General features: G+C 72.5%; 48 protein-coding genes, 1 tRNA gene and 1 pseudogene (1 of these 50 cut by a window edge). 29 read left to right on the top strand and 21 right to left on the bottom strand.

Annotation, left to right across the window (positions count from 1 at the left end):
* Positions 1–209, top strand: a pseudogene (locus ACLBYB_RS11315) (methyl-accepting chemotaxis protein); the annotation flags it as partial.
* 96 nt (positions 210–305) lie between these two features.
* Here ACLBYB_RS11315 and ACLBYB_RS11320 read toward each other — a convergent pair.
* Positions 306–578: a hypothetical protein gene (locus ACLBYB_RS11320; RefSeq protein WP_042672101.1), complete on the bottom strand. Its 273-nt coding sequence runs from the start codon at positions 576–578 to the stop codon at positions 306–308.
* Between the two features lie 85 nt (positions 579–663).
* On the bottom strand, positions 664–1,599 hold the full coding sequence (locus ACLBYB_RS11325; RefSeq protein ID WP_447698810.1) for an SGNH/GDSL hydrolase family protein: 936 nt from the start codon (positions 1,597–1,599) through the stop codon (positions 664–666).
* Positions 1,600–2,046: 447 nt separating this feature from the next.
* On the opposite strand from ACLBYB_RS11325, the gene ACLBYB_RS11330 reads away from it, so the two are divergent.
* The 4 genes from ACLBYB_RS11330 (at position 2,047) to ACLBYB_RS11345 (ending at position 8,995) form a co-directional block, all read left to right on the top strand.
* Complete coding sequence (locus ACLBYB_RS11330; protein ID WP_447698811.1) at positions 2,047–3,153, top strand: lipase family protein; 1,107 nt, start codon at positions 2,047–2,049, stop codon at positions 3,151–3,153.
* A 140-nt stretch (positions 3,154–3,293) separates the two neighbouring features.
* Positions 3,294–4,733 carry a hypothetical protein gene (locus ACLBYB_RS11335; protein ID WP_447698812.1) on the top strand — a complete coding sequence of 480 codons (1,440 nt, stop codon included), beginning with the start codon at positions 3,294–3,296 and terminating at the stop codon, positions 4,731–4,733.
* A 274-nt stretch (positions 4,734–5,007) separates the two neighbouring features.
* Positions 5,008–6,225, top strand: coding sequence for a flagellin N-terminal helical domain-containing protein (locus ACLBYB_RS11340; RefSeq protein ID WP_447698813.1), 1,218 nt, complete (start codon positions 5,008–5,010; stop codon positions 6,223–6,225).
* Positions 6,226–6,553: 328 nt separating this feature from the next.
* Positions 6,554–8,995, top strand: a complete 2,442-nt coding sequence (locus ACLBYB_RS11345; protein ID WP_447698814.1) for a PAS domain S-box protein — start codon at positions 6,554–6,556, stop codon at positions 8,993–8,995.
* Positions 8,996–9,334: 339 nt separating this feature from the next.
* Here ACLBYB_RS11345 and ACLBYB_RS11350 read toward each other — a convergent pair whose 3' ends face one another.
* The 4 genes from ACLBYB_RS11350 to ACLBYB_RS11365 form a co-directional block, all read right to left on the bottom strand.
* Positions 9,335–9,781: a lysozyme inhibitor LprI family protein gene (locus tag ACLBYB_RS11350; protein WP_447698815.1), complete on the bottom strand. Its 447-nt coding sequence runs from the start codon at positions 9,779–9,781 to the stop codon at positions 9,335–9,337.
* Positions 9,782–9,882: 101 nt separating this feature from the next.
* The gene (locus tag ACLBYB_RS11355; RefSeq protein WP_020094546.1) at positions 9,883–10,203 is read right to left on the bottom strand and encodes a YbjQ family protein; all 321 of its coding nucleotides are present in this window, start codon (positions 10,201–10,203) and stop codon (positions 9,883–9,885) included.
* A gap of 42 nt (positions 10,204–10,245) precedes the next feature.
* Positions 10,246–10,650, bottom strand: a complete 405-nt coding sequence (locus ACLBYB_RS11360; RefSeq protein ID WP_447698816.1) for a lysozyme inhibitor LprI family protein — start codon at positions 10,648–10,650, stop codon at positions 10,246–10,248.
* 50 nt (positions 10,651–10,700) lie between these two features.
* On the bottom strand, positions 10,701–11,753 hold the full coding sequence (locus ACLBYB_RS11365; protein ID WP_447698817.1) for a hypothetical protein: 1,053 nt from the start codon (positions 11,751–11,753) through the stop codon (positions 10,701–10,703).
* A 767-nt stretch (positions 11,754–12,520) separates the two neighbouring features.
* Between ACLBYB_RS11365 and ACLBYB_RS11370 the strand changes: the two genes are divergently transcribed.
* From ACLBYB_RS11370 to ACLBYB_RS11430, 13 genes are all read left to right on the top strand, one after another.
* Complete coding sequence (locus ACLBYB_RS11370) at positions 12,521–12,778, top strand: hypothetical protein (RefSeq protein ID WP_132366510.1); 258 nt, start codon at positions 12,521–12,523, stop codon at positions 12,776–12,778.
* A 278-nt stretch (positions 12,779–13,056) separates the two neighbouring features.
* Positions 13,057–15,150 (top strand): caspase family protein, encoded by a 2,094-nt coding sequence (locus ACLBYB_RS11375; RefSeq protein ID WP_447698818.1) that lies wholly within the window; start codon positions 13,057–13,059, stop codon positions 15,148–15,150.
* The gene (locus ACLBYB_RS11380) at positions 15,147–16,481 is read left to right on the top strand and encodes a hypothetical protein (protein ID WP_447698819.1); all 1,335 of its coding nucleotides are present in this window, start codon (positions 15,147–15,149) and stop codon (positions 16,479–16,481) included. Before ACLBYB_RS11375 ends, ACLBYB_RS11380 begins: the two co-directional genes overlap by 4 nt.
* A gap of 161 nt (positions 16,482–16,642) precedes the next feature.
* Positions 16,643–18,034: a hypothetical protein gene (locus ACLBYB_RS11385; protein WP_447698820.1), complete on the top strand. Its 1,392-nt coding sequence runs from the start codon at positions 16,643–16,645 to the stop codon at positions 18,032–18,034.
* Positions 18,031–18,543 (top strand): hypothetical protein, encoded by a 513-nt coding sequence (locus tag ACLBYB_RS11390; RefSeq protein ID WP_447698821.1) that lies wholly within the window; start codon positions 18,031–18,033, stop codon positions 18,541–18,543. Before ACLBYB_RS11385 ends, ACLBYB_RS11390 begins: the two co-directional genes overlap by 4 nt.
* A 58-nt stretch (positions 18,544–18,601) precedes the next feature.
* Entirely contained in the window at positions 18,602–19,732 is a 1,131-nt protein-coding gene (locus tag ACLBYB_RS11395; protein WP_447698822.1) for a hypothetical protein, read from the top strand.
* Between the two features lie 80 nt (positions 19,733–19,812).
* The gene (locus ACLBYB_RS11400; protein WP_447698823.1) at positions 19,813–20,799 is read left to right on the top strand and encodes a trypsin-like serine peptidase; all 987 of its coding nucleotides are present in this window, start codon (positions 19,813–19,815) and stop codon (positions 20,797–20,799) included.
* Between the two features lie 107 nt (positions 20,800–20,906).
* Positions 20,907–21,722 carry an OmpA family protein gene (locus tag ACLBYB_RS11405; protein WP_447698824.1) on the top strand — a complete coding sequence of 272 codons (816 nt, stop codon included), beginning with the start codon at positions 20,907–20,909 and terminating at the stop codon, positions 21,720–21,722.
* Between the two features lie 44 nt (positions 21,723–21,766).
* The gene (locus tag ACLBYB_RS11410) at positions 21,767–22,753 is read left to right on the top strand and encodes a hypothetical protein (protein ID WP_447698825.1); all 987 of its coding nucleotides are present in this window, start codon (positions 21,767–21,769) and stop codon (positions 22,751–22,753) included.
* 52 nt (positions 22,754–22,805) lie between these two features.
* Complete coding sequence (locus tag ACLBYB_RS11415; protein ID WP_447698826.1) at positions 22,806–23,813, top strand: hypothetical protein; 1,008 nt, start codon at positions 22,806–22,808, stop codon at positions 23,811–23,813.
* Positions 23,814–23,846: 33 nt separating this feature from the next.
* A complete protein-coding gene (locus ACLBYB_RS11420; protein WP_447698827.1) occupies positions 23,847–24,572 on the top strand; it encodes a hypothetical protein in 726 nt (241 codons plus the stop codon).
* A 50-nt stretch (positions 24,573–24,622) separates the two neighbouring features.
* On the top strand, positions 24,623–24,940 hold the full coding sequence (locus ACLBYB_RS11425) for a hypothetical protein (RefSeq protein WP_042670658.1): 318 nt from the start codon (positions 24,623–24,625) through the stop codon (positions 24,938–24,940).
* A complete protein-coding gene (locus ACLBYB_RS11430; protein WP_447698828.1) occupies positions 24,937–26,352 on the top strand; it encodes a hypothetical protein in 1,416 nt (471 codons plus the stop codon). The genes ACLBYB_RS11425 and ACLBYB_RS11430 overlap by 4 nt, the downstream gene beginning before the upstream one ends.
* Here ACLBYB_RS11430 and ACLBYB_RS11435 read toward each other — a convergent pair.
* Complete coding sequence (locus ACLBYB_RS11435; protein WP_447698829.1) at positions 26,336–26,584, bottom strand: hypothetical protein; 249 nt, start codon at positions 26,582–26,584, stop codon at positions 26,336–26,338. The genes ACLBYB_RS11430 and ACLBYB_RS11435 overlap by 17 nt on opposite strands.
* A gap of 304 nt (positions 26,585–26,888) precedes the next feature.
* Between ACLBYB_RS11435 and ACLBYB_RS11440 the strand changes: the two genes are divergently transcribed.
* The 5 genes from ACLBYB_RS11440 (at position 26,889) to ACLBYB_RS11460 (ending at position 31,910) form a co-directional block, all read left to right on the top strand.
* Positions 26,889–27,305 (top strand): hypothetical protein, encoded by a 417-nt coding sequence (locus tag ACLBYB_RS11440; RefSeq protein ID WP_447698830.1) that lies wholly within the window; start codon positions 26,889–26,891, stop codon positions 27,303–27,305.
* A 340-nt stretch (positions 27,306–27,645) separates the two neighbouring features.
* Positions 27,646–27,870: a ribosome modulation factor gene (locus tag ACLBYB_RS11445; RefSeq protein ID WP_447698831.1), complete on the top strand. Its 225-nt coding sequence runs from the start codon at positions 27,646–27,648 to the stop codon at positions 27,868–27,870.
* Positions 27,871–28,034: 164 nt separating this feature from the next.
* Positions 28,035–30,113: an ATP-binding protein gene (locus tag ACLBYB_RS11450; RefSeq protein ID WP_447698832.1), complete on the top strand. Its 2,079-nt coding sequence runs from the start codon at positions 28,035–28,037 to the stop codon at positions 30,111–30,113.
* 10 nt (positions 30,114–30,123) lie between these two features.
* Positions 30,124–30,792: a response regulator transcription factor gene (locus ACLBYB_RS11455; protein ID WP_447698833.1), complete on the top strand. Its 669-nt coding sequence runs from the start codon at positions 30,124–30,126 to the stop codon at positions 30,790–30,792.
* A 125-nt stretch (positions 30,793–30,917) separates the two neighbouring features.
* A complete protein-coding gene (locus tag ACLBYB_RS11460; protein ID WP_447698834.1) occupies positions 30,918–31,910 on the top strand; it encodes a DUF808 domain-containing protein in 993 nt (330 codons plus the stop codon).
* Here ACLBYB_RS11460 and ACLBYB_RS11465 read toward each other — a convergent pair.
* Both ACLBYB_RS11465 and ACLBYB_RS11470 read right to left on the bottom strand, forming a co-directional pair.
* Positions 31,884–35,123 carry an efflux RND transporter permease subunit gene (locus tag ACLBYB_RS11465; protein ID WP_447698835.1) on the bottom strand — a complete coding sequence of 1,080 codons (3,240 nt, stop codon included), beginning with the start codon at positions 35,121–35,123 and terminating at the stop codon, positions 31,884–31,886. The genes ACLBYB_RS11460 and ACLBYB_RS11465 overlap by 27 nt on opposite strands.
* 108 nt (positions 35,124–35,231) lie before the next feature.
* Positions 35,232–36,491: an efflux RND transporter periplasmic adaptor subunit gene (locus tag ACLBYB_RS11470; protein WP_447698836.1), complete on the bottom strand. Its 1,260-nt coding sequence runs from the start codon at positions 36,489–36,491 to the stop codon at positions 35,232–35,234.
* Positions 36,492–36,579: 88 nt separating this feature from the next.
* Between ACLBYB_RS11470 and ACLBYB_RS11475 the strand changes: the two genes are divergently transcribed.
* The gene (locus tag ACLBYB_RS11475; protein ID WP_020094569.1) at positions 36,580–37,179 is read left to right on the top strand and encodes a TetR/AcrR family transcriptional regulator; all 600 of its coding nucleotides are present in this window, start codon (positions 36,580–36,582) and stop codon (positions 37,177–37,179) included.
* Positions 37,180–37,321: 142 nt separating this feature from the next.
* Here ACLBYB_RS11475 and ACLBYB_RS11480 read toward each other — a convergent pair.
* The 3 genes from ACLBYB_RS11480 to ACLBYB_RS11490 all read right to left on the bottom strand — a co-directional run bounded on the left by ACLBYB_RS11480 (position 37,322) and on the right by ACLBYB_RS11490 (position 38,677).
* Positions 37,322–37,396: transfer RNA gene (locus ACLBYB_RS11480), tRNA-Gly, on the bottom strand.
* A 107-nt stretch (positions 37,397–37,503) separates the two neighbouring features.
* Positions 37,504–37,968: an NUDIX domain-containing protein gene (locus tag ACLBYB_RS11485; protein WP_447698837.1), complete on the bottom strand. Its 465-nt coding sequence runs from the start codon at positions 37,966–37,968 to the stop codon at positions 37,504–37,506.
* A 13-nt stretch (positions 37,969–37,981) separates the two neighbouring features.
* Positions 37,982–38,677, bottom strand: coding sequence for a fumarylacetoacetate hydrolase family protein (locus ACLBYB_RS11490; RefSeq protein ID WP_447698838.1), 696 nt, complete (start codon positions 38,675–38,677; stop codon positions 37,982–37,984).
* A 137-nt stretch (positions 38,678–38,814) separates the two neighbouring features.
* On the opposite strand from ACLBYB_RS11490, the gene ACLBYB_RS11495 reads away from it, so the two are divergent.
* From ACLBYB_RS11495 to ACLBYB_RS11505, 3 genes are all read left to right on the top strand, one after another.
* Entirely contained in the window at positions 38,815–40,260 is a 1,446-nt protein-coding gene (locus ACLBYB_RS11495; protein WP_447698839.1) for an FAD-binding oxidoreductase, read from the top strand.
* Positions 40,261–40,518: 258 nt separating this feature from the next.
* Positions 40,519–40,812, top strand: a complete 294-nt coding sequence (locus ACLBYB_RS11500) for a DUF2218 domain-containing protein (RefSeq protein ID WP_012320003.1) — start codon at positions 40,519–40,521, stop codon at positions 40,810–40,812.
* A 149-nt stretch (positions 40,813–40,961) separates the two neighbouring features.
* Positions 40,962–42,554: an ABC transporter substrate-binding protein gene (locus ACLBYB_RS11505; RefSeq protein WP_447698840.1), complete on the top strand. Its 1,593-nt coding sequence runs from the start codon at positions 40,962–40,964 to the stop codon at positions 42,552–42,554.
* A gap of 16 nt (positions 42,555–42,570) precedes the next feature.
* On the opposite strand, the gene putA is transcribed toward ACLBYB_RS11505, so the two are convergent.
* Positions 42,571–46,257: a trifunctional transcriptional regulator/proline dehydrogenase/L-glutamate gamma-semialdehyde dehydrogenase gene (gene putA / locus ACLBYB_RS11510; RefSeq protein ID WP_447698841.1), complete on the bottom strand. Its 3,687-nt coding sequence runs from the start codon at positions 46,255–46,257 to the stop codon at positions 42,571–42,573.
* Between the two features lie 102 nt (positions 46,258–46,359).
* Positions 46,360–47,172, bottom strand: coding sequence for a hypothetical protein (locus tag ACLBYB_RS11515; RefSeq protein ID WP_447698842.1), 813 nt, complete (start codon positions 47,170–47,172; stop codon positions 46,360–46,362).
* Between the two features lie 141 nt (positions 47,173–47,313).
* On the opposite strand from ACLBYB_RS11515, the gene ACLBYB_RS11520 reads away from it, so the two are divergent.
* Positions 47,314–48,360 (top strand): saccharopine dehydrogenase family protein, encoded by a 1,047-nt coding sequence (locus tag ACLBYB_RS11520; protein WP_447698843.1) that lies wholly within the window; start codon positions 47,314–47,316, stop codon positions 48,358–48,360.
* A gap of 143 nt (positions 48,361–48,503) precedes the next feature.
* Here ACLBYB_RS11520 and ACLBYB_RS11525 read toward each other — a convergent pair whose 3' ends face one another.
* From ACLBYB_RS11525 to ACLBYB_RS11545, 5 genes are all read right to left on the bottom strand, one after another.
* Complete coding sequence (locus tag ACLBYB_RS11525; RefSeq protein WP_447698844.1) at positions 48,504–50,027, bottom strand: UxaA family hydrolase; 1,524 nt, start codon at positions 50,025–50,027, stop codon at positions 48,504–48,506.
* 46 nt (positions 50,028–50,073) lie between these two features.
* Entirely contained in the window at positions 50,074–51,384 is a 1,311-nt protein-coding gene (locus tag ACLBYB_RS11530; RefSeq protein ID WP_447698845.1) for an MFS transporter, read from the bottom strand.
* A 107-nt stretch (positions 51,385–51,491) separates the two neighbouring features.
* Positions 51,492–52,562 carry a malate/lactate/ureidoglycolate dehydrogenase gene (locus tag ACLBYB_RS11535; RefSeq protein WP_447698846.1) on the bottom strand — a complete coding sequence of 357 codons (1,071 nt, stop codon included), beginning with the start codon at positions 52,560–52,562 and terminating at the stop codon, positions 51,492–51,494.
* Between the two features lie 120 nt (positions 52,563–52,682).
* Complete coding sequence (locus tag ACLBYB_RS11540; protein ID WP_447698847.1) at positions 52,683–54,182, bottom strand: M81 family metallopeptidase; 1,500 nt, start codon at positions 54,180–54,182, stop codon at positions 52,683–52,685.
* 32 nt (positions 54,183–54,214) lie between these two features.
* Positions 54,215–54,931 carry a DUF1194 domain-containing protein gene (locus ACLBYB_RS11545; protein ID WP_447698848.1) on the bottom strand — a complete coding sequence of 239 codons (717 nt, stop codon included), beginning with the start codon at positions 54,929–54,931 and terminating at the stop codon, positions 54,215–54,217.
* A 276-nt stretch (positions 54,932–55,207) separates the two neighbouring features.
* On the opposite strand from ACLBYB_RS11545, the gene ACLBYB_RS11550 reads away from it, so the two are divergent.
* Entirely contained in the window at positions 55,208–55,375 is a 168-nt protein-coding gene (locus ACLBYB_RS11550) for a hypothetical protein (protein ID WP_244526958.1), read from the top strand.
* A gap of 18 nt (positions 55,376–55,393) precedes the next feature.
* On the opposite strand, the gene ACLBYB_RS11555 is transcribed toward ACLBYB_RS11550, so the two are convergent.
* Complete coding sequence (locus ACLBYB_RS11555; RefSeq protein ID WP_091680723.1) at positions 55,394–56,161, bottom strand: DUF1223 domain-containing protein; 768 nt, start codon at positions 56,159–56,161, stop codon at positions 55,394–55,396.
* Positions 56,162–56,168: 7 nt separating this feature from the next.
* Positions 56,169–56,926 carry the 3' portion of a lipid A biosynthesis lauroyl acyltransferase gene (locus ACLBYB_RS11560; RefSeq protein ID WP_447698849.1) on the bottom strand. Its footprint extends 259 nt past the window's final position, so the window shows 758 of its 1,017 coding nt (coding positions 260–1,017); the start codon falls outside the window, past its right edge; the stop codon is at positions 56,169–56,171.

Below are 56,926 nucleotides of genomic sequence, written 5' to 3' on the forward strand. Positions count from 1 at the left end.
TGGAGGAGAACGTGCAGACGTTCCAGCAGATCGTGGCCTCGACCAACCAGCAGCAGCTGGGCATCGAGCAGGTGATGGGGGCATTGCAGAACATCCGCCAGGCCAGCCAGCAGACCGCGGCCGGCACCCGGCAGGTCGAGGCCGCCTCCGCCAACCTCACCGAGCTCGCCCAGGCCCTCATGGCCCTGGCCGAACGATACCGGAACTGATCCGCCGCTCCGACCGTCCTCCTACGGCTACGGCCCGATCGTTCGGACCGCACTCTCCTTGTCCGGCTGGTCCGGATCGGCGGAGGCCGGAGACACTCAGCCGCGATGCGCCGGCCGGTGCGGCGCCTGTCGCCGGGACGCGGTCGCGGCGCGCGCGCGGGCTGCCCGGACGCGCACGATGTCGGCCATCCCGACCGGTCGCGGCGGTGCCTCGCCGGTGAACGGCATCCGGCTGTGAACGTCGCCGTAATAGTCCGACCCGCCCATCCCGAAGCCGCCGGCGACGACGGGTCCGTCGAGGAGCGGCTCTCCGGCCGACGCTCCGGTGGCGATGAGGACGAGGAGTGGGACGGCGAGGAGGAGGCGCATGATCACATGCGTACACCGTCCTGCGTCAGCTTCGCGGCGGCGGCGGTCACGATGGCGTGCGCGCTGCCGGCCCGCGGCGCTGCCCTCAGGTGTCCGGGTCGACGCCGCGATAGCGCGTGGGATGCGTGCGCGCCTTCTGCCAGCCGGTCCGTCCCTGAGCGAAGCCGACCTCCAGGAAGTGGACGAGCGGGTTGACGCCGGCCACGCGAACATCCGGGTTCGCGTCGAGATACCCGTCGGTGCTGAAATGCCCGCTCGGGTCACGGCCCTCGCGCCAGCCGAGATCGAGGTAGTGTCGCGCCGGACCGTGGGGATACTGGCACGTGTCGGCGTACCAGCTCCTGTAATAGGCCTCATCGAAGCCCGGGAGCGGGCGCTCCAGATAATGATCGAGACCGTACCGGTCGCGGATCTGGCCGGCGACGCGCGCGGCGACGGCCGCGTAATCCCGCAGATGCGTCCCTTCGACGAAGGCCTCGTCCTCGGCGAGACCGAAGCGCGCTCCGCGCAGCGCCGCGAACGGGTCGAAGAACGAGACCCCCCGGCGTGCGCAGACGGCGCGGAGGAGATCGGAATAGACCTCGACCGCGGCGGGATCGCGCTCGGTAACCCTCGAGGCCGGCGTGGGCGGCAGCGCCGAGACCAGCGTGTCGAGGGCGAAGGCCTGGAAGCGGTCGACGATGCGATCCGCGTGGTCGGAGAAATCGACCGTCGCCGATCGCCCGAGCGCCGACGGCGAGCGGATGTCGTTGGTCCCGACGAACAGGACCGCCAGGAAGGCCGGCAGGGGCGCACGCAGCAGATCGAGGGCCCGGCGGTAGGAGCGGGCCGTCGCACCCGCGAGCCCGGCATTCAGCACGGGACGGGAAACGACCGGCCGCGGCATGTGAGCCGCGTGCGAGTCGCCGGCGAGCACCACGCAGCCGCTCGGCGCAGCGTCGAAGACGGCCTGGATATGGCCGATCCTGTGACGGCGGAGGGCGCCGCTGCGGAGCGCCCTCACGGCCTCTGACAAACCCATACGAATCTTGAACACCGCCCCCGCGTCCCGCACCGTAGGAGGCTCAGTTTTCCCAAGTCCAGTCCCTCCCGAGCGCGAAACGGATTTTCGGCGCCGCCGGTGTTGCCGGGCGACAGTGCCGGGAATGCCGCCCGGATCATGAATGCTGGCCGGTGGCGGAACCAGATTCGCCGGTGCGCTGTTGTGGAGCCCTCCGCGATGGTGCAATGGAGCCGCCCCTGCGGGCGCCGTCGACCGCCACGAATCCCTCTCGTGCTCTCGTCCTCGATCGATCACATGGTCCGCGGCTACTTATCGTTCACGCCCTTCAAGTTGAGAGACCTTCATCCGGCACCAGTGGCGCGGCGACATGTCTTTTTCATTCACGGATTCGACGCCCGCAGCGGCATCCGCTTCCCCGCCTTCTTCAAGCGGGAGCTTCACCGTCACGCGACCCGGTTCGGGGCGATGCCGCGCGCGGTCTCGGAGATCCGGACCGATCCGGATGGTCTGACCCGGAGCTGGACCGTCGACGCGCCCGCCGACGGCGACGGTGCGGCGGTCCGCTGCGAGACCCTGATCTGGAGCGATATCGTCCATGCGGATCTCGCGCGTCCCGTGTCGCGCAAGCTGGCTCTGCTGGCGCGGAGCGTCGCGGCGGGGCTCGCACAGGGGTTGGTCTTCAAGACGTCCCGGTTCGGATGGCCCTACACGGTGCTGACGGCCTTCCCGTTCTTCGTCGCCTTCGTGGCCCCGGCGCTCCTGATCGCGGTCGGCACCGCGATCTACGCTACGTTGAGCCCGTCGGCGCCGACGGAAACGGTCGGCGTGGCGCTGCTTCTCGCGGCCGCGGCGCTCGCGCTCCTGTACGGCGCCAAGAAGGCGCTCGGGCGCCTGTTCTTCTGGCACATCCTGAGCATCCGGATCTTCTTCTGGCAGCACGCGACCGGTCGGCGGCCGGATTACGCGGACCGGGTCGCGGCCTTCCGGGACCGTGTCCTGGCCGAACTGGCCCACTGGCGCGCGAACCCCGCGGACGCGCCCGACGAGGTCATGATCGTCGGCCATTCCCTCGGCGCAGCCATGGCGGTCGAGGTCGCCGCGCAGGTCCTCGCGCGCCTCGGGACCGACGATCGAGGGCATCCGCGCCTGTCGCTCGTCACGCTCGGCTCGGGGCTGCCCTTCGTGGCGCTCCAGCACGAGGCCCGCGCGCTGCGCGACGACATCGCCACCCTCGTCTTCAGCGACCGCATCGTCTGGTGCGACTACCAGGCCCCCCAGGATTGGCTCAACTGCTACGGCTTCAATCCGATCTTCGATCTCGGATTCGGACGACCCGCCTTCCTGGCCTGCAACCCGCTCATCCGTTCCGCCGGGGTCAAGGACAGGATACCCGAGGACGACTACAAGCGCCTGCGCCTCAAGCCTTTCCACATGCACTTCCAGTTCCTGAAAGCCAATTTCAGGCCGGGGGAGTACGATTTCTTCGAGATGATCCTCGGGCGGCAATCGCTGCTCGACCGCGCCCTGCGGCCGGTCTGCCGCCGCGCGGTCCCGCCCGCGCAGGGCGCGTGATCGCGTCCGCGGGAGACGCGTCGGGACACGATCGGAGCCGCCGGTCCGAGCCGCCGGATATCAGACGGCCACATTCCGGTCGTCAGCACGCCGCCGGAATGTCTCGGCATCACGGAGTCAGGAGCGGACCGGTGGGAGCGATGGGATTGAGGACGCTGCCGGCTCTCGTTGCGCGGAAGGGCGCTCGCGTCGGGATGCTCCTGGCGGTGCTCGCCGTCCCGGTCGCGGGCGAGGCCGGCTGGAAGGGGCCGGAGGCGCAACCGCTGTTCGTCAACGAGGCCAATCCGGCCGGCTACAACTACGCGCCGAGCGTCATCACCGAGAACGGGACCACCGACATCTGGTGGTGCGGTCAGGGCAAGACGGACGTCATCTTCCATCGTTCCTACACGCCGCAGACCGGCTTCTCGCCGGCGCGGATCGTGTTCCAGCCGACGCCCAACTCCTGGAACCGGCAGTACGTCTGTGATCCCAGCGTGATCCGGGGCCGCTTCGTCAACCCGGCGGACGGGCAGACCTACGCCTACGCGATGTACTATTCGGGCGCCGACAACCTGCCCGGGAACAACAACCAGACCGGCCTCGCCTTCTCGAACGATAAGGTGACGTGGGTCGACTACCCGGAACCGGTCATCAAGCCGATCAACCCGGTCGTCGCGCAGGGCAATTACGGCACCGGCCAGCCGGCGACCTTCTCGGACGGTCGGTCCGGCCTGTTCGTCTTCACCACGGATCTCACCGGGCCGCAGGGGGTGCCGGGCTTCGGGGACCTCTACGTCCGGCACACGGCCGACGGTGTGCATTTCGGGGCGCCTGCGCGAGTCCCCAACGCCACGACCGACGGCTCGACCATCAACCCGAACTCGGATTTCGCCTACGATCCCAAGACCGGCGAGGTCTACGTCATCACCGGGTTGCCGGGCCGCGTGTGCCAGCAGGTGGCCTGCAAGGATCCGGGGCGCAATCCCGACCGGGAAACCTACCAGATGGGGCTGTTCAGGATGCCCCTGAAGGCGGTGCTGAGCGGGGCGCCGGCGGCGTGGACACCCCTGGGCTACCTGAACTCCGACGTCACGGGCTTCTACCTGAACCACAGTCCCGGCTTCCAGCGCGACGGGGCGGGGTTCCTGACGCCGTTCCTGCCGGACATCACGGTCTTCTTCTCAGGGGGTGACCCCTATCCCGGCACGTGGCGGATCGCCGAGGCGCGGCGGCCGAAGGGCGCCGACCGCCTTCCCCTGCGGCGCGCCTTCGGGCCCGGCGGCCACTGGGTGACGACCGGCTATATCGGGCCGGGCTACACGATCGAGCGCAGCCTCGGTACCGTGTTGACGCTCCCGGCGCCCGGGACCGCGATGCTGATGAGCTGCGCGGCAGGACAGGACCACTTCCTCAGCCGCGACCCGCGATGCGAGGGCCAGACACCGCTCGGGCAGACCGGCTACGTCTACGAGGCGCAGAGGCCGGGGAGCCACCTGATCTACCGTTGCATCGCCGGAGGCCGCGATCATTTCGTGTCGACCGTCCCGGACTGTGAGGGTCACGTGTCCGAAGGGATGCTCGGCTACGCGCTGGACTGAGAATTCGTCGCGCCGCGAGGCGGCAGCCGGATCGCCTGATCCGCCCGCGCCGGACGGGATGGACTCCCGCCGCTTCAAGTCTCCAATGACCTCCTGGTCGGGACGCCCCTGATCGATGCCGTCCGGGACTGGCTTGCGCGCGCGGGCCGTAAACTTTCCGGTAACGCTACCGGCGCGGCGAAAATACTCGCGCGCTTAATCCGGACTTAACCCTAACCGGTATTCTTAGTCATCCCCGAGAATCGGGTTGCTCCGGTTGGAAAGATAGCGATCCATGTCCTCCATCACCCTGTCGGCCGCGACGCGCCAGAACCTGCTCTCGCTGCAGGACACCGCCCAGCTGATGGCGACCACCCAGAACCGGCTCGCGACCGGCAAGACCGTCAACTCCGCCCTCGACAACCCGACCAACTTCTTCACCTCCCAGGCCCTCGACGGACGCTCCTCGAGCCTGAACTCGCTCCTCGACGGCATCTCCAACGGCATCCAGTCGATCCAGGCCGCCAACCAGGGCATCACCTCGATCCAGAAGCTCGTGGACCAGGCCAAGTCGATCGCCAACCAGGCGCTCTCGACCCAGCTCTCCACCACCGGCACCGCCGCCAACGCCTACAGCGCCAGCACCGCCTCCCAGACGGTGCTCCTGACCATCAACGGCAGCTCGGTCTCGGCCACGGTCGCCGCCTCCTCGAGCGTCAACGCGACGGTCGCCGCCCTCAACGCCGCGGTCAGCTCGGCCTCGACCTCGTCGAGCGGCGCCTTCGGCGCCGGCGCGATCTTCTCGGTCGACAGCACCGGCACCAAGATCGTCCTGAACGCCCAGGCGGACGTGGAATTCCAGAACTCCGGCAGCCAGACGGCGCTCGGCTTCACCGCCTCGGCCACCACCGCCTCGACCTACGGCACCGCCGCCAGCACCGTCGTGTCCAGCGACCTGTCGATCTCGGGCGTGACGCAGCGCGCCTCGCTGGCCAATCAGTACAACAACCTGCTCAACCAGATCACGCAGCTCGCCAGCGACGCCAGCTACAACGGCGTCAACCTCATTGCCGGCAAGGGCAATGACATGAACATCAAGTTCAACGACACCGGCAGCTCGAACCTGAACGTCGCCTCGGTCGACGCGACCTCCAGCGGCCTGGGCCTGTCGTCGATCACCAACTCGAACAGCTCGACCAGCCAGAACGGCCTCGGCAACTTCCTGCTGAACGCCGATGTCAACAAGACCCTGGCGGTCCTGACCACGGCCGGCGCGGCCCTGAACTCCGCGGCGAGCACGCTGGGCTCGAACCTGTCGGTGGTTCAGAACCGCCAGGACTTCTCCAAGCAGCTGATCAACGTGCTGCAGACGGGCTCGGCCAACCTGACGAACGCCGACCTAAACCAGGAGGCGGCCAACTCGCAGGCGCTGTCGACCCGCCAGTCGATGGGCATCTCGGCCCTGTCGCTGGCCAACTCCGCCCAGCAGGGCGTCCTCCAGCTCCTGCGGTAAGCGACACGCACCGCGTCGACCGAGCGGCCGGAGTCGAACTCCGGCCGTTCGCGTTCGCGGGGTCCCGAGCCCTGATCCGGCCGGAACGCGAGAGACCGGTCCCGGCGGCACGTCCGCCCGCAGCCCGCCGCTGTCCCCCGGATTCCCGTGGACGCAGCGCCGGTCATCGCGGGTCAGGAACCGGCGGACCCGCCCCCTTCCGGCATCGCAGGATCCGAACGCCCGGTGGCCGACGCCGGCACTGTCGGGACCAGAGGCCACACCCCCTTCTCGCATCCGCGTGCCGGTTGCGGTTGGACGCGGCGGCGGCTCCGGATAAGACCGGGCCATGAGCATCGAAGATCTTCGGGGGGAGGTCGAGCGGCTGCGTCGGCGCGAGCGCGCGCTGGTTGAGGAGAACGCGCGCCTGCGCGCGTCACAGGCCCCGGTCACCGCCCCGACAACCACTCTGGCCGGAGTCGGCACCGCCCGCTCCGATCTTCTGTTCACCGCCGCCGACAAGACTCGGATGGCGATGATCGTCACCGATCCGAACCTGCCCGACAACCCGATCGTCTTCGCCAACCGCGCCTTCCTGGAACTCTCCGGCTACTCGGCGGGGGAGCTGATCGGGCGCAATTGTCGCTTCCTCCAGGGGCCCGCGACGGATCCGGCCGATGTCGCCCGCATCCGCGATGCCATCGCCGCGCGGCGCGACGTGGTGGTCGAGCTGCTGAACTATCGGCGCGACGGCAGCACCTTCGTCAACGAACTCTACATCAGCCCCGTCTTCGGACCGCTCGGCGAGTTGCTGTTCTTCTTCGGCAGTCAGCTCGACCTCACCCGCTTCCGGCAGCGCGAGGCGCAGGCTGTCGAGCGGACCATCGCGCCGCGGCATGCCGGGGCGGACGACGCGGTGGGCTTCTGCATCGTCGAGCTGCGCTTCGACGGGGATGGCAGGGCCGCGGATTACCGCGTGGTGGAGACCAACGCCGCCTTCGAGGATCAGTCCGGCCTCGGCGCCGCGGCGGGACGCTGGATGAGCGCGCTCGAGCCGGACCACGCCCGACGCTGGTTCGACACCCTCGGTGACGTGGCGCGATCCGGGCACAGCGCCCGGTTCAAGGGAGCCCTGTCGCGAACGGGGCCCATCCTCGATGTCCGCGCGATGCGGACCGGTAGCGGGACGCAGTACCGCGTCGCGATCCTTCTCGAGGATCCGGCGGCCCGGCAGGCGGACGAGGAGCGGCGGGAGGCCCGGACGCGCGACCGGAAGATCGAGCATGACCTGGTCTGGCGGACGAGCCGCGATCTTCTCGTGGTCTGCGCCCTCGACGGAACCTGCCAGGCGGTCAACCCGGCCTGGACGGAGCTGCTCGGGTGGCCGGCCGGCAGCTTGGTCGGCATCCGCATCGATACCCTGATCCATCCGGACGACGGCGAGACCGCGGCCAGCGCGTTCGAGACGCTGCGGACCGGCCACACGCTGTCGGACCTCGACGTCCGGTTCCGGACCGCCGACGGCGCGTACCGTTGGATCGCCTGGAACGCCATCGCGCGCGGGGACCGGTTCCACGCGACAGGGCGCGACGTCACGGAGCGCCGCGCCCTCGAGGAGCAGCTGCGTCAGTCGCAGAAGATGGAGGCCGTCGGGCAGCTCACCGGCGGCGTGGCGCACGACTTCAACAACCTGCTGACCGTCATCAAGTCGTCGACCGATCTGTTGAAGCGACCGGGCCTCAGCGAGGATCGGCGGGGCCGCTACGTCGACGCCATCGCCGACACGGTCGACCGCGCCGCCAGATTGACCAGCCAGTTGCTGGCCTTCGCGCGCCGGCAGGCACTCCGACCGTCGATCTTCGACGTGGTGCAGTCGGTGGCCGCCATCGCCGACATGGTCGGCACATTGACCGGCGCGCGCATCCACGTCGCGACCGACACAGATGCCGGCACGGACGCGGACGGCCGCAGGCTGCGCTGCCACGTCGATGCCGACCCCAGCCAGTTCGACACGGCCCTCGTCAACCTCGTTGTGAACGCCCGCGATGCCATGCAGGGCGAGGGCCGCCTCGTGATCAAGGTGCGGCGTGCGGACCGCATCCCGGCGCTGCGGGCGCATCCGGCCGTGCCCGGCGATTTCGTGGCCGTGTCGGTTTCGGATACCGGCTCGGGCATCGAAGCGGACCTCCTCGAACGCATCTTCGAGCCGTTCTTCACGACGAAGGGCGTCGGCCACGGCACCGGCCTCGGCCTCAGCCAGGTGTTCGGCTTCGCCAAGCAGTCGGGCGGTGACGTCGCGGTCGACAGCGTCGTCGGCGTCGGGACCACCTTCACGCTGTTCCTGCCGCGGTCCCACCAGGCGGAGGTCCAGGAGGGCGTGCCGGACGAGCCGGAGCCGCTCGCCGAGGGTCACGGCACGCCCGTCCTCGTGGTGGAGGACAACGAGGAGGTCGGCGCCTTCGCCCGGCAAGCCCTCGTGGAACTCGGCTACAGGGCTGTCTGGGTGAAGGACGCGCAGGCGGCCATCGCCACGATCGAGGCGAGCGGCCAGGAGATCGAGATCGTCTTCTCCGACGTGGTGATGCCGGGCATGAACGGTGTCGATCTGGCCCGGGAGATCAGGCGCCGTCGTCCCTACCTGCCCGTCGTCCTCACCTCCGGCTACAGCCACGTGCTGGCGTCGGAGGGCACCGACGGCTTCGAGCTCCTTCACAAGCCCTACTCGGTGGCCGACCTCAGCCGGGCGCTGCGCAAGGCGCTCCGGGAACGGTCGGCGCTGACCTTCGGCTGACGAGGCCGCATCCGACCGGACCGACGCGCGTTACGTCCCCGACCGCCCGAAGATTCGGACAGGACACCGCACCATGTCGTCGGATACGCCGCGTCCCGGGGACGACCCGCTGCCTCCCATCGACGATCCGCTGCCAGAGCCCGCACCGCCCGACGGGGACCCGCCGGCCGAGCCGCCGGCGCCGCGTCCTCCCGGTCCCATCGAAGCGGGGTGAGATCGGGCGCCGGACGGCCGCCCGTCCGCAGGCGGACGAGGACTGCATCGGGGCCGCAGGAGCTTCCGGCGGAACCGAAGTGTCCACCGGATCGCGACGAGCTGTTGACGATGCCGCGCCGCTTCTCAATGCAGCGGGTAGCGGCTCAGCAGGTCGTCCGTCCTCTGGACGGTCTTGTCGTAGAGGCAGGCGGGCAGCGCCGCGTTCGCGCCGCTCCCGTTGGCCCACTCGCTGTCGGTCAGGTCGCCGCAATCAGCGTCCCGGAAGGCGATCCAGGCCCGCTGCGCCCGCTCGAGCCGCGTCTTCCAGAGCGCCCTGGCGTCGGGGTCCGGCGTGCGTTCGTCGTGATCGATCACCGACATCGCCTTCCTGTAGGCCGCGTTGAGCTTCGCGTCGGCCTCCTGCAGGGCGCGGGTCATGCACGCCGTCGTGCCCGGCGTGGAGGTCTCGGTCAGACACAGTTTCGCGGACGGCTGGTCGGCTCCGGCGGTCGTCGGCACGGCGAGGCAGGCGAGCAGCCCGGCAAGGACGGGGGCCGAGGCCTGCAGCAGGCGTGGGCGCTTGTGACTCATGGCTTTGGGATCCGGTTCGCGCGTCGCATCGACCCGGCTGCGGGGTCCTGCGCGCGGCGGGTGACGGCGGGTCGGAGCGGAACGCGGCCCGGGCCGCGACCTCAGCGTGCCTCGACGACCACGGCGGTGCCGTAGGCGACGACGCCCATCATCGACTGGTCGGTGTCCGCGGTATCGAAACGCATCATGACGACGGCGTTGGCGCCGAGTTGCGCCGCGTTCTGCGCCATGCGGTCGATCGCCTGCGACCGCGCCTGCTCGATCAGCTGGCTGTACTCGCTGATCTCGCCGCCCATGATGCTGCGCAGTCCGGCGGTGAAATTGCCCACCGCACCGCGGCTGTGCACCACGGCGCCGAAGCAGGGGCCGCGGACCTCGCGCACGTGGTAGTTCGGAATGTTCTCGGTCGTGACGATGATCATGGCAGCTCGCTCAGGCGGGTTGTTGGGAAAGACGGGAGGCAGTCAGGGCGAGCACGACAGGTCGCCGCCCGGGCACTTGATCTGGGCTGCCAGGTCCTGGATCCGCTGGCGCGTCAGCGTGATCTTGCACGCGCCCAGGAGCATCGGGGCGATGCTTCCGTTGTCGTCGGGCGTCAGCGTGTTGAAGCCTGTCCGCAGGTTGCACTCGGAATCGCGGAAGGCGATCCAGGCGCGCTCGGCGGCGACCAGATTGCGTCGGCCGTTCTCGTCGAGCTTGCTGCGCAGGGTCGCGTAGCGGCGGTTCAGCTCCGCATCGGCCCGGTCGAATTCCTGGGCCGTGCAGGTGTTGGCGTCCATCTGGTTCGCGGAGGCGCCGCAATCGACCTCCGCAGCGTATCCGGCGGTCGGGACGAGGATCACGGCAGCGAGAAAGGCGTTGCGCAGCATGGCGGACTCGGTGCGGGAGAGGGCGGACGACACGGCGGCCGATGCGCAGATCACGGGTCGTCGGACGCCGGCTGCGCGTCGCGGGCCCGGAAGCCGTAATAGCCGCGGTCGGCGTCGTAGAGGACGTCGAAGCCGTTCAGGACGTGCAGCCCCGTGTTGACGAAGGGCTGCGGGCGCATCGTGTTGAGGACGATGCGTTCGGGAGCGAGCGGCGCGGCTCGGTCGCCGACATCGATCGCGTAGCCGGCCGCGTCGCCGAACTGGAAGCCGAGACGCGTTCCCGGGCGGAGCACGGCGTGATCGCCCGCATCGGCCCGGAGGCTGTCGGCGACCTGGGACGGCGGCAGCGTCAGGAACATGCCGGTGACACCGGTATCGAGGAGCGCTCGGCCGCAGGCGGCGGGCTCACGGGCGTCGACGGTGATGCAGACGGGAACGCCGAGCCAGTCGCCCGGCACGTGCGGGTGCGGGTCGAGCTTCACGAAGCGGTAGCGGCCGCGCGTGTTGGCGCGCGTCAAGCCGACATGCACGCCGCGTCGGGTCAGCACGTAGCCGCGGTGCACCGAACCGGGTCCCGGCGGCTCCGCGTTGAGGAGCGGATTGGTGTCCGGCGTGCTCTGCGTCTGGCTGTCGTCCTCGCGGCCGAAACCGATCCCCATCATCGCCACGTGGGCCGGCGCCACCTCGGGCGTGCAGCTGCGGGCGCGCGCGGTGCAGTCGATCCGGTCGACGGCGAGGACCCGGATGGGCTGCGTGACCACGCTCGCTCCATCGCGGCCGACGATGGAAACCGGGACGCGCACCCAGCGTCCGACCATGATCCGGCCGGAACTCGAGTAGGTCAGCCGTCCGGGCTCGCTCGGCAGGCTCTCGTTGTCGGGAATCCGAGCGGCTGAGACCACGATGCCGGTCGAACCGGTATCAACGAGCACCGGACGAGGCTCGCCGCCGAACGACAGGCCGAGGCGCGGGGACTTCGTGATGGCGTCGCCGGGTCGCGGCGCGTTGAGGAAGGGCAGGAAGATGCCGCGTCGGTCATCGCCGTAGCTCGGCCCATCGTCGGCCCGCGCCGACATCACCGGGCCGAGCAAGGCCGCGCTCACGATCCCGACGCCGAGGAGAGCCGAGACCGATCGGGTGTGAGGGGCCTGAGGACGGACGGTCAGGCAAGCTGAGCGCGGAGGATGCTGAAACACCTGGCACATGTCGGCCCCGGGAGATGTCGTTTCCGAGTCGACACCGCGCGCGATCCGCATCGGCGTCGAGAACAGCTCTGCAGTCCTCGCACGGTTGCGCAGGCGTGGTGGACCGGATTCGGGCGTTCGGCGGCGAGAGACTGTCCACCCTCAGGCGGTCGGGAGCACGATCCGGTCCGCCACGCGCGCAGCCGGTGCCACCACGAGAGATTTCATGAACACCTCTCAGATGAAGAGAAGCACCTAACAGTATTCGTCGTCCATCGCATAGGCTCTCAGTGATCAGTGGACACTGTATTGACCCCTCTCCGATCCCGGGTCAACGAATCGTGAGAAATAGTGTTACCGGTTCAGTAAGCCGGGATGGCTTGCGGCGGATGATGAGCATTCGACGCCGTCGCGTCGCGTGTTCTGGGCCGAACGCAGTGCCCGCGTCGCTCTCGATCGGAGCGCGCCGACGGTCCTGTGGGTCAAGGCTGATCGGGGTGACCCTGCCGTCAATGGCGAGGGGCATCGCCGCCGTCGGGCGGTTACCGGACGACCGACGCCATTTCGGCCGCGCCTGCCGGAAGAAATTTTTCGCGGCACGCCGCGCCGTCCGCACGAAACTGCGTCTGGCCGGCCCATGCCCCTGTCGAGGCGGACGATCCACCGCCAGATCAGGGAGACCCGAGATGACCAAGACCAAGATCCTCGTCCTCACCGCCAGCCTTCTCTGCGCCGCGGGTCCCGCCCTCGCCCAGGAGGCCGCGCCGCAGCACGGGAACCAAGAGTTCCTCGGCGTCGATCTCGACAACGGCGGCGTCTATTACAACGGCCGCAACTCCGGCCGTTACTGCGTCTACCGCACGGTCGAGGTCTACAATCGCTACACCGGCTACTTCGAGGCGCGGCGCGCGCGCCGCTGCGGCCGCGGTCTCTACCTGCCGTGAGGAGCGAGACCATGCTGACCGCCCTCTCGCCGCTCCACCTCGCCGCCCTCAGCCTGATCGTCGCGTATCTCGGCTGGGGCTGAGATGCCCGCTCCCCGCACCGGCACCTGGCCCCCGATGTCATCCGCATCGTCGCGGAGCCCGCCTCGACCGGCCGCGCTCACACCGTGAGATTGTTTCCCGATCCTCCAACGGATACCCCTGTCGCGCGTGCCGACCGGGCGCGCCCCGCTCCGAGGACGATGAAACCGGGCCGCGACCCGGACAGGAGGACGCGCTTGCCGAGAGCCAACCCGGTATCCGCGCTGCGGCGGGCCGCCCGCACCGCGATCATCCTGCTCGGGATGACCTGCCTCGCCCCGCTCGCGCCGGCCAGGGCTGCCCCGGATCCGGCAGCCTTCGCCGACAATGCCGACGCCGTGGCGGTTGTGATCGGGAACCGCAGCTACAAGCAGACCGTGCCTGTCGACTACGCGCACAACGATGCCGAGGCGATCCGCGCCTACCTGATCGAGCGCCTGGGCTACCGCGAGAGCAACGTCTTCCTCCTGAAGGACGCGACCCTCAACGAGTTCAACCAGGTCTTCGGCACCGAGCGGAACCCGCAATCCGGCCGCCTCTGGCGCAGCGTGCGCGAGGGCCGCTCGAACGTCTTCGTGTACTATTCCGGCCACGGCGTCCCGGATCTCGCCACCAAGCAGCCGTTCCTGCTGCCCGAGGACGGCAACCCGAACCAGGGCGAGAGCGGGTACGCGCTGGAGACCCTGTACCGCAACCTCGAGCTCGTGAAGCGCAAGATCGGCGCCGACCACCAGCTCGTCGTGATGGTCGATGCCTGCTTCACCGGCGAGACCGGCCGCAAGGGCGAGAGCCTGCTGGCGGTGTCCGCGCCCGGCTTCGCCCCCGCCCGGCCGAAGACGGAGGGCGGCATCGTCCGGCTGGTGGCGACATCGGGCGCGACACCGGCCAACTGGGACGAGGCGAACAAGCTCGGCCTGCTGACCAGCCGGTTCCTGATGGGCGTGTCGGGCCTCGCCGACGCGCGCGACCATCAGGGCGACGGCGACGGGCTCGTGCAGTGGACGGAGCTGAAGCGCTACCTCCGCCGCGAGGTGGAGGACGCGGCCCGCCGCGCGTCGGGCCGCGAGCAGGTACCCGAGATCGACGAGGCCCCGATCGTGCTCAAGGCCTCCCTGCCGGTGGCGGCCGTCGCGAAGGGGGTCGAGGCCATCCGGGACGAGGCGGCCTGGCGGCGGGCCGAAGCGCTCGGCACCCGGGAGGGCTTCGAGGCCTATATCGGCACCTGCGGCGAGACCTGCCTGTACCGGCCTCAGGCCATGGACAGGCTCCTGGCCGGGCGGCGTCGGGACGCGGCGGCGATCGACCAGGAGAACTGGGCCAAGTTCGGGACCCAGCGGCAATATCAGGCCTATCTCGATTCCTGCGGCGAGATCTGCGCCTATCGCAGCCTCGCCGAGGGCTATCTCGGCGGCAAGAACCCGAGCGCCGATCCGCGCGTCAAGCGCTGCGACGAGCTCGCCGCCGGCACGGACGATCCCGACCGTCCGAGCGGGGTCGCGGGCGTGAAGCTCGGCCGGATCGAGCCCGCCGCCGCGATCGACGCCTGCCGCGGGGCCGCGGCCGCCTATCCGGACCTGCGCCGGCTCTCCTACCAGCTCGGCCGCGCCTACGACCGGGCCGACCGCTACAAGGAGGCCTTCGCCGCCTACGACCGCGCCGCCAAGGCCGGGAGCATCTCGGCGCTGAACAATCTCGCCGCCCTCTACGAGAACGGCCAGGGCGTGAAGCGCCAGCAGGCCGAGGCGTTCCGCCTCTACCGGCAGGCGGGCGAAGGCGGGAACGTCGTGGCGCTGGCGAACGCCGCCCGGATGCTTGAGTACGGCAACGGCATCCCGAAGGACGAGGCGCAGGCGGTCGCCCTGTATCGCCGCGCCGTGGCCGGGGGCGACGTCGCGTCGATCAGCAAGCTCGTGCCGCACTACGCGACGGGCGCCTACGGCTTCCCGAAGGACCTGAGGCAGGGCTTCGACCTCTTCCGGCAGGCGGCGGACCGGGGCGACCCGGTGGCGATGGCCACGATGGCGACGCTGATCGACAACGGCTTCGGGCGGTATTTCCCCGGCGTGCGCTCGGCCGACATGGTCCTGCGCGCGCTGAAGCACGGGGAACTCGGCGCCGCCTCCGTCTCGGCGACCGACACCGCCGCTCAGAAGCTCAAGCCCGAGACGATCCGCTCGGTGCAGCGCGCCATCAAGGACGCGGATTACTACACCGGTGCCCTGGACGGGCGGTTCAATCCGGTCTTCGTCCGCGCCCTCGATCAGTACGCCCGGGCGAACGAGACCGAATGAGGCGCCTCCTCCTCGCCGCGCTGCTGCTCGCCCCGGCGGCGGCGCGCGCCGACCCCGCGACGCAGGCGCTGGCACCGTTCCTCGACGCGGTGGCGGCCTGCGCCGGCCGGCCGGACCTGACGCTCGCGGTCGTCGGCGTCGAGCCCGGCCAGACGGCCCTGTCGCGCGAGCAGTCCGAGGAAGTGCGCCTCGCCGTCGAGACGCGGCTCCAGGCGACCGGCCGGGTCAGGCTGGCGGCGGCGGCCGACGTCGTGCGGATCAAGGCCCTGCGCGAGGGCACGACGGGCCTCTCGGGCGCGGAGGCCGAGGCGCAGATCCGGTCCGCCTTCGCGGGGGACGCGGCCGTGTTCCTGGTCGAGCCCCGCCGAGCCGGCGAGACCGCCTCCGTCCGGCTCCAGGCCGTGACGCAGAGCGCCGCCTGCAAGGCGACGAGCGACCCTCTGGTCGTGCCGATCCATGTCGGCGCCGGCGTCGCCGACGTCGACGCGGTCATGGACGGTGCGGTGAAGGCGTTCGCGCAGGCCGCACCGAATGCCGGCGCCGTCGAGGTCTGCCCGTTCGTGGCGGAAGGCGGCCATTCCACCTGCGCCGGCGCCCTCACGGACCGCCTCGTCATCGCCCTCGACGCGGAGGCCCGCTCGGCCAATCGGGTGCTCCGCGGCGCGCGCCTCGACGTGCGCCGCCGGCCGCCCGGCACCGCCTGCGCCGGCACCGTCACCGCGCGCGGCCGCTTCCGCACGGACCACGACCGGCAATCCTGGATGGAGGTCGAGTTCCGGCGCGACGGCGCCGTCCTGGCCCCGACGGGGCGACGCCGGATCGCGACGGAGGGGCTCGGCTGCGATCCCGTCCCGCGGCCGTTCCTGGACCACCTCGCCGCCACCGCGCGCACGGATGCCGGCCGCCTCTCGGTGGCGGCCGCCGCCACGCCGTTCGCGGCCGGTCAACGCCTGGAGATGCGCATCGAGTCCCGCGTCGCGCAGAACCTGTACTGCTGGGTGGTCGCGGCCGACGAGACCGCCTTCGTCGCCCTGCCGGTGCGCGACAACCCGGCCTCGCAGCTGGCCCTCAAGCCGGGAGACTCGCGGCGCTATCCGCGGGGCTACGGCCTCGACGAGATCGTCGCGGGGGAGCCCTTCGAGAACCTGTTCGCCTGCTTCGGCGTGCCGGGCGGCCTGCCGCCGGAGCTCGCCGCGCGGTGGCTGGCGGCGGCGCCGGGCGCCGACGGCGAGGCGCGTCTCCTGCAGCCCCCGGACGTGCTGGACCTCCTCGACCGGATCCGGGCCACGCCCGGGGTCACCGAGGCCGCCGCGCGCGTCGTGGTGCGCTGAGCCAGAGCGCGACGGGATCAGAACCGCGTCTGGGCCGCCCAGAGCAGACGGGTGGCGCCCGGATGGCCGCCGGAGGTCGACGGATGGCCGGTCGCGAGGTAACCATAAGGCGAATCGAACGATCACAAGGGGTTGCGTGGCAGCCCGCGACCGGGAGGCGCATGACGGGCGGATACGATGAGCGCTGCGCGGCCGACCTCGCCAATGTCGGCGACGGCCGCGATCTCTCCCGCGCCGACCGTGCCTGGCTCGCCCGCGTGGTCACGGGTGCCGTGCGCCCGAACCGCGATAAGCCCCTGTGGGACCTCGCCCACGCCCTCGCCGCGCTGGCCGAGGCGGCCGGGGCCCGCGACGGGCGCGATCTCATCACCCTCGCCCTGGACCCCGGCCTCGCGCGACCGGCCGCCCTCGCGGCCCACTTCGGCGGCGGCCCGGCCGTCGACGACCGCGGCCCCGTGCTCGGCACCGCCTGGTCCACCGGCTGGGCCGGGCTCGCCCGGCTCCTCGCGCTGGCCGAGTTCGTGCTCACCGCGGAGGACCTGGCCCAGTTCGCGACCGTCGCGGGCTGGCTCGACGAGCTCGCCGCCGCGCCCGACGCGGAAAGCGCGGCGATCCTGACCAAGCGGCTAGCCCGGCATCTCGCCGCCTACCGGAACGCCCACCTGCCGCTGGCGCCGCTGGAGCGGCGCTTCCGGGCACTCCTGGCCTTCCTGGGCGGCCGCCGGTCCGTCGCGGACGACGACATCCTCGATTTCTGGCGCGCCGAGATGGCGACAGGCGAGCGGCCGGGCTTCCGCACCGTCGCGGAGCACTTCGTGACCTTCGAGGCGGCCGGCCACCTCCTCGAAGGCCTCGACGCCCTCTCGGAGCCCGCCGCCCTCGACGCCCACGCGGGCTGGGAGGAGCGGCTGGACGCGGCCCTGGGCGATCTCGAGACCGCCGAACCCGCCGCGGCGCTGGCGACCCTGCTGGCGGACTGGCCGGAGGGCCCGAAGATCCTCACCGGCGCCGAGCGCGAGGACCTGGCCGACTTCCTGCGCCTCGAGCCCTACCACCGGACCCGCCCGCTGACGACGCTCCGCGCCGTGAGCTTCGGCCGTGTCCAGTCGGGCATCGCCAACCGCCTGCGCCGCGGCGGCGGCGGCGCCGCCATCGCCGAGCGGGCGACCTGCCTGGAGGCCGAGAGCTACGCCGAACTCCGGACGCGCGCGGGACTGCTCGCGGCCCATCTCGGCCGGATGCTGCGCATCGCGGCGGCCCTCCGGATCGCCGATCGCGACGCGCTGCCCGCGGCGGTGAGGTCCGCGCTGGAGGCCGCCGAGGCCGACCTGCGCCGCGTCCGCCGCGCCGGATTCGACGATCGGGAGGGGCTCTCGGCCGGGTTCGCCGCCGCCGAGCCGGCGCTGCTGCGCCTCGCCGAGGCGGCGGCCGACCTGGAGCGGTCGCTCGACGGACTCGCCCGGCACCGGCCGCTGGACGCGCTGTTCCCGGCGGATCGGGACATCTTCGCGGTCGCGTTCGCGGCGGCCTATGCCGGGGAGGCCGCGGCGTGAGCGACGCGGCACGGCTCCTCGCCGAGATCCACGCGGCCCGCGCCCTCGTGCGCGATGCGGCGACGACCGCCCGGCCGGACCACGCGGGGCTCTGGGCCCACGCGACCCGTGCGCCCGACGGCCCGGTCGACCTCGCGACGGTGCGGGCGATCCGCGGCGACCCCGCGACGGCCCGGCGCTACCGGACAATGCTCGGCGCCCTGGCGCTCGCCCACGCGCCGCTCGCCGCGGCCGCCTCGGACGGCGCGATTCTCCGGCGCCGGGTCGGCGCCTTCGCGCTGGAGATCCTCGAGGCCGCGGACGGCGCGCCTCCGCTCCTCGTCCTGCGCGGCGAGTCGGGGCAGATGCCGCGGGTGATCGAGGCGTGGCTCGGCGACGAGACGGTCCGGCTCGACCTCGGTCCGGCGATCGAGGGCGCGGCGGTGCTCGCCCTCGACCCGACCGTGCCGGGCGCGGCCCTCATGGGCCGGATGCTCCGCGACCCGGCCTGCGCGGTGTTCCTGCTTTGACGAGCCGTCGGACGAGCCGGCAGGCCGGTCTCGGCCCGTCCGGGAGACCGGCCCGCGCATGACGCGTCCGGCCATCCTCGTCGTGGTGCCCACGACCCGCGGACCGCTGGTGCTGCGCGGGCTCAGGCCGCGCCCCGGCCTTCCGGCCCCGGCCGCCTTCGCGGACGGCGATTATCGCCCGCTGCCGTGGTCGGCCGATTACGCCCGGCTCTGCGGGGCCGCCGGCCCGCTCGCCCGGTGGACGGGCCGGACTCCGGAGCCCCACGAGCTGCGGCTGTCGGGCTCCTTCGATGCCGGACGCTCCTGGGAGGTTCCGGTCTGCCTGGCGCACGGCCTTGCCGATGGCGGCCACCCGCTCGCCGCGGCACCGGAGGAGGCCGACCTCATCCTCTGGGCGACCGGCGCGGTCGATCTCGACCTCGCGGTGCTGCCCGGCGACTACGCGCTCCTCGACAAGATCGAGCGCTCCGCCGCGACGATCGCCGAGGCTCCGAACGCCGCGCTGGCGGTCCTCCTGCCGGACGGGCCGGAGCGCGCGCAGGCCGAGGCCGTCTTCCGCGGCATGGACCGGAACGTGCGGATCTTGCCGTCGCACAGCGTGCCCGCAGCCTTGGCCGCATTGACGGCGCCGCGGCCTCCGGAGAGGGCCGAGACGCCGCCGGCGCGGCGATGGTGGCGTCTCGCATTGCCGGCCGGCACCGTCGCGGCGGCCGGCCTCGCCGGTGTGCTCGCTCTCGGGGCCACGCGGCCCGATCCCGTCAGTGAGCCGCGCCCCGACGCGCCGGCCGGTCCCGCCACCCCTCCCCCCAGCATCGAAGTCCGAATCGCGTCGCCGATCCACGTCTCCGAGCTGCGCGCCCCGGCGGGGTCCTCCTGCCGCCGCGTCGCCTTCGGAGCCGACCCGCCCGAGCGGCGCCCGGTACCGGCGGAGTCGGGCGATCACCTGGCCGCGAGCCGCCTCACGCCGGACCTGTGCGGGCTCGCCATCGGAGCGGAGCCGGGCCTGCGCGTGCAGGTCGGGCCGGAACTGCGCGACGCCGCCCTCCCGGCCGTCCGGCTGGCGGACGGCGCGCTCGGCTATTTCCTGCGCGAGGGCGCGCGGCAGAACCTCGTCTACACGGTCCAGGCCGTTCCGGAAGCCGGAACCGGCGCGGTTGCCGGCCGCCTGGTCCACACCCTGGCGCGCTGATGAGAATCCGGCGTGTTGCGAATGCTGTCGATCGAGCCCGCGAGCGCGGGCCCGATCCGCGGACCGAGAGGAGGGAGAGGATGATCGCGATGCGCCGGAGAGGCCCTCTCCTTCTGGGAACGGCCTGCGCGCTGATCGTGCTCGGCCGCGGCGATGCCGCGCGGGCGCAGAGCGTCGGCTTCGATCCCGCCGATTACGGCCGGGCGCAGCTGCCCCTGCGCCAGACGACCGGCGACGCGGCCGCCTATGTCGACCAGAACAAGGGTGCCTTCGAGCCCGTGAGCGAGCTCGACCCGAAGGACGGCCTCGCGGCCCTCGCCCGGCCGATCGGGCGCGTCGACATCGTGCTCCAGAACGGCCGCACCGGGCAGCAGGTCGGTGCCTCCTGCACGGGGACGCTCCTGACCGGCGACTACGTGCTGACCAACCATCATTGCCTGCCGCAGTCGGGCGACCTGCGCCCGGTCAAGGCGTCGATCCTGATGGATTACCTGACTCTCGACGGGAACGGCTCCCGCCGCTTCGAGATCGACCCGAAACCCGTCGAGTTCGATGCCCTCCTCGACTTCGCCCTCGCCCGCGTGGCGGGCAATCCGACGGCGACTTACGGCGCCGCGCGGCTCTCGGGCGAGCCGGTCACGGCCAACCGCTCGATGCTGGTCATCCACCATCCCCTCGGACGTCCGAAGGTGATGAGCCGCTTCCGCTGCTTCGCCGTGAAGGACCAAGCGGAGGGCCCGGACCTGCGCCACCGCTGCGACACGCTCGGCGGCTCGTCCGGGTCGCTGATGTTCGACGCCTCCGTGGCCGGCATCGCGCTCCACAAGGAGGGCGGCCTCGATCCGAAGGATCCGACGAGCTTCAACAGCGCGACCCGGCTCTCCGCCATCCTGGGCCGGAGCCCGACGCTCGCGCGGATCGCGGCGGCCCAGGGGCGCCCGGTCGCCGCCGCCGATCCGGGGGCCAAGCCGGTCGCGCCCGCATCCGTGCCGGCACCGCAGCCCAAGCCGGCGACCGACGGACCGCTCGATCCGGCCGGGATGAACGCCATCCTGCGGGGACGCTGAGCGCCGTCGCGAGAATCGCGACGGCGGGCGACGAAAATCGCTCTGGGTCGACCAGGAACGGGGAGAGAGGGGCCGCAGCAAGGCCCGGGACACGAAGAGGGGAAGCGATGCGGACCCACGATCTACCGCGCGCCGCGCGGGCGCGCCTCGGCCGCTCCGGACTGTTGCTCGCCGTCGGCCTCGCCCTCGCGCTGGTCGCGCCCGCCCGGGCGAACCCGCTCACCGAGGTGCCGGGTGCCCGGGCAGCGCAGCCGGACGAAGCGCCCCCGCCGTGGGACCCGGCCGCGGAGCGGGTGGAGGCCGAGGAGGCGCGGGCCGCGAATCCGAGCGCCACCGCGATCATCCGGTCGCTCGCGCCGTTCGCCGACGGCAATCCGGGAGCGCCCGCGCGGCCGCTGGCGGTCAGCCCCGACGACGGCGGCCCGGCGGTCCGCGTCGTTCCCGCCCGGTCGATCGATCTTACCGTGTTCTTCGCCTACGACAGCGCGCGCCTGACCCCCGAAGCGCGCATCCAGCTCGAACCGCTCGGCGAGGCCCTGCGCGCCGAGCCGCTCGCGGGCCACGGATTCCTGATCGCCGGCCACACCGACGCCGCCGGCGGCCGCGCCTACAACCGCCGCCTCTCCCTGGCCCGGGCCCGGGCCGTGAAGGCGCATCTCGTCGAGACCTACGGCATCGCGCCGGAGCGCCTGCGCGTCCACGGCTGGGGACCCGCGCGGCCGAAGGATCCCGACGCACCCCTGTCACGGGTGAACCGCAGGGTGGAGGTCAGCCTGATCGCGCCGGCCCGCAGCGGTACCCTGCGCTTCGTCCTGCCGGTCGCGGATCGCACTTGCACCGACTTGGCCGATCCGCGCCTGCGGACAGATCTCGACCTCGACGATTTCCGCGCGGCGCCGACCCCGCGTCCCTGCACCGAATGACGCCAACTCGCCTCACCGACGGTCCGAAGACGGAGAGACCCGCGATGTCCTGGAGGATCCCGATGCCCCTCGTCCGCACCACCGCGTTCCGCACCACCGCGTTCCGCGCCACCTGCCTCGCCGTCCTGGCGCTCGGATCCGCCTACGCGGCACCGGCCCGGGCGCAGACCAAGCCCAACGTCGTCGTGATGGGCGAGGACGCCGACGAGGACGCGGTGCCCCGCGGCAACCGCATCTTCCAGCGGGTGATTCACGAACTGTCCGAGACCATGAATCTGCGCGGCTACAACGTCTACGACGAGACCGCCGTCGCGATGGGGTTCACCCAAGCCAACCGGGTGCGCCGGCGGGATGCCGAGCTGATCGAGGTCGCCCGCGCGGTCCAGAATCCGCCGCTCGACGTGGTGGCGGTGTTCCAGATCTACGCGTCGGCGTCGAAATCCGCCTACTCGGATATCGTCCGGCCGGAGATCCGTATCCCCGGCCGCCTCCTCAACGTCCGCACCGGTCAGTCGCTCGGCTCGTTCGAGGTGGCCGGGCTCCAGTTGCCGCCCCTGCCCCAGGGGTGCGACCGCGAGTGCCTGCTCGAGCGGGTCGGCGCCGAGGCGAAGACGGTGGCCGCCGACCTCGCGGCCGCGCTCACCGCGAAGCTCGACGGCGTCATCGCGCCCCGCCGCGGTGCCGATGCCGGCGCCGCGCCCCCCGACGCCGCTCCGGTCGGCGGCGCCGTGGCGGCGGCGCCCGGCGGCGAGGGCTGCGGGGGTTTGCCCAGCGCCTACGTCGTCCGTCTGAGCGGCTTCTCGGCCCAGGAGGTCCAGGCGGCCGAGGAGTACATGGCGGCCTTCCGCTGCTACGAGCACCACCGTCCGGTGCGCGCGAGCGGGGCCAGCACCGAGTACTGGTACGAGACCCGCTCGGATTCCGCCCGGCTCGGCCGGAACCTGCGCCTGATGCTGGAGCACATGAGCGCGCCGGGTCAGGTCCAGTTCTCAGGCAACACCTTCGTCATCAGCCGCGTGGCGACGCGGTAGCCGAACCTCGCCTTCCCCGCCTCGTCGTCCCACCGTTCCCTGAAGGTTGACCATGTCGGTTCGCGAGCGCCTGCGCGGCGCCCTCTCCCATCTTGTCCCGCAACGCCCGGCGCGGCGCGTCATCCTGGCCGGACTGGTCTTCGCGCCCCTGGCGATCGCGGGCCCGGCCCGCGAGGCCCGGGCCGACCCGGTCTTTCCGGGCGCCGGCGCCCTCGGCCTGACGCCGCCGGCCGGGATGAGCGTGAGCCGGCGCTTCGCCGGTTTCGAGCATCCGGCCGGCGCGTCGATCATCCTGGTGGAGATGCCGCCGGAGGCCTGGGACCAGATCAACGGCCGATTCACCCCCGAGGCGCTGGCCGCCACGGGCTTCCGGGTGAAGGGCGGGGCCGAGCCCCTGCCGGTCGCGGGCGGGGAGGGCTTCGTCCTGCGCGGCACCCAGCCGGCCAACGGCCTCACTTACGCGAAATGGGTCGCCGTCGTGCGCGGCGCCCCCGGGACCGGGCTCGTCACCGTGCAGGTCCCCGAGAAGGCGGCCCGGCAGGTGCCCGCCGCTTCCGTCGAGGCCGCCCTCCGCACGATCGCGTTCCGCGCGAAAGCGAGCCTGACCGATCAGGTCGCGGCGCTGCCCTACACGGTCGGCGACATGGCGGGCTACCGGCCGACCGCGGTCTTCGCGGGTAACAGCCTCCTCCTCACCGAGGGACCCAAGGACGTCGATCCCGAGCGCGAGCAGCCGGTGATCGTCGTCGCGCCCTCGCTCGGTCAGGCGCCGGTCCCGGCGGGCGCGGAGGTCGCGGTCGCCCGCCGGCTGTTCGCCGCGCAGAAGGACTTCGCCGACGTGAACGTCACGGACGAGGCGCGGTCCAGTCGCGGCGAGGCGGTCGTCGTGCGGCTGCGCGGCACCGGGACCGACACCAAGAGCGGCCGTGCCCTCGGCGTGACGCAGACGATGGTCTTCGACGGCCAGCGCTACTTGCGGGTGCTGGGCTTCGCCGATGCCGGTCGCCCCGACGCCCTGGACAGGGCCGACCGTGTCGCCGCCTCGGTGGCGATGCGCTGACCGACCTCTGCACCCACAACGAGAGCCTTCCCGATGCGCCCGCCGCTCCTCGCCCCGCTGCTCCTGGTCTCCGCCCTCGCCCTGCTCGCTGGCCCGGCGCGCGCGGAGGAGAACGAGTGCCGGCGGTCCCCCTCGCTCGCGTCCGGCGCGCCCCCAGCCTTCGGGCGCATCAGCGCGCCGGGGCGCACGGCCTTCGTCAAGGACGGGCTGGCCCGCGCCGGCTGCCCGGACCCGAGCGCCGCCTGCCGCGAGCGCGCCTACCTGGTGAACGCCGATCCCGTCATCCTCGGCGAGCGTCGCGGCGCCTATGTCTGCGCCCATTATCGGGGCGCGGGCGACGATATGGGCCGGACCGGCTGGCTCCCGGGCGAGGCCGTCGCCGTCGAGCCGCCCGGTGCCGTCGCGCCTGGGGACTGGCTCGGCACCTGGACCCGTGCGGAGGCGCGCATCCGCATCACCCAGGCCGACAAGCCGGGGCTGCTGACTTTCGGGGGCGACGCCACCTGGGGCGCCGGCGATCCCGAGCGGGCGCGCCGCGGCGGCGTCCATATCGGCGAATTCGCCGGCACGGTCGCCCCGCAGGGCGCCGCGGCGAGCTTCGCCGTCGGCGAGAACGGGGCGCTGCCGGTCGAGGCCGGTGACGCTTCCGACTGCAAGGTCTGGCTGCGGCGGGTCGGCCCCTGGTTGGTCGTCGACGACAACCTCGCCTGCGGAGGCGTCAACGTCACCTTCCGCGGCCTCTACCGCCGCCAGCCATGAGCGGCGCGGCGAGACGCGGCCGCCCCGGCTCCGCGCGGGGCTTGTGACCGATGGCCATCCCCACGATGGCGCGGCCGAGCCCGTCCCGGCGACGCCTGCGCGTGATCCTCATCCTGCTGCTGATCACGTGGCTGCCGGTCGTACCCTTCGCGCTCGGCCTCGCGCTGACGAACCTGACCGGCTGCACCGTCAACGAGGCGGGGACGCACCCCTGCCCGGTGGCCGGACACGATATCGGCGGCCTGCTCTACACGCTGACGATGACGGGCTGGCTGCTGATCCCGTTCCTGCCCTTCATGGCCCTGACACTGCTGCTCACCGTCGTGCAGGGCCTGCTGATGATCCTTCGAGCGTGGTTGCGGCGATGATGCGGTTCACCTTCCGGCGCGCGGCCGCGCTGCTCGGCCTCGGCGTGGCAGCCGTCCCGCTGTCGAGCCTGGCGATCCCGGTGTCGGCGACCCCGGCACGGGCCCAGGCGACCGAGGTGGAGGGACCGGCCCTCCCCTACGCCTCGACGCCCGACCTGCGGGCCGCCACGGTGGCGCGGGCGGTGCGCGACCAGCGCGCCACGAACCCGATCGCCGCGGCCGAGACGGCGCGAGAGCTGGCCCGGCACGATTACGACACCATCTTCCGCGGCTTCCTCGACGGGTCGCCGCTGCGGCCGGACGATGCGGGCGACGTGCTCACCGCCTTCATCGCCCTGCAATGGATGGTCGCCAACGACGCGACGGTCGAGCCGAGCGCGGCGGCCCTGCGGGCGATCCGGACCCGGTTCGTGGCGCCGATGGCGGAACGGCCGCCCCTGTCCCAGCCGGCCACGCGGGCGGCCTTCGCCGAGCAGGTCAAGCTGCGCGCCGTTCTCCACCATGCCGGCTGGCAGGCGGCCAAGCGGCTCGGCGTGCTGCCGCGTTTCCTGGCGGGCCTGTCCAACGAGTTCATCCCGGTCGCCACGCTGCGGAATCTGGCGCTGACCGAGGACGGGCTGGTGCCGAAGGGCCGGGCCAAACGCGCGGCCCCGAAGCCGCCGCCGGTCGCGGAGAGCCCGCCCGTGCCGGACGCGCGGCCGGCTCCCTCGCCGGCTCCCTCCGCCCCGGACGCGGCCGGTCCCCCGCGCCACGCCGCCAACTGGGATCAGGTCGAGGGCGTGTACTTCCGGTCGACCACTGGGTTCGGCGTCGGCGGTCTCATGACCATCGATTTCGAGCCGCTGATCTTCCTGCGCGACGGAACCTACTACGAGATCGCCGACACCGCGCTCGAAGACGTGGACCTCGCCGCCGAGCGGGCCGCACGGCCCAAGCGATTCGGGCGCTGGAGTGCCAAGGGCGCCGGCTTCGTCCTGACGGACGCGCGCGGCCGCGCGAACGACTACGCCCTCGGCGACGGCAGCTTCTTCCGGGCCTTCCCGGCCGACTCTGGCGAGCGGGTGGCGCGGGCCTACCGGCGGCTGTCGGGCGGCGGCAACACCGCCCTGGGCGGCGACGTCGCGATCGCCGTCGAGAGCCGCTACGACTTCCACGCGGACGGAAGTTACGGCCGCGGCGGCTCGGTCGGCGCGACGAATTCGGGGGCGAGCACCGGCGTCGGCACGGCGATCGCCCGTCGGCGCGCGCCGGAGGGCGGGCGCTACGCCCTCGATCGCCACACGCTGACGCTGACCGCGGCGGATGGCCGGACCCGGCGCCTGTTCTTCGCCTACGGCTCGCAGAAGGATCCCCCCGAGATCGACCGCGAGATGATCTTCGTGGGCGACGACGTCTTCAGCCCGGCGGACTGATCGGGATGCCGAGGGCGGCCCCTCGATCGGCGCGGATCTCAGGACGCGGGGCATCGGCGGATTCCGGGCCGAGCAGACCGCCGCCGAACCGCGCCCAGTCCTCCAGCGAGCGTCCGGGGGCGGCCTGCGGGCCCTGCTTGACCGGTCGCGGCGTCTGCGGCGCGCCGAAGCGCCCGTAGCGCCGGTACCAGGATCGCGCCCTCTGCACCGGCCGTCCCAACGCCTTCCGCATGCCGTCCCCATGTGCAGCGCGCGCGAATGTCCACGGCCAAGCTAGTCCAGACCCGTCGCCCGGGCATGTCGGGCCGACCCTGACACGATTGCCGATCTCTCCGACTGCTGATCGGCGCCGGGCAACACAGATGAGCCTGCGGGACAGCGGCCGGCGGTCTCCCGCCGTCCGCGCGTCCCGGGGAGTGCGCGGTGGCCCGCGATGGCGGCCGGCATCGCCGTTCCGACAGACCGCGCCGCGCGGTCGGATCCGGCATCGGGTCCGATCCGTGCGGACGTCCTTCAACGTCTCTGGAGCTCAGCCCATGAAACGTCTCGCGATCGCCCTCACGGCGCTGTCGAGCCTCGTCCTGTTCGCCCCGTCGAGCGAGGCGCGACCCCACGGCCGCGGCTTCCATCATGGGCCCCACCATCTGGGCCACGGCGTCTGGAGGGGGCGGCGCCACGGTCTCCACCGGTACCGCCATCACCGTCTCCACCGGCACTATCGGCGGCACCGGGGCTACCGCGGATATCGCGGCGTCCACTTCCGCCCCGCCGGCTACGGCTTCCGGCCCCACGCGTATCGCTCGGGTGGCTGGGGCGGCTATCGCGGGGTCGACTTCGCGACCGGCGCCGGCCTGGGCCTCGCGGCCGCTGCACCGCCCGGTCTCTACGGCGCGGCCTACGGGCGGCCCTACGGGTACGGCTACGCGCCGGTCGGCTACGGCTGCGCCTACTAGGCGGCGCATCCGGACCGAGAGGCCGGGCCGTCACGGCCTCCCGGTCGACTTTCCACGCCACGCCCACGTCGGCGGGGCACTCGTGATCCTCGCGTCCGACGACGCGAGGATCTCGTGTCCCTCCGCGCATCATTCGGACGGATCGGGGCGATCTCCGAAAGATCCGGTGCCGCTTTCGTGCAATGGTCAATCGATCCTCGCACGCACGGCCTGTCGGGATATTCCCGACAGGCGTCGGTGTGAGCGGTATCCCGGCTCGAAACAGCTTGCTTGGCCGTTCGAACTCGGCGCTTCTGACCCGGCGGGACAGGCTCCCGAGCGGCCGGAGAGATCAGCGCCCATGCTCATGGACATCGTCAAACAGGGCGCCCGCGCGCGCGCCGTCGGTCGGCCCCGCGACGCCTGCCCCTATCCCGGGGAGTCGCGCGAGCGCCGGGCCTGGTACGAGGGCTACGACGGCTCCTCATGGGCGGTCGCGACGCGGATGCCGCACCCCGCCCGGATGCTGCCCGGATCGGCCCTTTCCGACGCCGGTGCCGCGACCGACCCCGCCTCCCCGGCCTGACGGCGGCCCGACTTTCCCGTAGGAGAGCTGTGAGCTTACGGGCCGATGCGGGGATACGGGAGGCGGGCGACGGTGCGCGCGGGACGGCGAGACAGAGGCGTCGGGCCGTCCGAGCGATGGGCGCCGGGTCCGGACCGGCGCGAAGCGTGTCCACGCACGGCCGCATGAATGCTCGCGCCCGCGACACCGCGATCCGGAGGCCCGAGCTCCAGCTGAGCCGCGGCAGCCGCCGCACCTTCGTCGCCCTCGCCCTCGCGGCCGCGATCCCGGTCCTGCTGCTCAGCGGCTGGGTCGCGACGCTGATGGCGCAGCAGCAGCGCGACCTCGCCCGGAGCGCCGCCGTCGCCAGCGCGACCCGGGTGGCCGAGCGCGTCGCCTCGGACATCGCCGCCCAGATCACGGTCCTCGAGGCCGAGGCCGCCTCCGCGACCCTCGACCGGCCCGACCTCGCGGCCTTCTACGCCGAGGCCGTGCGCCTCCGGCAGGCGCACCCGCTCTGGGAGACGGTGGAGCTCGCGCGACCGGACGGCGCCCAGATCGTCAATCTGCTCCGCTCCCTCGAGGAGGAACTCGGACCGACCTCGAACCGGACGAGCTTCGACGCGGTGGTGCGCACGCGGCAGCCGGTGATCGGCGGCATCGGCCCGGCCGGCTCGATCTCGGGCAAGCGCCTCGTCGCGCTGCGCGTGCCGGTCATCCGGGACGGCACGCTGCGCTACGTCCTCTCGATCCGGCTCGCCACGAACGCGGTGAGCTCGATCCTGCGCGACGCCGGCGCCCCCGAGGGCTGGGTCGGCACCATCGTGGACGCGGAGGGCAACACGATCGCCCGGACCCGGGCCGAGGTGGAGGAGCTCGGCCACCCGGCGAACCCGGCGCTCCAGGCGGCGATCCGGAACGCCCCGAACGGCTTCTACACCGGACCGACGCTGGAAGGCGCCGATGTCGAGGTGGTCTACCGGACCCTGCAGCATACCGGCGGCTGGTCGGTGCATTTCGGGATGCCGGTCGCGACGCTCAACGCGCCGGTCTCGCGGTCCTACGCCGTCCTGGGTGGGGGCAGCTTCGTCAGCATCGGGCTCGCCCTGGCGCTGGTCGGTCTCGTCGGCCGCGACATGGCGCAGCGCCGGGCGGGCGAGCAGGCCCGGTTCTCCCTCGCGCTCCGCTCCAGCGAGGAACAGGGCGCCGTCGCCGCCGAGGCCGCGGAACTCGGCACGCTGCGCTGGGACACCGTCGCGCACCGGGTCACCGGCTCGCCCCGCGCGGCCGATCTCCTCGGTTGGACGGCCGCCGCCGAGGGGCGCGACAGCGCCGTTGACGCCGACACCGTCCTGCAGGCGGTCGATCCCGAGGATCGCGGGCGCCTGAGCGAGGCCCTGCACCGGAGCCTCGCCGAGGGCACGCCGCTCGACGTCGAGTTCCGCGTGACCCAGGAGGGTCGGGAGCCGCGCTGGGTCCGGGTCGCCGGCCGCGTGCCGCAGCTCCACGAGCATACCCCGGCCGGACTGATCTACGGCGTGGTGTCGGACATCGAGCCGCGCAAGCGCGCGGAGGCCGAGCGCTTCGCGCTGCTGCGCCGCCTCGGCGAGGCCCAGGAGAACGAGCAGCGCCGGATCGCCCGCGAACTCCACGACCAGGTCGGCCAGACGGTGACCGGTCTGTCGCTGGGCCTCAAGAGCATGGAGCGGCTCCTGGCACGCGGGGCCACGGCGGAGGCCGGCCGGCAGGTGGAGTGGCTGCAATCGCTCGCCGGGGAGATCGGCCGCGACATCCACCGGGCCGCCGTCGACCTCCGGCCGACCGCCCTCGACGATCTCGGGCTGCGCGAGGCCCTGGCCACCCTGCTGCGCGACTGGAGCCAGCGGCACGGGATCCGCGCCGACCTGGAGTTCCTGAGCGAGGCGACCCGGCTGCCGGCCGCGATCGAGACGGCCGTCTACAGGATCGTGCAGGAGGCCCTCACCAACGTCCTCAAGCACGCCCGGGCCGCGAGCGTCAGCGTCTCGGTGGAGAAGCGCGCGGGCGAGATGCGGGTCGTCATCGAGGATGACGGCACCGGCTTCAACGCCGACGAGCAGCGTGAGCGCGCCGGCGGCGAGGCGCCGGCCAAGCTGCGGCTCGGCCTGTCGGGCATCCGCGAGCGGCTGTCGCTCCTGAGCGGGACTCTCACGCTGGAATCGTCCCCGGGCATCGGTACGACGCTGTTCGTCACCATCCCGATTCCGGAACATCCCGAGACCTGAGGAGAAGCGCATGACGGACCGCATCCGCGTCGCCCTGGCCGACGACCATCCCATCGTCCTCGCGGGGATCCGGACGCTCCTGAACGCCGACCCGGAGATCGAGCTGGTCGGCGAGGCCACCAGCGGCAGCGAGGCGCTGCCGATGATCCACGCCGCCGACCCAGACGTCGCCGTCGTCGACGTCTCGATGCCGGGCCTCAACGGCCTGGAGCTGACCGAGCGCGTCGCCGGGTCGTGCCCGCGGACGCGGGTGCTGGTGCTGACGGTTCACGAGGACGCGGCCTACGTTCAGCCGCTGCTCAAGGCGGGCGCCCGGGGCTACCTCCTCAAGCGCTCGGCCGCGGAGGACCTGCTCCGCGCGGTCCGCGCCGTCGCGGCGGGCGGGATCTACCTCGACCCCTCGGTGGCGAGCCACGCCATGTCGCATCCCGGGGCCCCGGCGCAGGGCGCGGAGTCCGAGCCGTCGGCCGAAGCGCTGAGCCCGCGCGAGACCGACGTGCTCCGGCTGATCGCGCAGGGCTTCAGCAACAAGGAGATCGCGCGGCGCTTCGATCTCAGCGTGAAGTCCATCGAGACCTACAAGGCGCGGGCCGCCGAGAAGCTGGGCCTGCGCACGCGCGCGGAGATCATCCGCTACGCCGCCGCGCACGGCTGGCTCGACGCCCTGGCGCTGCGCTAGGCGCGAGCGAGCGGGGGCAGCCAGTCCCGGGCGACGGCCGGGTCCGCCGATTTTTCGCCGGTCAGGGATCAAATCCTGCCGCGGATCGTCTGTCTGGCGGACCGGTCAGGGACGAGGGGGGACGGGTGAGCGTCGGATTGATCGCCCTGTTGGACGATGTCGCCTTCATGGTGAGGGCCGCGGCGGCCTCGCTCGACGACGTGGCCGGCCAGGCGGCGCGCGCCGGCACCAAGGCCGCCGGCGTCGTCATCGACGACGCGGCCGTGACGCCGCGCTACGTCGTCGGCTTCGCCGCGGAGCGCGAATTGCCGATCGTCGGCAGGATCGCCCTCGGATCGCTGCGCAACAAGATCCTCTTCCTGCTGCCGGGTGCCCTGGCGCTGAGCGCCTTCGCCCCCTGGGCGATCACGCCGCTCCTCATGCTGGGCGGCGCGTACCTGTGCTTCGAGGGCGCCGAGAAGGTCTACGAAGCCGTGTTCGCCCAGCACGGCCACGGCGACGAGGCGGACCAGGAGGGTGGCGCCGGCGGCGATCAGGCCCGGGAAGACCGGCGCGTGGCGAGCGCCATCAAGACGGACTTCATCCTGTCGGCCGAGATCATGGCCATCACGCTGGCGGCGCTGCCGGAGGGCAGCTTCTGGATGCGGGCGGCGGTGCTGGCCATCGTCGCAATCGGCATCACCGCGGGCGTCTACGGCGTGGTCGCGCTGATCGTGAAGGCCGACGATGCCGGTCTGGCCCTCGCCCGCAGCACCGCGGGCCCGCCGCTCGGAAGCCTGATCCGCGGGCTCGGCCGCGGCGTCGTCAGGGGAATGCCGATCCTGCTCAAGATCCTGGCCGTCATCGGGACGGCGGCGATGATCTGGGTCGGCGGCGGGATCCTGATGCACGGTCTCGAGACCTACGGGTTCTCGGCCCCGGCGCACGCCGCCCACGCGATGGCGGAGGCCGCGGCGGCGCGCGTGCCGTTCGCCGCGGGCCTCGTCGAGTGGCTCGTCACCGCGACCGTGTCGGGCCTCATCGGGCTGGTCGTCGGCGGGGCGCTGATCCCGCTGACGAACGTCGTGCTGGCGCCGGCGTGGCGCGCCCTGTCAGGCCTGTGGCAGCGGCGCGGCTGACGGGATCCCGTGATCGGCCGGCGCGGAGCCGGGCACAGCGACTGGCGCCGGGACCGGCGCGGCGGCGCCGTGATGCTTCAGGGGCCTGTTGCCGCTCAGGCGACGCAGCAGCACGTAGAAGACCGGGGTCAGGAACAGGCCGAAGGCGGTCACGCCGATCATGCCCGAGAACACCGCGACGCCCATCGCGCGGCGCATCTCCGATCCGGCGCCGGTGGCTGTCACCAGCGGCAGCACGCCCATGATGAAGGCCATCGACGTCATCAGGATCGGCCGCAGCCGGAGGCGGCTCGCCTCGATCGCCGCCTGGAGCGGGCTCCGACCGGCGAATTCGAGCTCACGGGCGAATTCGACGATCAGGATGGCGTTCTTGGCCGAGAGCCCGACGAGCACGATCAGCCCGATCTGCGTGAAGACGTTGTTGTCGCCGGCCGACAGCCACACGCCGAACATCGCGGCGAGCAGCCCCATCGGCACGATCAGCAGGATCGCCAGCGGCAGGGCGAGGCTCTCGTACTGCGCGGCGAGCACGAGGAAGACTAGGAGCAGCGCGAGGGGAAAGACCCAGATCCCGGAATTGCCCGCGATGAATTCCTGGTACGTCAGGTCCGTCCACTCGAAGGCGAAGCCCCGCGGCAGCGTCTCCGCCGCGATCCGCGTGGCCGCCGCCTGGGCCTGACCCGACGAGTAGCCGGGCGCCGCGCCGGCGTTGATGTCGGCCGACAGGAAGCCGTTGTAGCGCATGGCCCGCTCCGGTCCGGCGGTCTGGCGGACGCGCAGCAGGGCGGAGAGCGGGACCATCTCGCCGGAACCGGCCCGGACCTTCAGCAGACCGACATCGTCCGATCGCGCCCGGAACGGGGCGTCGGCCTGGACGCGCACCGAGTAGGTGCGGCCGAACTTGTTGAAGTCGTTGACGTAGAGCGAGCCGAGATAGATCTGCAGCGTGTCGAAGACGTCCGTCACCGGGATGTTGAGCTGACGGGCCTTCGTCCGGTCGATGTCCGCGAAGAGCTGCGGCACGTTCATCTGGAAGCTCGAGAACAGCCCGACGAGTTCCGGCGCCTGGGCGGCCTTCGCCATGAACGCCTTCGTGGCGTCGTTCAGCGCCTCGTAGCCGAGGCCGGCCCGATCCTCGATCTGCAGCTTGAAGCCGCCGATCGTCCCCAGCCCGTTCACCGGCGGCGGCGGGAACATCGCGATGAAGGCCTCCGGGATCGCGGCGTACTTCTTGTTCAGCGACTGCGCGATCGCCGCCCCGTTGAGGGACGGGTCCCTGCGCTCGTCGAACGGCTTGAGCGTCGAGAACACGATCCCTGAGTTGGAGCTGTTGGTGAAGCCGTTGATCGAGAGGCCCGGAAAGGCGACGGCGCTCTCGACGCCGGGCTCCTTGAGGGCGATCTCGCTCATGCGGCGGATGACCTCCTCCGTCCGGTCGAGGGTCGCGCCGTCGGGCAGCTGCGCGAAGCCCACGAGGTACTGCTTGTCCTGGCCCGGCACGAAGCCGCCCGGAATCTGGCGGAACAGGCCGACGGTCAGCCCGACGAGCAGGACGTAGAGGGTCATCATCGCGGCCTTGCGCGATACCGCGAAGCCGACGCCGCGACCGTAGCCGTTCGAGGCCCGCCCGAAGGCGCGGTTGAAGCGGCGGAAGAACCAGCCGAGCAGCCGGTCGAGGATGCGGGTGAGACGATCCTTCGGCGCGTGGTGATCCTTCAGCAGCAGCGCCGAGAGGGCCGGCGAGAGGGTCAGCGAGTTGATCGCCGAGATCACCGTCGAGATCGCGATGGTCAGGGCGAACTGCTTGTAGAACTGGCCCGTCAGGCCGCTGATGAAGGCCAGGGGCACGAAGACCGCGACCAGCACGAGGGCGATGGCGATGATCGGGCCCGAGACCTCGCGCATGGCCTGGTAGCTGGCGTCGCGCGGGGACAGGCCGCTCTCGATGTTGCGCTCGACGTTCTCGACGACCACGATCGCGTCGTCGACGACGATGCCGATGGCCAGCACGAGGCCGAACAGGCTCAGCGCGTTGATCGAGAATCCGAAGACGTGCATCACCGCGAAGGTGCCGACGATCGAGACCGGCACGGCGAGCAGCGGGATGATCGAGGCCCGCCACGTCTGCAGGAACAGGATCACCACGAGCACGACGAGGGCGATCGCCTCCAGCAGCGTGTGGATGACCGCCTCGATGGAGGCGCGCACGAACTGCGTCGGGTCGTAGACGATCTGGTAGTCGACGCCCTCCGGCATGGTCCGCTTGATCTCCGCCATGGTGCGGCGGACCTCGTCGGAGATCTGGATCGCGTTCGAGCCGGGCGACTGCGAGATCGGGATCGCCACCGCCGACTTGTTGTCGAGGAGCGAGCGCAGGGCGTAGTCGGAAGCGCCGAGCTCGATGCGCGCGACGTCGCGCAGGCGCGTGATCGCCCCGTCGGCGCCGGTCTTGACCACGATGTCGCCGAACTGCTCCTCGCTGCTCAGGCGCCCCTCGGCGTTGAGCGAGAGCTGCAGGTCGAGTCCCGGAACGGCCGGCGACGCGCCGATCACGCCGGCCGCGGCCTCGACGTTCTGGGCCTGGATCTCGCGCACGACGTCGCCCGCGGACAGGCCGTGCTCGGCCACCTTCTGCGGGTCGAGCCAGATCCGCATCGCGTAGTCGCCGGAGCCGAAGAGCTGGACCTGGCCGACGCCGTCGAGCCGCGCCAGGCGGTCCTTGATGTTCAGCACCGCGTAGTTGCGCAGGTAGGTCATGTCGTAGCGCCCGTTGGGCGAGACGAGATGCACGACCATGGTGAGGTCGGGGGAGCTCTTCACCGTGACGATGCCGAGCTGGCGCACCACCGCCGGTAGCCGCGGCTCGGCCTGCGAGACGCGATTCTGGACGAGCTGCTGCGCCTTGTCGGGGTCGGTGCCCAGCCGGAAGGTGACGGTCAGCGTCATGATGCCGTCCGTCGTGGCCTGGCTCGACATGTAGAGCATGCCCTCGACGCCGTTGATCTGCTCCTCGATCGGCGTCGCCACGGTCTCGACGATGACCTTGGGGTTGGCGCCCGGGAAGGTCGCGCGGACGACGACGGAGGGCGGCACCACGTCCGGGTACTCGGAGATCGGCATCGCGAAGAGCGACAGCAGACCGCCGATGAAGATGAGCATCGAGAGCACGCCCGCGAAGATCGGGCGGTCGATGAAGAACTTGGAGAGATTCATGCCGCCCTCCGAGGGCGTGAGGCAGGGGCGTCCGGGCGGCCGCGTGCGGCCGCCGTCTCGAAGGCGTCGGGGATTTGGATCGGGCGGACGGGCGCGGCGCGCCGGCCGTCAGCGCTGGGCGAGCTTGCGCGGCCCGGGGGCGGCGTCCTGCGGGCGCGCGCCCATCGCCACCGGTTCGGGGCGCAGGAGGGTCCCGGGACGGACGCGCTGCAGGCCGTTGACCACGATGCGCTCGCCGCCCGACAGGCCGGAAGTCACGACGCGCAGACCGTCGACTGCCCGGCCGAGGGTGACGGCCCGGAACTCGGCCCGGTTGTCCGACCCCACGAGGAGCACGAACTTCTTGTCCTGATCGGTGCCGACGGCCCGCTCGTCGACGAGGACGAGACGTTCCGGCGCGGCCTGGCCAAGGCGCATCCGGGCGAACTGGCCCGGGATCAGGCGGCCGTCGCCGTTGGAGAAGGTCGCGCGCACCCGGACCGTGCCGCTGCGCGCGTCGACCTTGTTGTCGATGAACTGGAGATGCCCGGCCGCGCGGGCGCCGTCGGCGGTCGCCATCTCCACGGGGATGCGGTCGAGCTTGCCGCGCCGGCCGCCCGGCTCGGCGACCGAGGCCAGCGCCTTCAGGACCACGCCCTCGTCGGCATCGAAGCTGGCGTAGACCGGATCGACCGAGACGAGCGTGGTCAGCACGGCGGCCCCGGCGCCCGTGGCCACGAGGTTGCCCGGCGTGATCTCGCGGCGGCCGACGCGGCCGCCAACGGCCGTCCGGACCTGCGTGTAGCCGAGGTTCAGGCGCGCCGCCTCCAGGGCCGCCTTCGCCGCGTCGAGGCTCGCCTTGGCCTCCTTGAACGCGTTGGCGCGGACGTCGAGGTCGCGCGCCGTGACGATGCGCTGGTCCGACAGCTTCTGCCCGCGCTCGAGGTCGCTCGCCGTCATGCCGACCCGCGCCTCGGCGCCCGCGACCTGGGCTTCCAACCGCTGGACCTCGGCCGCGTAGGGCGCGGGATCGATGGTCACCAGCAGGTCGCCGGCCTTGACCACCTCGCCTTCCGCGAAATGCGTGGCCAGGATCGCGCCGCCCACCCGGGCACGGACGTCGATGCGGTCGACGGCCTCCAGACGACCCGAGAACTCGTCCCAGAGGATGACGTCGCGCGGCTCGACGGTCGCGACCGAGGCCGGCATCGCCACCTCGGTCGGCGGCGTCGCGGCGACGGCCACGGTTCCCCGGACCAGGGCGCCGGGTATGAAGGTGTAGGAGACGCCTGCGAGAAGGGCGACCGCGAGGCTTCCGGCCGCGAGGCGCCGGGCACGGAGAGGATTGCGCGGGAGATGACGCTGAGGTTCCACGAGCGACTCCAACATCTGTATAGGTCGCTACACATGTCGGCATGGACGCGGGGCGTCAAGTGACTTATCTACCACTCGATATAAAAGTTGGAGTCCGCAGGCAATGGTGATGGGGCGCCCCCGGTCCTTCGACACGGACAAGGCCCTCGACGAGGCGATGGAGGTGTTCTGGCGCCACGGCTACGACGGCGCGAGCCTCGCGATGCTCACGAAGGCGATGGGCATCAAGCCGCCGAGTCTCTACGCGGCCTTCGGCAGCAAGGAGGGGCTGCTCAAGGCCGCCCTCGACCGGTACGCGCAGCGGCGCTCGGAGCACATGCGCTTCGTCCTGGCGGGCGAGACCGCGCGCGACGTGGCCGAGCGCTTCCTGAGCAGCATCGCCGAGAGCCACACGGATCCGGCGAACCCGCCCGGCTGCCTCCTCGTTCAGGGCGGTCTCGCCTGCGGCGCGGGCTCGGAGAACATCCCGTTCGAGCTGGCGTCCCGGCGGGCGCAGGGCGAGATGGAACTCCGCGAGCGCTTCATCCAGGCCCGACAGGACGGTGACCTGCCGGCGGATTCCGACCCGGTCGCGCTGGCGCGGTTCCTGTCCACCGTCGCCTCCGGCATGGGCGTGCTGGCCTCCTCGGGCGCCGACCGGGAGGCGCTGCGGGAGGTCGCCCGGGTCTCGCTGCGGGCCTTCGCGAGGGAACACGACGCCTGAGCCGGGCTGACCGGGCGCGATCCCGCGCCTCGGTCCACCCGGACGCCGTTCGCCACCCCGCGACCGGCCGTTCGCCGAGGTCCAGAAACGACAAAGGCCGCAGAGCTGCGGCCTTGTACGTCGTTCGTATGGTTGGGAAAACTGGAGCGGGCGAAGGGATTCGAACCCTCGACCCCAACCTTGGCAAGGTTGTGCTCTACCCCTGAGCTACACCCGCTCACTGTGCCGCGCCGCCCGGACTTTCGTGCCGGCGGCCCCCGGCGCGGCTCTCTAAACACCATTCCGCCGGGCGACGCAAGCGCCCTTTTCGCGAACCGTCACGATTTACCAGTTCGGCTCCGGCGGGAGGCCGTCGCGGATCTCCCGGAGCCGGGCGCGGGTCCCGCGCGTGGTCCCCTCGGGGAGCGCGTCCACCGGGAAGAAGGCGCACTCGGCGACCTCCCGGTCCGGCGCCTTCGGGCGCAGGACCGTGAAGGCCGGCAGGACGAACAGGGCCACGTGGTCGCGGGGCGCGGCGACCACGTTCCGATAGAGGCCGTGCAGGCGCGGCTCTCCTTCGGCGACGATCTCCGCCTCCTCGCGGAACTCCCGCACGATCGCGTCGCGCGCGGTCTCGCCGCGCTCGACGCCGCCGCCGGGGAGGTGCCAGCCACTCACGTAGGTGTGGCGCACCAGGGCGACGCGCCCGGCCCCGTCGAGGGCGACGCCGCGCACGCCGAGGGTCATGCCCCGGGACGCGAGCGCCCCGAGGTGGAACAGGCGCCGCAGCAGCGGCCGATCGAGGAGCATGCGGCCGCGCGGCTCAGACGACGTCGAGGGTGATGGCGCCGAGACCGTCGATCGCCGCGACCATGCGCTGGCCGCGCTGGACCGGGCCGACGCCGGAGGGTGTGCCGGTGAAGATCAGGTCGCCGGGCTGCAGGGCGAAGTAGCTCGACAGGTAGGCGATCTGCTCGGCGACGGACCAGATCATGTCGCCGAGGTCGCCCTTCTGGCGGATCTCGCCGTCGACCGACAGGGTGATGGCGCCCTTGGCCGGGTGGCCGATGGCGGAGACCGGGTGGAGCGCGCCGATCGGCCCCGACCCGTCGGCCGCCTTGGCGGTGTCCCAGGGCCGCGACATCTTCTTGGCCTCGTCCTGGACGTCGCGCCGGGTCATGTCGAGGCCGATGGCGTAGCCGTAGACGTGCTCCAGGGCGGTCTCGGCCGGGATGTCGCTGCCGCCGCTCGCGAGGGCCGCGACCATCTCCACCTCGAAATGGTAGTTGGCGGTCTTCGGCGGGTAGGCGTGGGCCGTCGGCTCCGGCCCGACGATCTGCAGGGCGTCGGCGGGCTTCATGAAGAAGAACGGCGGCTCGCGGTCCGGGTCCGCGCCCATCTCGCGGGCGTGGGCGGCGTAGTTGCGCCCGACGCAGTAGACGCGGCGGACGGGATAGAAGTCGCTGCTGCCGACGATGGGGAGCGCGATGCGGGGCGGGTTCTGGATGACGGAGAGCATCTCTGCCTCTGCGGTGGATCGTCCGGGTGGACCGGCGCGACGACGCCCGGGCCCTACATCATCGTTGTAAGGTCCGCATCGGCGCGCGCCATACCGGCGCTTGCCTCCGGCCTGCTCCGGCCTACAGAATCCGCGCGATGACGCCGACAGCCGCCCTCGACACCCTGCTGACCGCGCTCCGGGACGGGCTCGGCGCGCGGCACGTGCTCACGGATCCCGACGCCCTCGCGCCCTACCTGACGGAGAGCCGCCGCCTGTTCACCGGGTCGGCCCTGGCCGTACTTCGGCCGGGGAGCACCGAGGAGGTCGCCTTCGCGGTCCGCGCCTGCACGCAGGCCGGGATCGCCGTCGTGCCGCTCGGGGGCAATACCGGCCTCACCGGCGCCGGCGTGCCGCAGGGCGGCGTCGTCCTGTCCCTGGAACGCATGAACCGCCTGCGCGCGGTCGACCCGGTGGACGCCACCATCACGGTCGAGGCCGGGATGATCCTGCAGGAGGTGCAGGAGGCGGCCGAGGCCGCCGGCATGCTGTTCCCGCTCTCCTACGCGTCGCGCGGCTCCGCCCGGATCGGCGGCGGCGTCAGCACCAATGCCGGCGGGATCGCGGTCCTCGCCTACGGCAACGCCCGCGACCTCGTCCTCGGGCTGGAGGTCGTGCTCGCCGACGGGCGCGTCTGGAACGGGCTGAGGGCCCTGCGCAAGGACAATGCCGGCTACGACCTGAAGCAGCTCTTCATCGGCTCGGAGGGCACGCTGGGCATCGTCACGGCGGCGGTGCTGAAGCTGTTCCCGCGGCCGCGCTCGACGAGCGTCGCCTTCGTCGGCCTCGCCTCGGCGAAGGCGGCCCTGGACCTGTTCGTCTTCCTGCGGACGCGGATGGACCGCGACCTCACGGCGTTCGAGTACCTGCCGCCCTTCGCCCTGGAGATCGTGCTGCGCCACGTCCCGGGGACGGTGCGGCCGCTGGACGGCGCGCACGGCGCCTACGCGCTGATCGAGGTCGCGTCCGCGCGCCCGGACGCCGACACGGGGGCCGAACTGGAATCGGCCCTCGGGCAGGCCCTGGAGGACGGGCTGATCGCCGACGCCACCATCGCGACCAGCGGGGCCCAGAACGCCGCGCTCTGGCGCCTGCGCGAGGGCGTTCCCGAAGCGCAGACCCGCGAGGGCGCCTCGATCAAGCACGACGTGTCGGTGCCGCTCTCCCGCCTGCCCGAGTTCCTGGAGCGGGCGGGGGCGGCCTGCCTCGCCGAGATGCCGGGCCTGAGGCCCTGCGGCTTCGGCCATTTCGGCGACGGCAACATCCATTTCAACCTGTCACAGCCGCCCGGCATGGAGCCCGCGGCGTTCCTGTCCGCCTGGGGCCGGTTCAACCGGATCGTTCACGACCTCGTGCACGCCCTGGGCGGCTCCATCGCGGCCGAGCACGGCGTCGGCCTCATCAAGCGCGAGGAACTCGCGCGCTACGGCGACCCGGTCGGGCTCGACCTCATGCGGCGCCTGAAGGCCGCGCTCGATCCGGACGACCTGCTCAACCCCGGCAAGGTGCTCGTCCCGACCGATCGCGGCCCGCCGTCGGCCTGACCGAATTTGTGCATCGCGCCATAATTCGGCGCGGAGACGGGTGCAGGACAGCCACGCCGCGCCGCGAACCGCCGGGGCGGCCCGTCGCGTTAAGCCGCTGCTAACGCTTCGGACACACGCTCAACACAGACGGCGGAGACGGATCCGTCGGCGCCAGGCATGGCAATTGCTCTGAGGCCCTCCTATCTCGCACGTGCGAGATCGAACGACGAACCGTCACCGATAGGCTGTTTTCACATCCATCTGGAGACCGACGGAATGCCCACCTCCCAGGCCCGCGTGCAGACCACCGAGGCGAGCCGCTACCTGCAGCAGCTCTGCCGGCACTGGAGCCACAAGTTCAAGGTCGAGGCGACCCCCGTTCACGGCACCGTGCCCTTCGGCGAGGACCGCGTCTGCACCTTCGATGCCGAGCCCGACGCCTTGGTGATGCGCATCGACAGCTCCGACCCGGTCAACCTCACCCGGCTGGAGAACGTCGTGGCCGACCATCTCGCCCGCTTCGCCTTCCGCGAGAGCCTCGGCGACATCCGCTGGTCGCGCGCCGCCTGAGGGCCCGCGCAGCGCGATCACGGGCGACCCGTCCGGCTACCGGCCCGGGCGGGTTCTGAGATCCTGATCGAAGCGCGGCAGTGGCGCACCACTTGCACGCGAACCCGGCTTGCGGCCAGATCGGACGCCGCCGTGACCGGGATCGATTCATGAAGCGACGCAGCCTGCTGACCGGCGCCGGAGCCCTGATGGCCGGGGCTCTCGCCCGGCCGGCCCTGGTCCGGGCGGCCTCCGCGACGACCCTGCGGTTCGTCCCCTACGCGGACCTCGCGCTCCTCGACCCGATCATCACCACCAATTACGTCACGCGCACCCACGCGCTGATGGTGTTCGACACGCTCTACAGCCTCGACACCGCCTACCGCGCTCAGCCGCAGATGGTGGCGGACCACGAGGTCGCGTCCGACGGCCTCACGTGGCGCCTGACCCTGCGGGACGGCCTGCGCTTCCACGACGGGACGCCCGTCCTCGGCCGCGACGTGGTGGCGAGCCTGAAGCGCTGGGCGCAGCGCGATGCCTATGGCGGGGCCCTGTTCGCGACGGTGGACGAGCTCTCGGCGCCCTCCGACACGGTGGTGCAGTTCCGCCTGAAACGGCCCTTCCCGCTCCTGCCCGACGCCCTGGCCAAGCCGACGTCCTACGTCCCGGTGATCATGCCGGAGCGCCTGAGCGCGACGCCCGCGACGCAGGCGGTGCCGGAGATCGTCGGCAGCGGTCCGTTCCGCTTCGCCGCCGACGAGCGTGTTCCGGGGTCGCTCAACGTCTACCGCCGGTTCGAGGCCTACCGACCGCGCCCCGACGGCACGCCGAGCTTCACGGCGGGACCGCGGATCGCGCATTTCGACCGCGTCGAGTGGCGCACGATCCCCGACGGCGCGACCGCGGCCGGCGCCCTGCGCTCGGGCGAGATCGACTGGTGGGAGCAGCCCCTCGTCGATCTCGTGCCGGACCTGAACCGCCAGCCCGCCGTGCGGGTGGATCTGGTGGAGACCGCCGGGCTGATCGGCCAGATCCGCCTCAACCACACCCTGCCACCCTTCGACAATCCCGCGATCAGCCGGGCGCTGCTCGCGGCCGTCGACCAGACCGAGATGATGGACGCCGTCGCCGGCAGCGACCCGGCGATCCGGCGCGGGCCCGTCGGCATCTTCACGGCCGGCGGGCCGATGGCGTCCTCGGCCGGCATGGAGGCGCTGACTGCCCCCCGCGATCTCGCCGCCGCGAAGCGGGCGCTGGCGGCGGCGGGCTACAAGGGCGAGCGCGTCGTGCTGCTCTCCGGGACCGACGTGACGCGGATCAACGCGATCTGCGAGGTGATGGCCGATGCCTGCCGCAAGATCGGGATGAACCTCGACGTCGTCGCCACCGACTGGGGGACGGTCAACCAGCGGATCCTGAACGCCAAGCCCCTGGACCAGGGGGGCTGGTCGATGTTCGGCATCTTCTCCGGCGGGCTCGACCACCTCTCGCCGGCCTACCATCTGGCCGCCCGCGGGAACGGCCGGGCCGGCGTGCCGAGCTGGCTGACGGACGCGCCCCTGGAGGAACTGCGCGGCGCGTGGTTCGACGCGCCTGACCTCGACGCCCAGAAGGCCCTGGCGGCGCGGATCCAGGCGCGAGCGCTGGAGGTCGGCGCCTACCTGCCCTGCGGCCAGTATTTCCAGCCGACCGCCTACCGGCGCGACCTCGAAGGCATGCTGACCGGGCTGCCGCTGTTCTGGAACCTGCGCCGGTCGGCCTGACCGGGCAGATGCGAGCTCACCCGACGCTCATCAGGCTGGCATTGCCGCCGGCCGCCGCGGTGTTGATCGTGGTGGTGACCTCCTCCACCAGGCCGGCCGGGTCGTAGAGATCGCCGGCCGCCAGCGCCTCCGGGCAGCGGGCCTGGATCGGCAGGATCGCGCCCTCGCGGGCCGCGACGGCCCTGTTCAGGGCCAGCAGGTCGTCGGCGTCGCCCGCGAACAGGATTCCGGCGATCGCGCCCGCGCGGTCGAGGTCCGGCGCCCGGGCAACCCGCGCCGCGCACGCTTCCGGCAGACTGTCCAGGACCGGATCGCGCCCGTCCGGCCCGATGACGACGGCCGCGTTGCCCGTGCCGAGGATCGCGCCGAGCTGGAGCAGGAGCGCCGTCTCGGTGGCCGCGACGGCCGCGACGCGCCTACGGGGACGCAGCGCGTACAGGTTGCTCTCACCCACGGGACCGGCCAGCGCGATCGCGGCGCGGCCGGGATAGCGGACGGCTTCGAGCCTGTCCGCGAGGTCGTGGCGGTGCCGCGAGCGCAGCCACGCCGTGTAGGGACGGAGTGCCGAATCGTCGGCGGCCAGCCCGTCGCGGGCGGCGGCGGGCGCGCGTCGCAGCAGGCGGCCGAGGGCCAGCGGGCCGCCGGCCTTCGGGCCCGTCCCCGACAGCCCGGAGCCGCCGAAGGGCTGCACGCCGACCACCGCGCCGATGATGTTGCGATTGACGTAGCGGTTGCCGGCCCGCACGCGGTCGAGGACCCGGTCGATGGTCTCGTCGATGCGGCTGTGCAGCCCGAAGGTGAGCCCGTAGCCGGTCGCGTCGATCGCCGCGAGGAGCGCGTCGAGGCCGTCGCGGCGGTAGCGCAGCACGTGCATCACGGGACCGAACACCTCCTGCTCGACATCGGCGACGGCCCCGATCTCGATCAGGGTCGGCGGCACGAAGGTCCCGGCTCCGGCCTCGGGCGGCAGGGGGAACTGCTCCACCGGGAAGCCCCGCGCGCGCATCCGCGCCACGTGTCCGACGATCCGGTCGGCGGCCTCGGCGGTGATGACCGGCCCGACATCGACGGCGAGGCGCCGCGGGTCGCCCACCCGCAGCTCCCGCAGGGCGCCCTTCAGCATGTGCAGCGTCCGGTCGGCGATCTCCTCCTGCAGGCACAGGATGCGGAGCGCCGAGCAGCGCTGCCCGGCGGAATCGAAGGCCGAGGCGATGACATCGGCCACCACCTGCTCGGCGAGCGCGGAGGAATCGACCACGAGGGCGTTCTGGCCGCCGGTCTCGGCCACGAACGGCACCGGCTCGCCGAAACGGTTCAGCCGCTCCGCCAGAGCCCGCTGGATGCCCTTGGCCACCGCCGTCGATCCGGTGAACATCACGCCCTGCACGCGCGGATCTTCGACCAGGGCGGCGCCGACCCGGCCGTCGCCCGGCAGGAGGTGCAGCGCCTCGGCGGGAATCCCCGCCGCGTGCAGCACGCGGACGGCAGCGGCCGCGATCAGTGGGGTCTCCTCGGCAGGTTTCGCCAGGACCGTGTTGCCCGCCGCCAGGGCGGCCGCGACCTGACCGACGAAGATCGCCAGCGGGAAATTCCACGGCGCGATGCAGGCGACCGGACCGAGCGGCGCGTGCGCGTCCCCGAGGGTCCGCTCGGCCTCGGCGGCGGCGTAGCGGAGGAAGTCGACCGCCTCGCGGATCTCCGCGACGGCGCTCGCGCAGGTCTTGCCCGCCTCCCGTACGACGAGGCCGATCAGCGGCGGCATCTGCGCCTCGAGGGCGTCGGCGGCCCGCCGCAGGCAGGCGGCGCGCGCGGTCGCCGGCGTCGCCGCCCAGCCGGCCGCGCCCGCCTGCGCGCGCGCCACGGCGACCGCCACGGCCTCCACCGTCGCCGCCTGGTAGAATCCGACGACGTCCCGGCGGTCGGCGGGATTGTGGACGGGTTCGTCGGCCGCCGCGTCGTCCGCGCCCGAGGGTGCCGCCCGCCACGCGGTGCGGCCGCTCGCCGCCAACCCGTCCGACAGCCGGGCGAGTTCCGCCTCGTCGGCGAGGTCGAGCCCGGCCGCGTTGGCGCGGGCCGGGCCGTAGAGCGCCCGGGGGGCCGCGATCCGCGGGTGCGGCGCGCCGGGATCCGGCGCGGCCTCGACGGCGGCGACGGGGTCGGCGATCAGGTCCGCCACCGGCACGGCCGCGTCGGCGACCCGGTTGACGAAGGACGTGTTGGCCCCGTTCTCCAGGAGGCGCCGCACCAGGTAGGCGAGCAGGGTCTCGTGCGTGCCCACGGGCGCGTAGATGCGGCAGGGCCGCTGGAGGACGGGATCGGCCATCACGGCCTCGTAGAGCGGCTCGCCCATGCCGTGCAGGCACTGGAACTCGTACTGACCGAGCCGGAAATCCGGGCCGGCCATCGCGACGATGCTCGCGAGGGTCTGGGCGTTGTGGGTGGCGAATTGCGGGAAGACCGCGTCGGGCGCCGCGAGCAGCCGGCGCGCGCAGGCGATGTACGAGACGTCGGTGTGGACCTTCCGGGTGAAGACGGGGAAGTCAGCGAGGCCGTCGACCTGCGCCCGCTTGATCTCGCTGTCCCAGTAGGCGCCCTTCACGAGGCGCACCATCAGCCGCCGACGGCACCGCCGCGCGAGGTCGATCAGCACGTCGATGACGAAGGGGCAGCGCTTGCCGTAGGCCTGGACCACGAAGCCGAGCCCGTCCCAGCCGGCGAGATCCGGGTCGGCGGCGAGACGCTCCAGGATGTCGAGCGACAGGTCGAGGCGGTCGGCCTCCTCGGCGTCGACGTTGAGGCCGATGCCGTGCCCCCGCGCGAGGCGGGCGAGGTCCCGCACGCGGGGATAGAGTTCGGCCAGGACCCGGTCGCGCTGCGCGCGGGCGTAGCGGGGATGGAGCGCCGAGAGCTTGATCGAGATTCCGGGGCCGCGGAGCACGCCGCGCCCGGCCGAGGCCGCGCCGATCGCCGCGATCGCGTCCGCGTAGGCGCGCCGGTAGCGCTCGGCGTCCTCGGCGGTCACGGCGGCCTCGCCGAGCATGTCGTACGAGTAGGTGAAGCCCTTCGCCTCGAGCCGCGCCGCGTGCCGCAGGGCCTCGGCGATGGTCCGCCCCGCCACGAACTGCTCGCCCATCATCCGCATGGCGAGATCGACGCCGGTCCGGATCACGGGCTCGCCGCCGCGGGCGATCAGCCGGGTGAGCGCGGCCGACAGGCCGGTTTCGTCCCGGGTCGCCGCCAGCTTGCCGGTCACGAGCAGGCCCCAGGTCGCCGCGTTGACGAAGGGCGACGGGCTGTGCCCGAGATGGGCGGCCCAGTCGCCGCCCGCGATCTTGTCGCGGATCAGCGCGTCCCGCGTCGCCGCGTCGGGGATGCGCAGCAGCGCCTCGGCGAGGCACATCAGCGCCACGCCCTCCTGGCTGGACAGCGCGTACTCGTGGATCAGCCCCTCGACGCCGCCGCGGATGCCCTGGCGCCGCAGGGACTCGACGAGGCGCCGCGCGTCCTCGGCGACGCGCCGAGCCGCTTCGGGCGGCAGGCGCGCTTCTTCGAGGAGCGGGAGCACGCAGTCCCGCTCGGGCCGCCGGCAGGCCGCGACCACCGCCCGCCGCAGGGGCGACAGGTCCGCCAGGCCGGCCGCGAACGCGCCGAAAGGCTCGCTCGCCGCCGTGGCCGCCTCGTCGACAACGCCGGATCCGGACATGGGCCGCCCCTCGGACACGGCGCGCTGGCATCGCGCCGTCGCGGACTCACGCTACACCGTCGGGGGCCCGCGTCGAGGCCGAACACGCTGTGGCCGATCGCGTCACTTCGCGGCCTGCGCGTGGGCGGATTCCAGCGCGACGGCCAGGAGCGGCTGCGCGCCCTCCCGGCGCAGCGTCGCCACGGGAATCACCACCGGGTCGGCACAGGCCTGGACGACGTGCGCGAGGTCGAACTGCACCGCGAGGCCGCCGGCCTTGGCGTCGAGCCACGCCATCATGGCCGGCGGCTGCCCGTCATAGGTCTCGGCGACGGCCTCGCGGCACTCCTTGTCGGCGTCGTCCGCCTTCGGATCGCCCGTCTTCGGACGATAGCCCGCGAGGTAGAGGGCGTGCAGCCTCTTCGACGCGAGCGTCACCATCTTGGTCCCGCCCGGGCCCTCCGCCAGGGCGAGCTTCCCGGTCAGCGAGGGGGGCAGCAGGGTCGTCCAGTCGACCGGGGCGCCGGTGGTGAGATCGTAGACGATCGACATCGTGCCGCTGTTCGGGTGCGCGCCGCCGCAGAACCCGCTGTCGAAGATGGCGAAGCTCAGGAAGCGCGGGCCGCGCATCGGGGCCTGGACGGTGCGCTCCCAGGAGCTGTTCTTCCCGCCCTGATCCTTGCACGCCTGCTCGGCCTTGAGGGCCCGCGCGTCGAGGCGCTTCAGCGCCGCGTTGATCCGACGCTCGGCCTCGTCGGCCGGCGCGGCGATCTGCGGCATGGCGGCGATGCCGGGGCTCGCGTCGGACGGCGCCTTCAGGACCACCGGCCCGTCACCGGCCTGGGCGGGCGCGGCCAGGCCCAGGAGGACGGCGCCAAGGCAGCCGATCCTGCGGCTGGCGCGGCGCGCGCGCGGCGGGAGGTTACGCTCGTACATCGTGCCTCGGCTCCTGTTCGGGCGGGGACGGAGGGTGTCAGATCCCCGCCACGGGACGATTGGATCGGCGCAGCCCTAGCATCCGGGACGGCGACGCGGCGCGCGCTTTGACACCGGCGGAAGCGGTGTCAGAACGCCGGGATGACCGCGATCCTGATCTACGGCGCCACCGGCTATACCGGGCAGCTCCTGGCCGCGCACGCCGTCGGGCAGGGGTTGCGCCCGATCCTGGCAGGGCGCGATCCCGAGAAGCTGCGGCCGCTGGCGGCCCGGCTGAACCTCGAGATGCGGGCCGCGCGGCTCGACGATGCCGCGGGCCTGCGGTCCGCCCTCGTTGGCTTGGCGGCGGTGATCCACGCGGCCGGCCCGTTCTCGCGGACGGCGTTGCCGATGGCCGAGGCCTGCCTCGCGGCCGGCGCGCACTACGTCGACATCACCGGCGAGATCGCCGTGCTGGAGGCCCTCGCGGCCAAGGATGCCGAGGCGAAGGCGGCCGGCATCGTCCTCCTGCCGGCGGCGGGCTTCGACGTGGTGCCGAGCGACTGCCTCGCCGCCCACGTGGCCGGCCGCGTTCCCGGCGCGACGCATCTGCGCATCTCCATCGGCGGGTTCGGCGGCTTCAGCCGCGGCACGGCCCGCACCATGGTGGAGGGCATCGCCTGGGGCACGCGGGTGCGCCGGGACGGGCGCATCGTCGAGTTGCCGAGCCCGCCGCGCGCCACCGCGGATTTCGGAACAGGACCGCGCCGGACCGTCGGGCTCGGCTGGGGCGACGTGTCGAGCGCGTGGTACTCGACCGGCGTCCCGAACATCGACGTCTACTTCGAGGCCTTCCCCGCCATGGCGGCGGCCGCCGGACTGCCCGCCGGCATCCGGCGGATCATCGCGGGCGGCACCGCCCAGCGCCTGATCAACCGCGGCATCGGCCGGCTGCCGGAGGGCCCCTCGGCCGCCGCGCGCGCGAAGGCCCGCAGCACCTTCCTGGCGGAGGCCTGGGACGGCGCCGGCCGCCGCGCGGCGAGCCGGATGGAGACGCCTGAGGGCTACACGCTCACCGTCTGGACCGCCTTGGAGGCGGCCCGCCGCGTCGCCGCCGGCACCGTCGCGCCCGGCTTCCACACGCCGGTCACGGCCTTCGGCCCCGACTTCATCCTGAGCTTCCCGCACGTGGTCCGGACCGACCTCTGAGACGAGGCCTGCACGGCGGTCGGAATGGCCGTCTCTGCGAGCGCAGCGAAGCAATCCAGGGCTGCGTCACACTCACCGAAGTTCCGCCTCCCCGGATCGCCGCACTGCGCTCGCGATGACGGCGGAGCGCGCGCCCCGCTGCCTCACACGGTCGCGCCGATCTGCCAGGGCGCGAATTCCGACGCGCCGAAATCGAACTGCTCGCTCTTCGTCCGCTCGCCGCCGGCGACCCGCAGGATGAGGTCGAAGATCCGGTGGCCGGCCTGCTCCACGCTCTCCGCGCCGTCGAGGATCGTGCCGCAATTGACGTCCATGTCCTCCTCGAGCCGCCGGTACATGGCCGAGTTGGTGGCGATCTTGATCGAGGGCGACGGCTTGCAGCCGAACACTGAGCCACGGCCGGTGGTGAAGCAGACGAGGTTCGCGCCGCCCGCGACCTGCCCGGTCGCCGAGACCGGGTCGTAGCCGGGCGTGTCCATGAAGACGAAGCCCTTGGCGGTGACGGGGTCGGCGTAGCGCAGCACGTCGACCAAGTTGGTGCTGCCGGCCTTCGCCATGGCGCCGAGGGACTTCTCCAAGATCGTGGTCAGGCCGCCGGCCTTGTTGCCCGGCGACGGGTTGGCGTCGATCTCCGAGCCCTCCTTGCGGGTGTACTCCTCCCACCAGTGCATCAGGTCGACGAGCTTCTGGCCGACCTCCGGGCTGATAGCGCGGCGGGTGAACAGGTGCTCGGCGCCGTAGGTCTCGGTGGTCTCCGACAGGATCACCGTGCCGCCGTTCCGCACCACGAGGTCGCTGGCGATCCCCAGCGCCGGGTTGGCTGACACGCCGGAATACCCGTCCGAGCCGCCGCACTGCAGGGCGACGATCAGCTCGCTCGCCGGCACCGGCTCGCGGTGGACCACGTTCGCCTCGGCCAGGATGCCGGTCACGAACTCGATCCCGGCCTCGACGGTCTTCCGGGTGCCGCCGAGGCTCTGGATGTTCATGCTGCGGATCCGGCCGCCGAGCCCCTGCTCCTCCAGGAAGGCGCCGATCTGGTTCACCTCGCAGCCGAGCCCGATCATGACGATGTGGGAGAAGTTGACGTGCCGCGCGTAGCCCGCGAGCGTCCGCCGCAGGAGCCGGAGCGGCTCGCCCATCGCCATGCCGCAGCCGGTCTTGTGGGTCAGCGCCACGACACCGTCGACGTTGGGATAGGGGGCGAGCGGGTCGAGGCCGAGGATCGGGTGCCGCCGGAACGCGTCGGCGATCAGGTCGGCGACGTGCGCGCTGCAATTCACCGAGGTGAGGATGCCGACGTAGTTGCGCGTCGCCACGCGCCCGTCGGGGCGGCGGATGCCCTGGAAGGTCGCGGGCGGCGTCACCAGCCGGGTCGGCCTCGCATCGACCCCGAACGCGTAGTCCCGGGCGAACTCGCCCATCCCGAGATTGTGGACGTGGACGTGGCGGCCGGCCGCGATGTCCTCCTTGGCGAAGCCGATGATCTGCCCGTACTTGGTTACCGGCTCGCCGCTCCGGTGGGCCCGGACCGCGACCTTGTGGCCGGCCGGGATCCGCTCCGCCGCCGCGACGCCGTCGGCGACCGGCGTTCCCGGCTCGATGGCGCCGCGGGCCACGGCCACGCCGTCAGCGGGGCGGAGGGTAATCACGGGATACGTGGACATCGGTCTCTCCTCGGATGCCGTCGCGCCAGTCGCCGTCACCGCGCCGTCACCGCGCCGCTTCGGGGCGCAGGGCCGGGGCGCGGGCGTCGCGGACCGGCAGCGGCGCGATCTCGCCGACCACGAACAGGTAGATGAAGGCGCCCAGCAGGCAGAACCCGCCGGCCACGATCAGGGGGATCACGAACGAGCCCTGGGTGACCGTCAGCATGACGCCCGTGAAGGTCGTCGTCACGATCCCGGCGACGTTCGACGCGAAGTTCTGGATGCCGCCGATCGAGGCCACGTGGGCCGGGGTCGGCGCCACGTCGCCGGGCAGCGCCCAGATCGAGGCCGCCGTGAAGGCGAGGCTGCCGTAGGCGATCGCGAAGCACAGCAGCGCCACGTAGATGTTCGGGGCGATGATCGACAGGGTGATCACCGACGACATCAGCATGCCGCCGACGAGGCAAGTCTTGCGGGCCGCGGTGAGGCTCCAGCCGCGGCGGTAGAGCGCGTCCGACGCGAAGCCGCCGAGCCAGCCCGCGGGGATCGACGCCAGGGCCGGCAGACTGCCGAGCGTGCCGAGTTCCGCCAGCGAGAAGCCCCGCGCCTTGACCAGGTAGGTCGGGAACCACGTGATGAAGAAGTAGATCACGAAGTTCAGGCAGAAGAACCCGGCCATCATGCCCCAGACCGTGCGGTAGCGGAACAGCGACAGCCACGGCACCTGGTTCTGGGCGTCCGCCGCATCGACGGTCCTCGGCCGCTCCTGCGTGGCCCGGAGCCGGGCGAGCTCCTCCGGCGACACCTTCGGGTGGTTCTCGGGCTCGCGGTAGAGCCACATCCAGAACACCGCCCAGACGAATCCCAGCACGCCGGTGACGACGTAGGACTCTCGCCAGCCCAGCGTCGCGATGACCCAGGAGACCAGCGGGATCGCCAAAGCCGAGCCCACCCGGGAGCCGCTGTCGAAGATGCTGCTGGCGAAGCTGCGCTCGCTGCGCGGGAACCACGAGGCCGCGACCTTGGCGAAGGACGGGTAGGCCCCGGCCTCACCGATGCCGAGCAGCATGCGCAGGCCGAGCAGGGACAGGAACCCCCGTCCGACCGCGGTCAGCGCCGTGCAGGCCGACCACCAGACCACCGCGACCACGAGAGAGAGCCGCGCGCCGACCCGGTCGGCCACGTAGCCGAAGGGCAGCTGCATGATCGCGTAGGTCCAGAAGAAGCCCGACAGGATCAGGCCCATGTCGGTGGCGTCGAGCCCGAGTTCCTTGGTCATGGAGGGCGCGGCGACCGCGAGGTTGGCGCGGTCGATGTAGTTGATGGCGTTGGCGGCCATGCAGAGGCCGATCATAAGCCAGCGCAACCGAGGCATCGTGGGCTCCTCCCGTCTTCCGGGTATGGCGTCCCCGGTCCGTGCGGCGCCCCCGTTGAGGCCGGGGGTCGCCGCCGAGCGTGGTGTCGTGCCGGGTCGTTCCCGGCTCAGGTGCGATAGGCCTTGCCGTCGAGGCCGTGCGGCCGGCCGGCGGCGAGCAGGGTCTCCCAGACGGGTTCGGGCAGCGGCACGCCCTCGGCGAGGCGCTCGGCGCGCATCCGCCGCTCCGGCTCGCCGGGCAGCAGGACCTCGGCACCCGGCATCGGCTTGGCGCTCTTGAAGAACTCGAGATAGGCCCGCGTCTCGGCGGCGAGGGCGTCCTCGGTGCCGAGGGCCGACGGCGTGACGTAGATCGACAGCATGCCGTTGCAGATCCGCCGCTGCCCGGGACCGGCCGTGCCCGAGCCGGTGAGCGCGCCGGCCAATAGCTCGCACATCAGCGCGAGGCCGGAGCCCTTGTGCTCGCCGAAGGCCCGGATCGCACCCGCCCCGCGCTGGTTGTCGCGCTCGACGCCCTCCAGCGGGCCGAACAGGGTCGCCGGGTCGGCGCTGAGGCGGCCGTCGGGCTCGATCAGCGCGCCCTCGGGCAGCGGCTTGCCGCCCCTCGAGGCGACGAGCACCTTGCCCTCGGCGACCAGCGACGTGGCGAAGTCGAGGATGATCGGGTCGCCTCCTGGAACCGGGAAGCCGGCCGCGAAGGGCGCCGTCGAGAAGCGGCGCTCCACGGAGCCGAACGGCGCCACGAGGAGGCTCCCCGCCACGTTGACGAAATGGACCGAGACGAGCCCCGCCGCCGCCGCCCGCTCGGCCCACTCGCCGATCCGGCCGATATGCCCGGCATGCCGCAGGGCGATGATCGCGACGCCGTTCGCCCGCGCCTTGGCGATCCCGAGATCGACGGCGACGGGGCCGGCCGTCTGCCCGAACCCGTAATGGGCGTCGACGAGGGCGAAGTTCGGCGCGTCGGTCACGATCTCGGGCGTGCGGCCGGCCTCGACCTCGCCGGCGCGCAGCCACTCGACGTAGCGGGTGACGCGGACCACGCCGTGGCTGTCGTGGCCGGTGAGGTTCGCCGCAACGAGGAAGCGGCCGATGCGCTCGGCCTCCGGCTCGGCGCAGCCCTCGCGCACGAAGATGTCCCGCACGTAGGCGGTCAGCCTGTCGGCCGGAATCCGCATCCCGTCTCTCCCTCGCCGCGCCTCATCGAGCGCGTGCGGGATGAACCTAGCGCCCTCGCACGTGCGGGGCGAGCACCGGCGGGTGACGGCGGCCGCCACCTGTCGTCCCCGCCGGACCGGTCACGGGTCGGACGGGACGGGCCCGGGCGGGTCGCCGTACGGGAAGAAGTCGGCGGCCCGCATCTGCGCGTAGGCGAGGTGATCGAGGCGCACCGTGCCGAGGAACGGCTCCGGCGGCTCCACCAGCAGGATCGTGCGGGCGTAGCCGCTGTCGTCGAAGCCGCGCCGGAAATGCACCCGCGACTTGATCGCCACGACGTCGAAATCCGCCGGGTCCAGGCCGAGCCGCCACACCTCGTCGGGCTCGACGATCTGCGCGAGCTGCGGGCTCAGCACCAGGACATTGCCGGCCCCGAACGCGACGCAGATCCAGGTGCCGCCGCCGCCGCTGCCGGCGACGCCGGGCTCCGGCGCGGCGACGACGCGCAGCACGGTCCCGGTGATGCGCACCGGGTCGCCTGCGGACGGGTCGCCGCCACCGCCGACCGGCGCGTCGAACGGGTCGCCGGCCGCGAGGGACCCCGCCGCGATGTCGGGCGACGCCACCGTGGCGACCAGGGTGCGGGCGAGGCCCTGCCGCAGGATCTCGCGCAGCAGCCAGGTCGCCCGGCCCGACCGGTCGCTGTGGTCGGCGAGGACCACCGGGGCGGCGCCCTCCGCCACCGCCGCCCGGGCGAGGCGCACGCCGTCGGCGATCGTGTGGATCCGCGTCGTCTCGAGCAGCGCGCGCCGCTGCCGCCACGCGAAATCCGCGACGTCCCGCGTCACCCGCTCGGCGAGGGCCGGGTCGTCGTCGGTGATCGCCTGCACGGTCATCCCGCCGTCCGGGGCGTCGCCCCACGGGAAGCCGAAGAAGACGTTGACGTACACGTCCGGCTCGCGCGCCTCCCAGACGAGGGCCCGCTGCACGAGGTCGGACCACGGTGCGGCGCCGGTCCACTGCACGACGGTCGGCGAGAGGATCGGCACCTTGAGGGTCCGGTGCGCCGGCCGGAAGTCGCCGCGCACGGCGCGCACCAGCATCCGGGCGGCCCGCTGCCCCTGCAGGTGGCCGTCGTAGTGCGGGAAGTACTTCACCGCGAAAGCCATGTCGGCGTGGTCGAGGAAGGCGGCGTCCTCGTTGCCGTGCAGGTCGAAGGTCCCGACCAGGATCGCCCCCTCGCCCACCGCGGCGCGCACCTGGCGGGCGATGTCGGCCTCCGGCCTGGGGACGCCGCGAACCGCCATCGCGCCGTGCAGGGCGAGGTAGACCCCGTCGAACGGGCCCTGGGCCCGCAGCTCCGCCACCATCTGCCCGAGGAAATGCGCGTAGGCGTCGGCGGTGATCCAGCCCGAGGCGGTGCCGGTGCGCGGCCAGAGCGGCGAGGTGATCCCGACCAACTCGACGGCGTCGTACTCCCGCGCCACCTGCACGAAGCCGCCCATGTAGCCCTTGGGATCGGTGGCGAGCAGCGCGGCCCCGGCGGCCGGCGAGCCGGGATAGACGAAGTCGTCCCGGGTCGTGTCGTTCGGGAGGAACGTGACGGTCTCGTGCGTGAACTGGAGGACGGCAAGGCGCATCGATGGTCGGTCCTCTGGGATCCGGGTGACGGTCAGGAGATCTCGCGCACGAGCTTCGCGATGAGCGAGCGGCCGAAGGCCGCGAAGCTCTCGGCGGTCATCACGAAGGCGCCCTCCCCGCCGATCACGACGCTCCGGTAATACGCGGCCAGGCCGCCCGCCGGATTGGTATGCTCTTTCAGGAAGGCCGGCATCCCCTCCGGTTCGGTGAGGATGACGATGCCGTTGACCGTGATGCCGGCCGCGACGGCGGCGTCCCGGGCCTCGGCGATGGGCCGCCCGGCATTGCCGGTGCCGTCGCCGGAGATGTCGATCACCCGGCGCTCGGCGCGGAACGGCGCGCGGGCCAGAAGGTCGGCGGCGAAACCGATCGCCGAGCCGATTGCGGTGCGTCCGTAGAACGGCCGCGGCACCGCGCGGAGGCGCGCCGCGAAGGCGGCCGCGTCCTGCGCCGAGGCGATCACCATCCAGTCGACCGCCACCTGCTGCTCGCCGGGTCCGGCCCAGTCGAACAGGGCGACGCCGATGCGCCCGGTCGGGCCGTCGCCGATGGCGCGCAGCACGCGCGGGTCGCCGAAGGCCTCGGCGTAGCCGCGGCGCTCGAGGTCGAACCGGGCCTCGCTGATGCTGAGCGACACGTCCACCGCGAGGACGAGGAGGAGGTCGACGCTCGCATCCGCCGCGCGGGCGGGACGGCCGACCACCGACAGGGCGGCGAACATCCCGGACAGGAACGGGCGTCGCCGCATGGCCGACCCTCGATCTGGGGCGCCCGCGCGGGACGGCGGGCGGCTCACCCATGCAACGAGCCTGCCGACCCGCCGGTTCGCGCGCTCCGGCCGCGCCGCGCGAAGGTTCCGCTCCCGCGGCGCGGACCCGCGCCGCTTTCGGCCGCATCACGGGCCGGGGCGGCCGCCCTACCTGCCGCGGATCGGGGCGCCGCCGGCGCCGCCCACACAGAGACAGTCGTCATGCAGCGTGTTCGCCGAATCGGTCGTGTCATCGAGAACGGGATCGTCGGAGCCGTGACCGGGACGGTCGCAGGCGTCAGCCGGATGATCGACGGGCTGATCGGGCTGGTGGGCCGCCTGTCCGAGCGCCTCGACGCTCGCCTGTCGTCGCTCGCCGACGCGTCCCGGGCGCGCCACCGGCGCGAGGGCCGCCGGCAGATCGACCCGATCTCGCTGGAGTAGCAGCGCGCGACCCTGCGCCTAGAGCCCCGGTCCCTTGGCGGCCCCGAAGATGCGGCCCGGCTTGCCGTCGGCCGCCCCCTGGAGCAGGACGACCCAGCTGTCCGCGTCGGCGACGCGGGCCTGGGTGTCGGGCACCTCGAAGCGGGTCGGCTGGCCCGTCCAGGTACCGAGCCGCTGCATGCCGCGGACGACATTGACGTAGGTCGCCGTCCGGCCGCCGTTCTCCCCGGACTGGATCGCGATGGCGCGGCTGCGGAGCACGGGCACCAGCCAGACGTCGCCGCGGATCTCGGTCTTGGCCTCCGGGGCCGCGCCGACCTCCACCAGGATCCGGTCGCCGTTGGTCTCGCCGCGCACCGGCACCGGCAGCCCGCCGTGCTGGCAGGCATCGCGGATCAGGCGCTCCAGGGCCGGCCGGTCGGACCCGACGGCGAAGCCGTTGCCGTCGACCACGACCTGGGGCGTGAACACCTGTCGGGCCCCGCGGCCCCGCGCGTAGGCGCGCTGGCGCTCGGTCAGCGGCCGCAGCGCGAGCGTGTCCTTCCAGCCGAGATAGTCCCAGTAGGTCACCGGCAGGGTCAGGGCGATGACGCCGGGCTTGTGGGCGAGGTCGCGCAGCACAGGGTCGGCGGAGCGGCAGGCACCGCAGCCCTGGCTGGTGAAGAGCTCGACCACGGCGCGGACGGGCTCGGCCCGCGCCGGCATCGCGGCCAGCGTCGCGCAGGCAAGCAGCGCGGCGCGCAGCGCGCGGCGGTCGCGGGTCGGGGCGCGGTGCCGGGGCGTCATCGATCCATCAGACCGTCTGCGAGGCCGAAGGTGAAATCACGTTGGCTTGAGAGAACTCTACTGTCGGTTGAAGTGGCGCCGGCGCCACTCTCGGCTTGGGCAGCATGTCGGGCCGCCAGCGGCGATGCATCCACAGCCACTGGCCGGGATTCTCCCGCACCCAGCCCTCGACCACGGCCGTCATCGCCTGCATGGCGCCGGCGACGTCGATGGTCCCGTCGGCCGCTCTGGGCAGGTCCAGGGGCGGCGTCAGCTCGAGGCGGAAGCGGCCCTCCGGCAGGCGCACGACGCGCACGCCGTGCACCGGGCAGTCGTAGTGGCGGGCGAGCTTGGCCAAGAGGGGGTTGGCGAGGCACGGCCGGCCGAGGAACTCCACCACGACGCCGCGGGTGAAGTGCTGGTCGATCAGTTGACCCAGGTGGCCGCCGGTCTCGACCACGTCGCGCATGGCGAAGACGGCGCCCGGCGTGGAGGCGGCGAGCCCGCCCATCGTCCGGCGGCGGACCTCCTGGACGAGGCGCGCGGCGGCGGGGTTGTTCGGCGGCCGGAACACCGCGGTGGCGTCCAGGCCGAAACGGGCCGCGCAGATCGCCGGCAATTCCCAGTTAGCCAGATGCGCCGAGAAGATCAGACCGGGCCGGCCGTCGTCCCGCAGGGCGTAGAAGTGCTCGATCCCGGCGACCTCCGTCCGCAAGTCGCCGGTGGCGGCGGGATCGTAATCGAACAGGCTGTCGAGATGGGCGTACTCGGCCCCCGTCCGGCCGA

It is taken from the genome of Methylobacterium sp. D54C (genome assembly GCF_053345595.1).

Coding starts and splice junctions, on each gene's coding strand:
- ACLBYB_RS11465 (WP_447698835.1), bottom strand. CDS start 35,123: ATGAATCTCTCCAAGTTCTTCATCGACCGCCCGATCTTCGCGGGCGTG.
- ACLBYB_RS11420 (WP_447698827.1), top strand. CDS start 23,847: ATGCGCCCGCCGCTCCTCGCCCCGCTGCTCCTGGTCTCCGCCCTCGCC.
- ACLBYB_RS11455 (WP_447698833.1), top strand. CDS start 30,124: ATGACGGACCGCATCCGCGTCGCCCTGGCCGACGACCATCCCATCGTC.
- ACLBYB_RS11475 (WP_020094569.1), top strand. CDS start 36,580: ATGGTGATGGGGCGCCCCCGGTCCTTCGACACGGACAAGGCCCTCGAC.
- ACLBYB_RS11410 (WP_447698825.1), top strand. CDS start 21,767: ATGTCCTGGAGGATCCCGATGCCCCTCGTCCGCACCACCGCGTTCCGC.
- ACLBYB_RS11320 (WP_042672101.1), bottom strand. CDS start 578: ATGCGCCTCCTCCTCGCCGTCCCACTCCTCGTCCTCATCGCCACCGGA.
- ACLBYB_RS11385 (WP_447698820.1), top strand. CDS start 16,643: ATGACGGGCGGATACGATGAGCGCTGCGCGGCCGACCTCGCCAATGTC.
- ACLBYB_RS11535 (WP_447698846.1), bottom strand. CDS start 52,562: ATGCGGATTCCGGCCGACAGGCTGACCGCCTACGTGCGGGACATCTTC.
- ACLBYB_RS11400 (WP_447698823.1), top strand. CDS start 19,813: ATGATCGCGATGCGCCGGAGAGGCCCTCTCCTTCTGGGAACGGCCTGC.
- ACLBYB_RS11340 (WP_447698813.1), top strand. CDS start 5,008: ATGTCCTCCATCACCCTGTCGGCCGCGACGCGCCAGAACCTGCTCTCG.
- ACLBYB_RS11490 (WP_447698838.1), bottom strand. CDS start 38,677: ATGCTCTCCGTCATCCAGAACCCGCCCCGCATCGCGCTCCCCATCGTC.
- ACLBYB_RS11405 (WP_447698824.1), top strand. CDS start 20,907: ATGCGGACCCACGATCTACCGCGCGCCGCGCGGGCGCGCCTCGGCCGC.
- ACLBYB_RS11525 (WP_447698844.1), bottom strand. CDS start 50,027: ATGTCCACGTATCCCGTGATTACCCTCCGCCCCGCTGACGGCGTGGCC.
- ACLBYB_RS11515 (WP_447698842.1), bottom strand. CDS start 47,172: ATGTACGAGCGTAACCTCCCGCCGCGCGCGCGCCGCGCCAGCCGCAGG.
- ACLBYB_RS11505 (WP_447698840.1), top strand. CDS start 40,962: ATGAAGCGACGCAGCCTGCTGACCGGCGCCGGAGCCCTGATGGCCGGG.
- ACLBYB_RS11425 (WP_042670658.1), top strand. CDS start 24,623: ATGGCCATCCCCACGATGGCGCGGCCGAGCCCGTCCCGGCGACGCCTG.
- ACLBYB_RS11355 (WP_020094546.1), bottom strand. CDS start 10,203: ATGATCATCGTCACGACCGAGAACATTCCGAACTACCACGTGCGCGAG.
- ACLBYB_RS11360 (WP_447698816.1), bottom strand. CDS start 10,650: ATGCTGCGCAACGCCTTTCTCGCTGCCGTGATCCTCGTCCCGACCGCC.
- putA (WP_447698841.1), bottom strand. CDS start 46,257: ATGTCCGGATCCGGCGTTGTCGACGAGGCGGCCACGGCGGCGAGCGAG.
- ACLBYB_RS11495 (WP_447698839.1), top strand. CDS start 38,815: ATGACGCCGACAGCCGCCCTCGACACCCTGCTGACCGCGCTCCGGGAC.
- ACLBYB_RS11530 (WP_447698845.1), bottom strand. CDS start 51,384: ATGCCTCGGTTGCGCTGGCTTATGATCGGCCTCTGCATGGCCGCCAAC.
- ACLBYB_RS11540 (WP_447698847.1), bottom strand. CDS start 54,182: ATGCGCCTTGCCGTCCTCCAGTTCACGCACGAGACCGTCACGTTCCTC.
- ACLBYB_RS11555 (WP_091680723.1), bottom strand. CDS start 56,161: ATGACGCCCCGGCACCGCGCCCCGACCCGCGACCGCCGCGCGCTGCGC.
- ACLBYB_RS11445 (WP_447698831.1), top strand. CDS start 27,646: ATGCTCATGGACATCGTCAAACAGGGCGCCCGCGCGCGCGCCGTCGGT.
- ACLBYB_RS11430 (WP_447698828.1), top strand. CDS start 24,937: ATGATGCGGTTCACCTTCCGGCGCGCGGCCGCGCTGCTCGGCCTCGGC.
- ACLBYB_RS11435 (WP_447698829.1), bottom strand. CDS start 26,584: ATGCGGAAGGCGTTGGGACGGCCGGTGCAGAGGGCGCGATCCTGGTAC.
- ACLBYB_RS11500 (WP_012320003.1), top strand. CDS start 40,519: ATGCCCACCTCCCAGGCCCGCGTGCAGACCACCGAGGCGAGCCGCTAC.
- ACLBYB_RS11380 (WP_447698819.1), top strand. CDS start 15,147: ATGAGGCGCCTCCTCCTCGCCGCGCTGCTGCTCGCCCCGGCGGCGGCG.
- ACLBYB_RS11470 (WP_447698836.1), bottom strand. CDS start 36,491: ATGTTGGAGTCGCTCGTGGAACCTCAGCGTCATCTCCCGCGCAATCCT.
- ACLBYB_RS11450 (WP_447698832.1), top strand. CDS start 28,035: ATGAATGCTCGCGCCCGCGACACCGCGATCCGGAGGCCCGAGCTCCAG.
- ACLBYB_RS11520 (WP_447698843.1), top strand. CDS start 47,314: ATGACCGCGATCCTGATCTACGGCGCCACCGGCTATACCGGGCAGCTC.
- ACLBYB_RS11335 (WP_447698812.1), top strand. CDS start 3,294: ATGGGATTGAGGACGCTGCCGGCTCTCGTTGCGCGGAAGGGCGCTCGC.
- ACLBYB_RS11440 (WP_447698830.1), top strand. CDS start 26,889: ATGAAACGTCTCGCGATCGCCCTCACGGCGCTGTCGAGCCTCGTCCTG.
- ACLBYB_RS11415 (WP_447698826.1), top strand. CDS start 22,806: ATGTCGGTTCGCGAGCGCCTGCGCGGCGCCCTCTCCCATCTTGTCCCG.
- ACLBYB_RS11485 (WP_447698837.1), bottom strand. CDS start 37,968: ATGCTCCTCGATCGGCCGCTGCTGCGGCGCCTGTTCCACCTCGGGGCG.
- ACLBYB_RS11395 (WP_447698822.1), top strand. CDS start 18,602: ATGACGCGTCCGGCCATCCTCGTCGTGGTGCCCACGACCCGCGGACCG.
- ACLBYB_RS11330 (WP_447698811.1), top strand. CDS start 2,047: ATGCCGCGCGCGGTCTCGGAGATCCGGACCGATCCGGATGGTCTGACC.
- ACLBYB_RS11370 (WP_132366510.1), top strand. CDS start 12,521: ATGACCAAGACCAAGATCCTCGTCCTCACCGCCAGCCTTCTCTGCGCC.
- ACLBYB_RS11350 (WP_447698815.1), bottom strand. CDS start 9,781: ATGAGTCACAAGCGCCCACGCCTGCTGCAGGCCTCGGCCCCCGTCCTT.
- ACLBYB_RS11345 (WP_447698814.1), top strand. CDS start 6,554: ATGAGCATCGAAGATCTTCGGGGGGAGGTCGAGCGGCTGCGTCGGCGC.
- ACLBYB_RS11325 (WP_447698810.1), bottom strand. CDS start 1,599: ATGGGTTTGTCAGAGGCCGTGAGGGCGCTCCGCAGCGGCGCCCTCCGC.
- ACLBYB_RS11545 (WP_447698848.1), bottom strand. CDS start 54,931: ATGCGGCGACGCCCGTTCCTGTCCGGGATGTTCGCCGCCCTGTCGGTG.